This is a genomic window from Sphingomonas mali NBRC 15500, assembly GCF_001598415.1.
Lineage (GTDB): Bacteria > Pseudomonadota > Alphaproteobacteria > Sphingomonadales > Sphingomonadaceae > Sphingomonas > Sphingomonas mali.
In genome coordinates this window covers 1-56,486 of record NZ_BCYX01000027.1, presented here as the reverse complement: position 1 = coordinate 56,486, position 56,486 = coordinate 1, and the positions used below count along the sequence as shown (strand labels likewise).

Annotated in this window: 54 protein-coding genes (1 of these 54 running past the window's edge); 32 read left to right on the top strand and 22 right to left on the bottom strand. The window is 64.9% G+C overall.

What is annotated here, in order from left to right:
* Positions 1–1,317 carry the 3' end of a TonB-dependent receptor plug domain-containing protein gene (locus SMA01S_RS17340; RefSeq protein WP_245649320.1) on the top strand. It extends 1,596 nt beyond the left edge of the window, so the window shows 1,317 of its 2,913 coding nt (coding positions 1,597–2,913); the start codon falls outside the window, past its left edge; it ends in the stop codon at positions 1,315–1,317.
* A 75-nt stretch (positions 1,318–1,392) separates the two neighbouring features.
* A complete protein-coding gene (locus tag SMA01S_RS17335; protein WP_066825214.1) occupies positions 1,393–1,734 on the top strand; it encodes a hypothetical protein in 342 nt (113 codons plus the stop codon).
* 6 nt (positions 1,735–1,740) lie between these two features.
* Here SMA01S_RS17335 and SMA01S_RS17330 read toward each other — a convergent pair whose 3' ends face one another.
* From SMA01S_RS17330 to SMA01S_RS17320, 3 genes are read right to left on the bottom strand one after another with little or no spacing between them, the layout of a single operon-like run.
* Complete coding sequence (locus SMA01S_RS17330) at positions 1,741–2,187, bottom strand: hypothetical protein (protein WP_066825212.1); 447 nt, start codon at positions 2,185–2,187, stop codon at positions 1,741–1,743.
* Complete coding sequence (locus SMA01S_RS17325; RefSeq protein ID WP_066825210.1) at positions 2,184–3,002, bottom strand: amidohydrolase family protein; 819 nt, start codon at positions 3,000–3,002, stop codon at positions 2,184–2,186. The genes SMA01S_RS17330 and SMA01S_RS17325 overlap by 4 nt, the downstream gene beginning before the upstream one ends.
* A complete protein-coding gene (locus SMA01S_RS17320; protein ID WP_066825208.1) occupies positions 2,989–4,353 on the bottom strand; it encodes an MFS transporter in 1,365 nt (454 codons plus the stop codon). The genes SMA01S_RS17325 and SMA01S_RS17320 overlap by 14 nt, the downstream gene beginning before the upstream one ends.
* A 179-nt stretch (positions 4,354–4,532) precedes the next feature.
* Between SMA01S_RS17320 and SMA01S_RS17315 the strand changes: the two genes are divergently transcribed.
* The 4 genes from SMA01S_RS17315 to SMA01S_RS17300 all read left to right on the top strand — a co-directional run bounded on the left by SMA01S_RS17315 (position 4,533) and on the right by SMA01S_RS17300 (position 8,365).
* Positions 4,533–5,561 carry a peptidyl-alpha-hydroxyglycine alpha-amidating lyase family protein gene (locus SMA01S_RS17315; protein WP_066825206.1) on the top strand — a complete coding sequence of 343 codons (1,029 nt, stop codon included), beginning with the start codon at positions 4,533–4,535 and terminating at the stop codon, positions 5,559–5,561.
* A gap of 11 nt (positions 5,562–5,572) precedes the next feature.
* A complete protein-coding gene (locus SMA01S_RS17310; protein WP_066825204.1) occupies positions 5,573–6,778 on the top strand; it encodes a hypothetical protein in 1,206 nt (401 codons plus the stop codon).
* 77 nt (positions 6,779–6,855) lie between these two features.
* On the top strand, positions 6,856–7,377 hold the full coding sequence (locus SMA01S_RS17305; RefSeq protein ID WP_066825202.1) for a MarR family winged helix-turn-helix transcriptional regulator: 522 nt from the start codon (positions 6,856–6,858) through the stop codon (positions 7,375–7,377).
* Between the two features lie 43 nt (positions 7,378–7,420).
* Positions 7,421–8,365: a VOC family protein gene (locus tag SMA01S_RS17300; RefSeq protein ID WP_066825199.1), complete on the top strand. Its 945-nt coding sequence runs from the start codon at positions 7,421–7,423 to the stop codon at positions 8,363–8,365.
* A gap of 28 nt (positions 8,366–8,393) precedes the next feature.
* Here SMA01S_RS17300 and SMA01S_RS17295 read toward each other — a convergent pair whose 3' ends face one another.
* The 3 genes from SMA01S_RS17295 to SMA01S_RS17285 form a co-directional block, all read right to left on the bottom strand.
* The gene (locus tag SMA01S_RS17295) at positions 8,394–9,206 is read right to left on the bottom strand and encodes an IclR family transcriptional regulator (RefSeq protein ID WP_157094006.1); all 813 of its coding nucleotides are present in this window, start codon (positions 9,204–9,206) and stop codon (positions 8,394–8,396) included.
* Between the two features lie 111 nt (positions 9,207–9,317).
* On the bottom strand, positions 9,318–9,839 hold the full coding sequence (locus tag SMA01S_RS17290; protein ID WP_066825197.1) for a VOC family protein: 522 nt from the start codon (positions 9,837–9,839) through the stop codon (positions 9,318–9,320).
* Positions 9,840–9,911: 72 nt separating this feature from the next.
* The gene (locus SMA01S_RS17285) at positions 9,912–10,820 is read right to left on the bottom strand and encodes a LysR family transcriptional regulator (protein WP_066825195.1); all 909 of its coding nucleotides are present in this window, start codon (positions 10,818–10,820) and stop codon (positions 9,912–9,914) included.
* 108 nt (positions 10,821–10,928) lie between these two features.
* Here SMA01S_RS17285 and SMA01S_RS17280 point away from each other — a divergent pair, with 108 nt between their 5' ends.
* The 7 genes from SMA01S_RS17280 to SMA01S_RS17250 are packed head-to-tail and all read left to right on the top strand — an operon-like array spanning position 10,929 to position 17,283.
* Complete coding sequence (locus tag SMA01S_RS17280; RefSeq protein WP_066825193.1) at positions 10,929–11,744, top strand: alpha/beta fold hydrolase; 816 nt, start codon at positions 10,929–10,931, stop codon at positions 11,742–11,744.
* A 20-nt stretch (positions 11,745–11,764) separates the two neighbouring features.
* Complete coding sequence (locus tag SMA01S_RS17275; RefSeq protein WP_066825191.1) at positions 11,765–12,955, top strand: LLM class flavin-dependent oxidoreductase; 1,191 nt, start codon at positions 11,765–11,767, stop codon at positions 12,953–12,955.
* Positions 12,948–13,886: an alpha/beta hydrolase gene (locus SMA01S_RS17270; RefSeq protein WP_169804260.1), complete on the top strand. Its 939-nt coding sequence runs from the start codon at positions 12,948–12,950 to the stop codon at positions 13,884–13,886. The genes SMA01S_RS17275 and SMA01S_RS17270 overlap by 8 nt, the downstream gene beginning before the upstream one ends.
* A complete protein-coding gene (locus SMA01S_RS17265) occupies positions 13,883–14,263 on the top strand; it encodes a carboxymuconolactone decarboxylase family protein (RefSeq protein WP_218016922.1) in 381 nt (126 codons plus the stop codon). The genes SMA01S_RS17270 and SMA01S_RS17265 overlap by 4 nt, the downstream gene beginning before the upstream one ends.
* Entirely contained in the window at positions 14,253–15,389 is a 1,137-nt protein-coding gene (gene ribB / locus SMA01S_RS17260; protein ID WP_157094005.1) for a 3,4-dihydroxy-2-butanone-4-phosphate synthase, read from the top strand. Before SMA01S_RS17265 ends, ribB begins: the two co-directional genes overlap by 11 nt.
* Entirely contained in the window at positions 15,382–15,909 is a 528-nt protein-coding gene (locus SMA01S_RS17255; RefSeq protein WP_245649319.1) for a flavin reductase family protein, read from the top strand. Before ribB ends, SMA01S_RS17255 begins: the two co-directional genes overlap by 8 nt.
* A 3-nt stretch (positions 15,910–15,912) precedes the next feature.
* Positions 15,913–17,283, top strand: a complete 1,371-nt coding sequence (locus SMA01S_RS17250) for a hypothetical protein (protein ID WP_066825186.1) — start codon at positions 15,913–15,915, stop codon at positions 17,281–17,283.
* Positions 17,284–17,314: 31 nt separating this feature from the next.
* Here SMA01S_RS17250 and SMA01S_RS17245 read toward each other — a convergent pair whose 3' ends face one another.
* Positions 17,315–18,298, bottom strand: a complete 984-nt coding sequence (locus SMA01S_RS17245) for an adenosine kinase (protein ID WP_066825185.1) — start codon at positions 18,296–18,298, stop codon at positions 17,315–17,317.
* Positions 18,299–18,415: 117 nt separating this feature from the next.
* On the opposite strand from SMA01S_RS17245, the gene SMA01S_RS24880 reads away from it, so the two are divergent.
* Entirely contained in the window at positions 18,416–18,643 is a 228-nt protein-coding gene (locus SMA01S_RS24880) for a hypothetical protein (RefSeq protein WP_066825184.1), read from the top strand.
* On the top strand, positions 18,640–19,512 hold the full coding sequence (locus SMA01S_RS17235) for an amidohydrolase family protein (RefSeq protein WP_066825183.1): 873 nt from the start codon (positions 18,640–18,642) through the stop codon (positions 19,510–19,512). The genes SMA01S_RS24880 and SMA01S_RS17235 overlap by 4 nt, the downstream gene beginning before the upstream one ends.
* A gap of 28 nt (positions 19,513–19,540) precedes the next feature.
* Here SMA01S_RS17235 and SMA01S_RS17230 read toward each other — a convergent pair whose 3' ends face one another.
* Entirely contained in the window at positions 19,541–20,890 is a 1,350-nt protein-coding gene (locus tag SMA01S_RS17230) for an MFS transporter (RefSeq protein ID WP_066825181.1), read from the bottom strand.
* A 190-nt stretch (positions 20,891–21,080) separates the two neighbouring features.
* Here SMA01S_RS17230 and SMA01S_RS17225 point away from each other — a divergent pair, with 190 nt between their 5' ends.
* Positions 21,081–22,016 carry an SMP-30/gluconolactonase/LRE family protein gene (locus SMA01S_RS17225; RefSeq protein ID WP_066825178.1) on the top strand — a complete coding sequence of 312 codons (936 nt, stop codon included), beginning with the start codon at positions 21,081–21,083 and terminating at the stop codon, positions 22,014–22,016.
* Positions 22,017–22,229: 213 nt separating this feature from the next.
* On the opposite strand, the gene SMA01S_RS17220 is transcribed toward SMA01S_RS17225, so the two are convergent.
* Entirely contained in the window at positions 22,230–23,258 is a 1,029-nt protein-coding gene (locus SMA01S_RS17220; RefSeq protein WP_066825176.1) for a uroporphyrinogen decarboxylase family protein, read from the bottom strand.
* Positions 23,259–23,479: 221 nt separating this feature from the next.
* Between SMA01S_RS17220 and SMA01S_RS17215 the strand changes: the two genes are divergently transcribed.
* Both SMA01S_RS17215 and SMA01S_RS17210 read left to right on the top strand, forming a co-directional pair.
* The gene (locus tag SMA01S_RS17215; protein ID WP_084250396.1) at positions 23,480–24,790 is read left to right on the top strand and encodes an LLM class flavin-dependent oxidoreductase; all 1,311 of its coding nucleotides are present in this window, start codon (positions 23,480–23,482) and stop codon (positions 24,788–24,790) included.
* Positions 24,787–25,515, top strand: a complete 729-nt coding sequence (locus SMA01S_RS17210; protein ID WP_066825174.1) for an SDR family oxidoreductase — start codon at positions 24,787–24,789, stop codon at positions 25,513–25,515. The genes SMA01S_RS17215 and SMA01S_RS17210 overlap by 4 nt, the downstream gene beginning before the upstream one ends.
* 75 nt (positions 25,516–25,590) lie before the next feature.
* Here the strand turns inward: SMA01S_RS17210 and SMA01S_RS17205 are convergent, their stop codons facing one another.
* Both SMA01S_RS17205 and SMA01S_RS17200 read right to left on the bottom strand, forming a co-directional pair.
* On the bottom strand, positions 25,591–25,878 hold the full coding sequence (locus tag SMA01S_RS17205; RefSeq protein ID WP_245649318.1) for a carboxymuconolactone decarboxylase family protein: 288 nt from the start codon (positions 25,876–25,878) through the stop codon (positions 25,591–25,593).
* A gap of 38 nt (positions 25,879–25,916) precedes the next feature.
* Entirely contained in the window at positions 25,917–26,690 is a 774-nt protein-coding gene (locus SMA01S_RS17200) for an HpcH/HpaI aldolase family protein (protein WP_066825171.1), read from the bottom strand.
* Positions 26,691–26,836: 146 nt separating this feature from the next.
* Here SMA01S_RS17200 and SMA01S_RS24875 point away from each other — a divergent pair, with 146 nt between their 5' ends.
* Genes SMA01S_RS24875 through SMA01S_RS17185 form a run of 3 tightly spaced genes read left to right on the top strand, consistent with a single transcriptional unit; the run spans position 26,837 to position 29,372 of the window.
* On the top strand, positions 26,837–28,045 hold the full coding sequence (locus tag SMA01S_RS24875) for a cobalamin-independent methionine synthase II family protein (RefSeq protein ID WP_169804259.1): 1,209 nt from the start codon (positions 26,837–26,839) through the stop codon (positions 28,043–28,045).
* A gap of 1 nt (position 28,046) precedes the next feature.
* Positions 28,047–28,979 carry an alpha/beta hydrolase gene (locus tag SMA01S_RS17190; protein WP_066825167.1) on the top strand — a complete coding sequence of 311 codons (933 nt, stop codon included), beginning with the start codon at positions 28,047–28,049 and terminating at the stop codon, positions 28,977–28,979.
* A gap of 3 nt (positions 28,980–28,982) precedes the next feature.
* A complete protein-coding gene (locus SMA01S_RS17185; RefSeq protein WP_084250394.1) occupies positions 28,983–29,372 on the top strand; it encodes a carboxymuconolactone decarboxylase family protein in 390 nt (129 codons plus the stop codon).
* A 9-nt stretch (positions 29,373–29,381) separates the two neighbouring features.
* Here SMA01S_RS17185 and SMA01S_RS17180 read toward each other — a convergent pair whose 3' ends face one another.
* From SMA01S_RS17180 to SMA01S_RS17165, 4 genes are all read right to left on the bottom strand, one after another.
* The gene (locus SMA01S_RS17180; protein ID WP_066825164.1) at positions 29,382–29,858 is read right to left on the bottom strand and encodes a GlcG/HbpS family heme-binding protein; all 477 of its coding nucleotides are present in this window, start codon (positions 29,856–29,858) and stop codon (positions 29,382–29,384) included.
* A complete protein-coding gene (locus tag SMA01S_RS17175) occupies positions 29,855–30,271 on the bottom strand; it encodes a c-type cytochrome (RefSeq protein WP_245649317.1) in 417 nt (138 codons plus the stop codon). Before SMA01S_RS17175 ends, SMA01S_RS17180 begins: the two co-directional genes overlap by 4 nt.
* Positions 30,272–30,281: 10 nt before the next feature.
* Positions 30,282–31,619 (bottom strand): MFS transporter, encoded by a 1,338-nt coding sequence (locus SMA01S_RS17170; RefSeq protein ID WP_066825161.1) that lies wholly within the window; start codon positions 31,617–31,619, stop codon positions 30,282–30,284.
* 217 nt (positions 31,620–31,836) lie between these two features.
* Positions 31,837–34,695, bottom strand: a complete 2,859-nt coding sequence (locus tag SMA01S_RS17165; protein WP_084250393.1) for a TonB-dependent receptor domain-containing protein — start codon at positions 34,693–34,695, stop codon at positions 31,837–31,839.
* Between the two features lie 304 nt (positions 34,696–34,999).
* Between SMA01S_RS17165 and SMA01S_RS17160 the strand changes: the two genes are divergently transcribed.
* The 3 genes from SMA01S_RS17160 to SMA01S_RS17150 are packed head-to-tail and all read left to right on the top strand — an operon-like array spanning position 35,000 to position 37,975.
* Complete coding sequence (locus tag SMA01S_RS17160) at positions 35,000–36,313, top strand: MFS transporter (protein ID WP_169804258.1); 1,314 nt, start codon at positions 35,000–35,002, stop codon at positions 36,311–36,313.
* Positions 36,291–37,175: an amidohydrolase family protein gene (locus SMA01S_RS17155; protein WP_066825146.1), complete on the top strand. Its 885-nt coding sequence runs from the start codon at positions 36,291–36,293 to the stop codon at positions 37,173–37,175. Before SMA01S_RS17160 ends, SMA01S_RS17155 begins: the two co-directional genes overlap by 23 nt.
* Positions 37,172–37,975: an amidohydrolase family protein gene (locus SMA01S_RS17150; RefSeq protein ID WP_066825136.1), complete on the top strand. Its 804-nt coding sequence runs from the start codon at positions 37,172–37,174 to the stop codon at positions 37,973–37,975. The genes SMA01S_RS17155 and SMA01S_RS17150 overlap by 4 nt, the downstream gene beginning before the upstream one ends.
* Here the strand turns inward: SMA01S_RS17150 and folD are convergent.
* From folD to SMA01S_RS17130, 4 genes are read right to left on the bottom strand one after another with little or no spacing between them, the layout of a single operon-like run.
* The gene (gene folD / locus SMA01S_RS17145; protein WP_066825220.1) at positions 37,963–38,820 is read right to left on the bottom strand and encodes a bifunctional methylenetetrahydrofolate dehydrogenase/methenyltetrahydrofolate cyclohydrolase FolD; all 858 of its coding nucleotides are present in this window, start codon (positions 38,818–38,820) and stop codon (positions 37,963–37,965) included. The genes SMA01S_RS17150 and folD overlap by 13 nt on opposite strands.
* Before the next feature lie 23 nt (positions 38,821–38,843).
* A complete protein-coding gene (locus tag SMA01S_RS17140) occupies positions 38,844–40,262 on the bottom strand; it encodes an aldehyde dehydrogenase family protein (RefSeq protein ID WP_066825133.1) in 1,419 nt (472 codons plus the stop codon).
* A gap of 20 nt (positions 40,263–40,282) precedes the next feature.
* A complete protein-coding gene (locus tag SMA01S_RS17135) occupies positions 40,283–41,209 on the bottom strand; it encodes a DUF6282 family protein (RefSeq protein ID WP_066825130.1) in 927 nt (308 codons plus the stop codon).
* Positions 41,206–42,123: a cupin domain-containing protein gene (locus SMA01S_RS17130; RefSeq protein ID WP_066825127.1), complete on the bottom strand. Its 918-nt coding sequence runs from the start codon at positions 42,121–42,123 to the stop codon at positions 41,206–41,208. The genes SMA01S_RS17135 and SMA01S_RS17130 overlap by 4 nt, the downstream gene beginning before the upstream one ends.
* A gap of 242 nt (positions 42,124–42,365) precedes the next feature.
* On the opposite strand from SMA01S_RS17130, the gene SMA01S_RS17125 reads away from it, so the two are divergent.
* From SMA01S_RS17125 to SMA01S_RS17115, 3 genes are read left to right on the top strand one after another with little or no spacing between them, the layout of a single operon-like run.
* The gene (locus tag SMA01S_RS17125) at positions 42,366–44,504 is read left to right on the top strand and encodes an acetate--CoA ligase family protein (protein WP_218016921.1); all 2,139 of its coding nucleotides are present in this window, start codon (positions 42,366–42,368) and stop codon (positions 44,502–44,504) included.
* Between the two features lie 28 nt (positions 44,505–44,532).
* A complete protein-coding gene (locus SMA01S_RS17120; RefSeq protein WP_157094004.1) occupies positions 44,533–45,384 on the top strand; it encodes a p-hydroxycinnamoyl CoA hydratase/lyase in 852 nt (283 codons plus the stop codon).
* Positions 45,385–45,389: 5 nt separating this feature from the next.
* Positions 45,390–45,737 (top strand): carboxymuconolactone decarboxylase family protein, encoded by a 348-nt coding sequence (locus SMA01S_RS17115; RefSeq protein WP_066825123.1) that lies wholly within the window; start codon positions 45,390–45,392, stop codon positions 45,735–45,737.
* A gap of 28 nt (positions 45,738–45,765) precedes the next feature.
* Here SMA01S_RS17115 and SMA01S_RS17110 read toward each other — a convergent pair whose 3' ends face one another.
* Positions 45,766–47,397: a GMC family oxidoreductase gene (locus SMA01S_RS17110; RefSeq protein WP_066825120.1), complete on the bottom strand. Its 1,632-nt coding sequence runs from the start codon at positions 47,395–47,397 to the stop codon at positions 45,766–45,768.
* Between the two features lie 216 nt (positions 47,398–47,613).
* On the opposite strand from SMA01S_RS17110, the gene SMA01S_RS17105 reads away from it, so the two are divergent.
* The 5 genes from SMA01S_RS17105 to SMA01S_RS17085 all read left to right on the top strand — a co-directional run bounded on the left by SMA01S_RS17105 (position 47,614) and on the right by SMA01S_RS17085 (position 54,551).
* A complete protein-coding gene (locus tag SMA01S_RS17105) occupies positions 47,614–49,122 on the top strand; it encodes an aldehyde dehydrogenase family protein (RefSeq protein ID WP_066825118.1) in 1,509 nt (502 codons plus the stop codon).
* A gap of 69 nt (positions 49,123–49,191) precedes the next feature.
* Positions 49,192–50,412 carry an FAD-dependent monooxygenase gene (locus tag SMA01S_RS17100; protein WP_066825117.1) on the top strand — a complete coding sequence of 407 codons (1,221 nt, stop codon included), beginning with the start codon at positions 49,192–49,194 and terminating at the stop codon, positions 50,410–50,412.
* Between the two features lies 1 nt (position 50,413).
* Positions 50,414–51,598: an alpha/beta hydrolase gene (locus SMA01S_RS17095; protein WP_066825116.1), complete on the top strand. Its 1,185-nt coding sequence runs from the start codon at positions 50,414–50,416 to the stop codon at positions 51,596–51,598.
* Positions 51,595–52,395, top strand: coding sequence for a helix-turn-helix transcriptional regulator (locus SMA01S_RS17090; protein WP_066825114.1), 801 nt, complete (start codon positions 51,595–51,597; stop codon positions 52,393–52,395). The genes SMA01S_RS17095 and SMA01S_RS17090 overlap by 4 nt, the downstream gene beginning before the upstream one ends.
* 59 nt (positions 52,396–52,454) lie before the next feature.
* Entirely contained in the window at positions 52,455–54,551 is a 2,097-nt protein-coding gene (locus tag SMA01S_RS17085) for a PQQ-dependent dehydrogenase, methanol/ethanol family (RefSeq protein WP_066825112.1), read from the top strand.
* A 71-nt stretch (positions 54,552–54,622) separates the two neighbouring features.
* On the opposite strand, the gene purU is transcribed toward SMA01S_RS17085, so the two are convergent.
* Complete coding sequence (gene purU, locus SMA01S_RS17080) at positions 54,623–55,486, bottom strand: formyltetrahydrofolate deformylase (RefSeq protein ID WP_066825110.1); 864 nt, start codon at positions 55,484–55,486, stop codon at positions 54,623–54,625.
* Positions 55,483–56,421: a methylenetetrahydrofolate reductase gene (locus SMA01S_RS17075; protein WP_066825108.1), complete on the bottom strand. Its 939-nt coding sequence runs from the start codon at positions 56,419–56,421 to the stop codon at positions 55,483–55,485. Before SMA01S_RS17075 ends, purU begins: the two co-directional genes overlap by 4 nt.
* Positions 56,422–56,486 lie beyond the last annotated feature (65 nt).

The window sequence follows — 56,486 nt, the reverse complement described above, 5'->3', positions numbered from 1 at the left end:
CTCGCTAAGGTGAAGTACGATCAGTTCACCACCGCCGCCAACATCGTCGGCGAGCCCTTTTCGACCTGGGCGGGTCCGGTCTCTGTGGCGTTTGGCGGCGAATATCGCCGCGAAACCGAGAAGCTGACCGCCGACGCGGTGGGCGCCAGCAACGGCTTCCTCACCGCCGGCAACGCGGTGCCCTATGGGGGGGCGTTCAGCGTCAAGGAGGGTTATGTCGAGGCGACCGTCCCGCTCGCCAAGGATCTGCCGGCCCTCCACAATCTGAGCGTCAACGGCGCGTTCCGCTATGCCGATTACAGCACCGTCGGCGGCCAGACCGCGTGGAAGGCCGGCGCGGTGTGGGAACCGGTCGACGGGCTGATCTTCCGCATTGCCCGTTCGCGCGACATCCGGGCGCCGGCGATCAACGAACTCTATAGCCCGGGCAGCAACGTCACCAATGCGGTAACGATGGTGGTCGACGGCGTCACCAAGAGCCCGGTGATCCCGCAGAACACCAGTATGGGCAATCCCAATGTCGGGCCCGAATTCTCGAAGACCTTCACGGTCGGCGCGGCCTATCGCGGTCGCGGCGTGCTGAGCGGCCTCGGCTTCTCGGTCGACTATTACAATATCAAGATCGACGACGCGATCACCAACCTGTCGACCGCGAACATCGCATCCTTGTGCAGCGCGGGCGAAGCCTATTTCTGCAACCTGTTCACCTATGGGCCCGATCTCTCCACCCCCGACCCGAACGATCGGATCCATACCGCGCTGAACGCGGGCTCGCTCAATGTCGGCGCCTTTGCCCAAAAGGGCATCGACATGACCCTGACCTACGGCACGTCACTCGGCTTTCTGGGCTCGGGCGGCCGCGGCAGCATCGCCGCGAGCGGCACCTACGTCCTCCATGCGTTGGTCGATTCGGGCACCGGCGCCGCGCCGATCGATCGTGCCGGGGAGAATGGTTGGGCCAATCTCGGCGCGATTCCGCATTTCCGGGGCAATCTGTCGACGACCCTGGGCAACGATGCGTGGGAACTGACGCTGCAGACGATCTTCATCAGCAAGGGCGTCCAGGACGTGACGTACAACACGCTGCCGAGCAACACGATCAACGACAACAGGGTCCCGGCGGTTACCTATTTCAACCTGTTCGGAAAGATCTTCGCCGGAGAGAATAAAAGGTTCGAATTCTTCTGGGCGGTCAACAACCTGCTCGACAAGGATCCGCCCCCCGTTCCGTACATCATCCTCAACGGCCCGGTGAACGGCCAATATTACGACAAGGTCGGTCGCGCCTTTATGTTCGGAGCGCGCGCGCGCTTCTGATCCGACGCCGACGAACGAAAGGGCGCCCCGTGCAACGGGCGCCCTTTTTGCATCACGTTCAGAAAGGTATTTTCAGTGGGCGATATCGTGCGGGTGATCCTGTTTCCGCAAGGCGCAGAAGATGCCACCGACCGGCAGATCGCGGTCGACCTGGCGATCGACGCCGCTGGCGCGGCGGTCGGCCCGTTTCCCGCGTTCGGCCGTATCGGCGATTTCAAACGGCCCGGGACGCTGTTCCCGTTCACGCTGATGGGCGACGGGCGGCTCGATTATGGCGCGCATGCCGGCGATGTGCCGACGCACGACAGGCTCGCGATCCGCAATGAAGTGCTGGCCCCCGGTGCCGAAATCCTCCGAACAGCCGGCGACCGCAGCGAGGCGTTCGTGATCGCAACGGTGACGTCGCTCACCGCCTGATGCGGCTCAGCTGAAGTTGAGCTGATCGCCGCCGCGGAACAGGTTCTTGAGTTCGCGCAGCGTGCACAGCCAGCGCCCCGCGGCTTCGTCCCAGCGGAACGTCTCGGTCGCCTGGCTGATCCGGGTGGGAACGCGGCTTTCGAGCGGCGCTTCGCCATCGGCCGCCCATAGCAGCATGAACCACGTCGCCGTGGCGCCGCCCTGATCGTCGAACTCGGCCCGGAAATTGGTGAAGGCATGGATCGACACGCGCGCGCCGCGGCCTTCGCGCCAACTGTAAAAGCCCTGGATTGCCTCGCGCCCCTCAAGGTTGAGCCCGCCCGAGCGATAGACGGCCTCCGGGGCATAATAGTCGCTCGCCTGGCGGCCCCAATTATTGTCGACGTCGTGCCAGAAATCGGCGAGCCCCATTTCGAGCTCGGCAGTGGCGATGGCGCGCTCTCGGCGGTTCATGGGGTGTGGCTCCGTATGTTGAAATAAAGGTCGAGTGCGGTGGCGTCTATTGTCCGGCGCGTTGCCGCGTCGGGGACAAGGCGGAGATACAAAGCCAGCGTGTCGGCATAGGTGGTACCGGCTTCGTGGTTCACGAAGGGTGCGTCGCTGCCCCACAGCATGCGCTCTGGCCCAGCTTCGGCGAGCAAGCGCGCGGCGCAGTCGGCGGCAATGGCAGGGGGCAGGCGAAAGCCCGCCGAAATCTTGACCCATGTCCGGCCACCGGCAATCGCCTGAAGCAGTGCGTCGGTCCCGGCCCGGCGTTCGCTCTCATCGCCCGAGGGGACACCGAAATGATCGACTACCAACGGTACGCCCGCAAAGTGCGGCAGCAGCGCCGGTAATTGCGCGCTGCCGGCGAGCAATTCGACATGCAGCCCGGATTCGGCGATCCGCCCCAGAAACCCGCGCCACGGCTCGTCCGCCAGGCTGGGCAGATTGGCGAGCCGCCGCCAGGTCAGCCGCACCCCGACCACGCCCCGCTCCGCCAGTGCTCGCAACTGCTTGGCGCTGGTCTCCGGCCCGGCGAGCACCGTCGCGCGCAGCCGGGAATGCGCCGCCAGCGCCGCGAGCGTATAGGCATTGCCGTCATCGAACAGGCTCGCCGCCGCAATCACCCCGCGGCCGATGCCGTTGGCGTCGAGATCGGCAAGCCACGCCTCGACCGGATAGTCATAGTCCGGCCGCGAATGCGCGTTCGCCGCGAAAGGCATTGCCCGGGTAAAGACATGGGCATGGGCATCGACGGCCGGCACGGTCGCTTCAGCCGCGCCCATGCCCGACCGTGATCACCTGCGGTGCGCCCTTCAGGCTCATCAGCCAGAAAGTGAACAGGCCGCCGCATAGCAGCGGTACCCCCAGCATCGCGAAGATGCCGACGGCGCCGAAGCCTTCGCTCAGCACGAACGTGCCGAATAGCGGCGCCCAGATCGATACGACGCGGGCGGCGCCGTAGGTCCAGCCGACGCCGGTGGCGCGGCTGCGCGTGGGATAGAGGGCAGCGGCAAGCGCCGGGATGCTGGCCTGACCACCGTGCTGGCACATCCCCATGAAGGCGACCGCGACGTACATGCCGGCGCCCGGGGCCAGCAGGCCGACCATTATCGCCCCCAACCCCGCGAGCAGGAAAGTGCCGGTCATCACGCGCTTGAAGCCCAATCGATCGATGAAAAAACCGATCGTGAGCATGCCTATAAAGCCGGCGGCGGTGTTGATGCCGTTGATCAGCGCCACCTGCTGCAGCGACAATCCGATCACGTCCTTGAAGATCGTCGTCTTCCACACGCCCGCGGTGATGAACACGAAGCTCGAGATCGCGATTCCCCACATCAGGAATGTTCGGAGCAATTGGCCGCGGCCGAAAATGTCGGAGAGCAGGATCGCAAGAGGAGGGCGGTCGGGCTTGGGCGCCACGGTGAACACGACGTCGGTATCGCCGGACACCGACGGCCGCATCCGCCTGGTCAGCGCGGAAATGGCGGGATCATGCGGGTTGCGTGCGACCAGCGACCGCAGCGATTCGGGAAGGAAGAAATAGATCAAGGGAAGCATGATCGCGGGCAGCGCCACGGCAATCCAGAACGCGCCGCGCCACCCGAACGGTGCGAGGACGAAGCCTTGCATCAGCGAGCCCAGCATCGCGCCGATCATCGTGCCGCTGACCGTGATCGTGCCGACTGTCGCGCGCAGCCGTTTGGGCGCGGTCTCGGAGGCGAGCGTGACCAGGATCGGGATCATCGCGGTCCCGCAAAAGCCGGCGGCAAAGCGGCAGACCGTGAACGGCAGCAGCGACTTGGTGGTGAGGATCGCCAACGCGCTGAGCATCATGCCGAGATAGCAGAACAGCAGCACGCGCGGCCGTCCGATTCGGTCGGCAAGCGGGGGAATGACGAACGCGCCGGCGAGCATGCCGACCTGTTGAGCGACCAGCGCCGACGTGATTGCCGTCGTCGGCACGCCGAAGTCCTTGGCGAGCACCGGCAGCACCCAGCCGACGACATACAATTCATAGCCGTCGATCGCAGCCAGGGCCGTGCACAGGATCAGGACGATCAGGTGAAAGCGGTTGAATTTGAGCCCGTCCAGGAACGTATCCACATCGATCGGCCGAGCGCCAGTGTCCGTCATGCAAATCCCCCTCCGGGTGCGGCGATCGGTTGACTACCCATCCTGCCGACCAATTGTAGTTATCATATGTCGTTCGCTATGTACAAATGCTTGAGCGACGATATATGTCAGCTTGGCTTAGGGACGAGCGGACGTCTAGGCTGGTTTTTGATAATCCGTCGGGGAGCGAAATGCCTGGGGTGGCAACCAAGACAGCGCCTGCCTTCGACGTGGTGGCCGATTGGGAGCGCCTGCCGGCGGGCGTCTCGCATCGCGACGTCACCGGGGTGGCCGTCGATTCGCAGGATCGCGTCTATCTGTTCGTCCGCTTCCCGCACCGCGTCCTGGTCTATGAGCGCGACGGCAGCTTCGTGCGCAGCTGGGGCGAAGACATCTTCACCATGGCGCACGGCCTGACGATCGGTCCCGACGACCGGGTCTATTGCGTCGACAATGGCGATCACAGCATTCGCGTCTTCAGCCTCGAAGGCGAGCCGATCATGACACTCGGCGTGCCCGGCCAGGCATCGGACACGGGCTATGATCCCAAGCCCCCCTACGAAGTCCATGCCTGCGAATGCATCGCCTATCCCGGGGGGCCGTTCAATCGCTGCTGCAACCTCGCGGTGGCGCCAAGCGGCGAGCTCTACGTCGCTGACGGCTATGGCAATTGCCGCGTCCATCGCTTCAGTGCTGCGGGCGACCTGATCCAGTCATGGGGTGAGATCGGCACCGGTCCCGGCGAATTCCACCTCCCGCACGGCATCGGCTGCGACGCCACAGGGCGCGTATTGGTCTGCGATCGCGAGAATGACCGTATCCAGGTCTTCACCGCCGACGGCGACTATCTCGAGCAATGGACCGACGTGCAACGCCCGTGCGACATCGCCATCGACGGCAACGGCATCATCTATGTGGCCGAGCTGTGGCGGCCCAAGGGCAAGAAGAGCTTCGTCCTCGGCGAAATGCTCCAGGATCATCCCGGCCGCGTCACGGTGCTCAGCGCCGAGGGCAAGGTCCTGGATCGCTGGGGCGGCTCGTCCGAACGCCGTCACACCCCCGGCAATTTCATCGCGCCGCACGGCATTGCGGTCGACAGCCATGGCGACGTCTACGTTGCCGAAGTGCCCTACAGCTTCGCGATCCGCCCCGGCTGGATCCCTGAGGAACACGGCGACCACCAGATCCAGAAATTCGTCCGCCGAACGCAAGCCGGCGACAGCACTTAGGAGAAGAGACAATGCGGCGTTCCACGGACCATATCCTGACGACTCACGGCGGGAATCTGCCGCGCCCCGCCGATCTCGACGCCCTGCTCGTGGATGCCGACACCAAGCAGGCGGAGATCGCGGTGCGGCTGCCCAAAGCGGTGCGCGAAGTCGTCGATAAGCAGATCGAATGCGGCGTCGATATCATCAACGACGGCGAATATGTGAAGGCCGCCAACATGGGCAGCTACACCAGCTATATCCAGCAGCGCGTGACCGGCTGGGAATCGCTGCCGCGCGACCCCGCCGCGCCGTCAAAGCGCGCCGGCCCTGGCGAGCGCGACCGCCGCGATTTCCCGGGTTTCTATGAATCCGGCCTGTGGTTCGCCGGCGCCGGCGGCCCGGTCCGCCCAGGCTTCATGACGCCCGGCAATGTTCCCAAGCGCCCGACCACCGAAAAGGTCTGCACGAGCGCGCTGACCTATATCGGTCAGGCCGAGATCGCGAAGGATATCGACGCGCTCAAGAAGGGTCTCGAGGGAAAGAGCGATGTCGATGGCTTCATCGCCGCTCTCGGGCCGCTTAGCGCCGGCGCCGGCGCGCGCAACGCTTTCTATCGCGACGAGCGCGATTACATGATGGCGGTCGGCGCGGCGATGCGCGAGGAATATAAGGCGATCACCGACGCCGGGTTGATCGTCCAGATCGACGAGCCCGAATTCGCGACGAGCTGGATGTTCTATCCCGATTGGTCGGTCGACCAGTATCGCGACTATCTGGAATTCGCGGTCGAGGTGATCAACCATGCGGTCGAGGGTCTGCCCGAGGAGCAGATCCGCTTCCACATGTGCTGGGGAAGCGGCCATCGCCCGCATGTTCACGACATCGAGTTCAAGAACATCGTCGACCTGATGCTCAAGATCAACGCGCAGTGCTACACGTTCGAGGCGAGCAATGTCCGCCACGCGCACGAGTGGCGCATCTGGGAGGACGTCAAGCTTCCCGCCGGCAAAATCATCTGCCCCGGCGTTGTCGGCCATATGACCGACCTGGTCGAACATCCTGAGCTGGTCGCCGAGCGGCTGGTCAATGTCGGTAAGCTTGTCGGCATGGAGAATATCCAGGGCGGGACCGATTGCGGCATCGGCTCGCGCGTCGGTCATCCCGAAGTGGTGTGGGCCAAGCTGGCGGCGATGGCCGAAGGCGCGGCAATCGCCACCAAGAAGCTCAAGGGCTGAACACAGGCCGGCGGTGCGGCGAAGTACCGCACCGCCGGACTCTGGACAGATTCGACACGATCGGACACTAAGGGTGGATGGGGAAAGCCGTTCGCGCAACTACCGATCGAAATCCGCCCTCGATCCTGCATCTGGTCAAGCAAGTGCAGTACAAGGCGTATGTGCGGCTGGAATCGGTGCTCAATCCGCTCGGTGTGACCGCCGTGCAGTTCCGGATTCTGACGACGCTCTCGACGCGGCCGAACATGTCTTCGGCCGAATTGTCGCGTCTCTACGACGTCAAACCGCAGACGATGATCAAGCAGATCGCCTTGCTCGAATCCAAGGGGCTGATCGATCGCCGCGTTAGCAGCGCCAACAAACGCCTGCTCGAATTGAGCCTGACCGCGACCGGCAAGGACGCGCTGAAGAAGCTCCAGAGGGACACCCGCGCGCTCGAAGCCGAATTGCTGACGCCGTTGGATGGCGACGAGTTGGAAATATTGCGCGGCTACCTCACGCGGCTGCTGGCGTCGCTCAGCGCCTCGAACGGCAATCACGCTGTGGATGTCGAGGAGTTCACTCCCGAATATAGCCGGCCCGGAGTGCAGCGGCCTTAATCTCGACTGGCGTTCTTCGGTATTACCGAATAGCGTTCGTTCCATGCTGCAGGCACTCGGCTATATCGGAGTCACCACCGCGCGGGTCGATGCCTGGGCGAGTTTCGCCACCGATCTCCTCGGCATGCAGCTTACCGATCGGGCCGCACACGGCTTTGCGTTGCGCACCGACGATCGCGCGGGTCGCCTGTTCGTCGAAAGCGGCGCATGCGAGGGCGTCAGCGCGATGGGCTGGGAAGTCGCCGATGGCGCGGCCCTGGCGCGGCTGGCGACGCGGCTGTCCGACGCCGACCATCCGGTCATCCCAGGTACGTCGCTCGAGGCCGAGCGACGCCGTGTCGCCGAGCTGGTCATCGCGCATGATCCCGCAGGCAATCGCCTCGAATTCTTCCACGGCGCCGCCGCGGCGTCCTCGGCCTTCGTCCCCGGCCGCGCGCTCAGCGGCTTTCGCACCGGACCGCTTGGGCTCGGTCACGTCGTTCTGACCGTCCGATCGCTCGATGCGGTGCTGCCCTTTTACGTCGACCTGCTCGGCTTCCGCCTCAGCGACTATGCGCTGCGCCCGTTCAAGGCGTTCTTCTTTCATCTCAACAGCCGCCATCACAGCTTTGCCGCGATCGAGACCGGCGTCGACGGCTTTCACCACCTGATGGTCGAGCTCGATTCGCTCGACGATGTCGGCCAGGCCTATGACCTCGCCCAGCTGGAGGAGGGCCGTGTCGGCGTCACGCTCGGCCGCCACACCAACGATTTTATGACCAGCTTCTACGCCCGCACGCCATCGGACTTCATGGTCGAGTTGGGTTGGGGTGGGCGCTCGATCGACCCGGCGACGTGGCAGCCGTTCGAATGCGATTACGGCCCCAGCCTGTGGGGTCACGAACGGTCGTGGCTCGACGACGCCAAACGTGCCGAAGCCCGCAAGCTTCGTCTCGACGCCGCCGCGGCAGGCCGCCGCGCGCCGGATTTCGTGCGGGGGGCGACGTAGGTCGAGAGGGCCAGCGCCAGCTTGGGGATCAGCCCTTGGCAGGCTTCTCGACCGGCTTGGGAAGCGCGCCCATCCGCTCCGACACTGCCTGGGTCGATGCCAGCAGCATCTTGCTGAAGTCCTTGAGCCGCGCCTTGCTCATGAAATCGGTGGGTCCGAGTAGCGTGATGGTCGCGGCGATCTTGCCGCTATGATCGAAGATCGGCGCGGCGATCGCCGCGAAGTTGCGGTTGAGCATCCCGGCGCTCGACGAATAACCCTCGCGGCGGATTCGTTCGCCACTCTCAGCCAGTTCTTCCTTGGTCGGCGCGGGGGTATCGCCGCGGGCGGCGTCATAGGCGGCCTGCGCCGCCACCGCGCGAGCGACCTCGGCCTCCGGCAGATGGGCGAGGAACACCAGCCCGGTCGCAGACGTCGTCACCGGCAGGATATAGCCGAGCCGGATCAGGAACGCGCCTTGCAGCCTGCCGTCGGCCTTCGCGACGATGCACGGGCCGCGGTCGCCCCATAAAGACAGATAGATCGCGCAATCGGTCTTGTCGCGAAGCTCGGTCAGCGTTTCGGCAGCGAGCCCGACCACGTCGAGTTGGCGGATCGCGGCCAGGCCGAGCTGGATGGCGAAGGTGCCCAGCCCGTAATGGCCGTTATGAGGGTCCTGATAGGCCATGTTTTCGCGCACGAAGCTGACGAGATAGAGATGCACCTTGCTCGGCGGCATGTTGGCGCGTGCGGCAATTTCGCGCAGCGGCAGCGGCCCTTCGGCCATGCGCAGCACGCGCAGCACGCGGAACCCCACTTCGATTGACTGGACACGCCGGCGCGATTGTTCGGTGTCTGCCATGCGTTTGATTCCTCTCGTCACATTTCCCCGCTGCTCTCCTGCCGTCCAGCCGCCGATCTGTCCATTCGGCAATGATCGGCAGCGGGGCGAAGCGCGGTGACGAGGAGGCGATCAGCCAGCGGCGGGTGCGCCGTGCTTGCGCGCGTTCCATGCTTCGAGGACCCCATGCGCCTCGCTGGCAGCCTCTTCCAGAAAGCCTGGCGCTTCGGTTCGCGCCGCGATTTCGAGGCGCAAACCATTGGGGTCGAAGAAATAGATCGACCGCACGAACTCGTGATCGACCAACGGTGTGGTCTTGACCCCGTGCTCGGCAAGCCGCCGCCGCATCGCCTCGACGTCGTCGACCGAATCGGTCTCGATCGCGAAATGCTGGACCCATTCGGGAGTGTTGGGGGAGGGCGCCGGCTTCTCCTCGCCGCCCAGGTCGAAAAAGGCGATGTACGAACCGTCGCCGAGCTCGAAGAAGAAGTGCACATAAGGCTGCTCTTCGCCGGTGCTCGGCACCTTTTCGGCCATCATGCAATTGACCAAGGGCAGCCCGAGAATGTCCTCGTAGAAGTGGCGCGTCTCTTCCGCGTCGCGACAGGGATAGGCGAAATGATACAGGCCCTTGAGCGGCGGTGCGTCGGTCATCCTTCTCTCCTCTTGGCCGTCGCGTAGCAGGATCGAGCGCCGTCTTTTGTCACCCCGCAGGGAGGACTATGGCTACTCGGTCGCGACACCCGCCTGGTGGACCATCATGTCTATGAAGCGTTGCAACGCCGCCGAGCGGTCGCGCTTGCGCCACACCAATAGCACCTCGAACTTGAGCCCGAGATCGCTGATCGGCACCAACTGGATATGGTGGGCCGGCGACGACTGGCTCGACGCCGTTACGAAGCCGACCCCCATCCCCACGGAGACCAGGCTGAGCAGGATCGAGTTGGTCGTACATTCCTGGACGATGCGCGGGGTGCTGCCGCTCTCGACGCACGCCGCCATCAGCCGGTCGTAATAGCCGGGTGCGGTCAACCGCGCCGGGCCGAGCGCGGGCTCCTCGGCGATCTCGGCCATCGTCACCGACGTTCGCCCGGCTAGCCGGTGGCTTTCGTGCACGGCCAGCATCGTCTCGCCATAGCCGAGGCAGATGCGGTCGAGCACCTCATGGTCGCGCTCGTCGAGATGCGCATCATAGATCAGCCCGACATCGAGCGTGCCTTCCTTGAGCGCGGCAATCTGGTTCACCGACCCCATCGATTTGAGATCGAGCGCCACCGAAGGCTCGCTTTCGCGGAAATTGTACAGGCCGCGCGAGATGAAGTCGTGCGCGGCGATGATCTCGCTGAGTCCGACGCGGATCGTGCCGAGATGACCGCTGCCCAGCCGCCTGGCGCGATCGACGGCGCGGTCGACCTGCGACAATATCTCCTCGACGTCGCCGAGGAAGGCGCGTCCGGCGCTCGACAGGCGCACCCCCCGCGGCAACCGCTCGAACAGTTCGACGCCGAGCTCGGCCTCGAGGTCGCGGATTTGCCGCGTGAGCGCCGGCTGCGCGACGCGCAGTGCGATCGCGGCGCGGCCGAAATGCTGCTCGCGGCCGATCGCGCGGAAATAGCGAAAATGGCGTAGCTCCATCGAAATACCCATACCTTCCAGGCATCAAAGCCTCAAGTACAAAGAATTGGACGTATCAGTCGCCGGGCAACACTCTCCAGCTCGCAAAGAAGAGACGAGTGGAGAGCGATGCAGTCCCAAGGCCTTGAAGAACTGAGCTTCGGCACTGTGTCGGCACTCGACGTGCTGGGCACCGAACTCGAATTCTTCGTAGCCGGGGACGGTGCGCCGCTTCTGTTCCTGCACGGGCTCGACGGGCTCGAGGGAGCCGCGCCGCTGCAGCGCGAACTGGCGAAGCACTTCACCGTCTACGCTCCTTCGCATCCCGGCTTCGGGGCGTCCGCAGGCTCGCCGCGCCTCAACCGCGTCGACGATCTCGGCTATTTCTACCTCGACATGCTCGACCAGCTCGGGCTCGATCGGCCGGTCATCGTCGGCACGTCATTTGGCGGCTGGGTGGCGGCGGAGATGCTGACCAAGGAACCGGGCCGCGCCGCTCAACTGGTATTGGTCTCCCCGCTCGGCCTGCCCACTGCTGATCGACGCGAGCAATATGTCGCCGACATCTTCATGCTGTCGCGCCAGGAACTCGGCAAACGAATGCAGGTCGGCGAGCCCGCGCTCGGTAGCGACATGAAGACGCTGGCGACGCTGCCGGAAGACCGCCTGCGCCGGCTGATGCGCAATGACGAGGCGGCGAGCCATTTCGGTTGGAGCCCGTACATGTCGAACCACAAGCTCGGCGATCGCACGCACCGCATCGCCAGCCCGACTCTCGTCGTCTGGGGTGAGGGGGACGGAATCGTCAGCGCCAAATATCGCGACGACTGGCGCACGGCGCTGCCCCGGGCCGAAGTCGAGACCTTCGCGGACGCCGGCCACCGCGTCCATGCCGACCAGCCTGCCAGGCTCGCCGCCCGCATCGCCGCCTTCGCCGGCCGCTGAACGACCGCTCGGAGACAAAGATGAAGATCTGGCAATTCAGCGAACAGGCCTATCACCCCGCCTTCCAGAAGCCGGGCGCGATGCGCGTGACGCTGCCGCAACGCGAGTGCGATCCGGTCGTGGCCGGGCAGCTGCTCAACCGCTATCTCGACGAATATATGATCGCCGACGACGTCGGGCTCAACATCATGGTCAACGAGCATCACGCCGCCGCGACCTGCATGTCGACGTCGTGCATGACGACGCTGGCCGTCCTCGCGCGCCAGACCAGCAAGGCGCGCCTGCTCGCCCTGGGCATCCCGCTCGCCAACCGCTCCAATCCGCTGCGCGTCGCGGAGGAGATCGCGATGGTCGACTGCCTGTCGGGCGGACGGCTCGAAGTCGGGCTCGTCAAGGGCGCAGCGTACGAATTGTTCATGTCGAACCGCCAGCCGACCGGGTTCATGGACCGCTTCTGGGAAGCGCATGACCTGATCCTCGCGGCGCTTTCCAACACCGGCGACAACTTCTCCTGGGAGGGCGAACATTTCCATTACCGCACTGCCAGTTTGTGGCCGCGCCCGATCCAGCAGCCACATCCGCCGATCTGGATGACCGCGTCGAGCGCGACCAGCGCCCGCGAATATGGCAAGCGCGGCTATACCTGCGCGACCTTCCTGTCCGGTGCCGTCGCCCGCTCGGTGTTCAGCGGTTATCGGGCGGCCTATTTCGCCGAGCACGGCGTGCAGCCTGGCCAGGACAAGCTCGCCTATCTGGCGCTGGTCTCATGCGCGGGCGACCGCGCCACCGCCTTCGCCCGGGCGGAGAAGATGAAGAGCTATTTTACGACCGCTGCCCGGCTCGATCCGCAGTTCCGCAATCCGCTCGGCTTCAATCCGGTCGATGCGAATATCCGCATGCTCCAGGCCGGCGCCAACGCGATGCGTCCGCGCTTGCGCAATGGCGAGGCGCTGCCGGTCGATGGTACGATCGAGCAGTATATGGAGGCGGGTCTGTTCTTCGTCGGCACGCCTGACGAAGTCTACGAGCAATTGGTGACGTTCCACGACGAAACCGGCGGCTTCGGTAATCTGCTGATGATGGCGCAGGCCGGCGAGCTTGAGCATCAGGAGACGGCCGACAATCTGACGCTGATGGGCCGCGAAGTCGCGCCGCGGCTTGCCGAGCTCGCGACGCGGACGGTCGAGGTGCGGTATGAGGCCGTTGGCTGAACTCGCCCTCGCAGACGGCATGGACCGCTATGTCGTGCTGGTTCGCGCGACGCCACCTGCCGCCGATATGGAAACGATGCGGCTGGTCGGCGACCTTACCGGGCAGCGTTACGCCGAGGGCCATGCGCCCCAGGTTGCGCGCTTCGACACCTTTGTCGCCGCGCCGGGGCGCGAGATCGCGCTGCGCATTTTCGATCCGGGCGGGGAGGGGCTGCGCCCGGCGATCTGCTATTTCCATGGCGGCGGTTTTGCTTTCGGCAGCGTCGAGAGCTTCGACATCGTCGGCGCGGCACTGGCCGAAGCGACCGGCGCGGTCGTCGCCAGCGTGCAGTATCGCCGCCTGCCGGAAACCGACTATGCTGGTGCGCAAGCCGATTGCGATGCGGCTTTTGCCTGGCTCGGCCGTCAGGCCGGGGCGCTCGCTATCGATCCGGCGCGTATCGCCGTGGCCGGGGATAGCGCCGGCGCGCTGCTGGCGTTGGCGTGCGGCGCCACCGCTCGCCCGATCTGCCAGCTTCTCTTCTACGGCACGTTCGCGATGAACCCCGATGCGGCGGCCTACCAAACCGCGCTCGATCCGATCCTGACCACCGACCGCGTGCGCCAGTACATTGCCTTGTTCACTCGTTGCGGCGGCCTCGACGTCAACCCGGCGCCGGTCGATCGCCAGGACCTTGCCGAGCTTCCACCGACGCACATCGTCGCTGCCGAACATGACCCGCTATGCGCCGAAGCGGTCACGTTTGCCGCGCGGCTCGAACAAGCCGGCGTGCCGACGACGATCCATATCGCCCCGGGCATGATCCACGGTTTCCTTCGCGCGGTCGGCGTCTCGGCCGCCGCACGCGCCGAACTTCGCGCGGCAGCCGAGGCGATCCGCCCTCTGCTGTCGGCGCCAGCACCTATCGAGACCAGGAAGGCAATAGTTTGATCAAAGACGAGTCCTATGACCGCGGTCGCGCGATGCGCTTCGACATGTTCGGCGAGCCCGGCGTGCGCAGCCTCGACAATGCCGACGACTTCAACGAGCCGTTACAGGATCTGGTGACGCGGTTGTGCTTCGGCGACGTGTGGAGCCGCCCCGGGCTCGACCGCAAGATCCGCTCCATGCTGACGATCGCGATTTTGATCGGGCAGTCGCGGCCCGATCAGCTGCGCAATCACATTAACGGCGCGCTCGCCAACGGCGTCACCAAGGACGAGATCAAGGAGATTCTGCTCCACGCGACGCTCTATGTCGGCCTGCCTGCCGGATCGGACAGCTGGCGCCATGCGCGCGAAGTCTTGCAGGAAAACGATGTCTATTGATCTGATCGAACCGGCGCGCGACCGGCTCCACAATTCGATTTCCTCGATCGAGGAGATCATCGAAACCGCACGCAACGGCCTGCCCTATATTCTCGTCGATGCCGAGGATCGCGAGAATGAAGGCGACGTCATCATCCCGGCGCAGTTCGCGACACCTGCCCAGATCAACTTCATGGCCCGCCATGCGCGCGGGCTGATCTGCCTGGCGATGACCGAGGAACGGGCGCGCGAACTGCGCCTGCCGCCGATGGTGACCGAGAATAATTCCGGCCATGGCACGGCCTTCACCATCTCGATCGAAGCGCGCGATGGCGTTACCACCGGCATTTCGGCGTACGACCGGGCGCATACCGTGGCGGTGGCGATCGATCCCTCGAAGGGCTGCGACGATATCGTCTCGCCCGGCCATGTTTTTCCGTTGGTCGCGCGCGGCGGCGGGGTGCTGGTCCGCACCGGCCATACCGAGGCGGCGGTCGACGTATCGCGGCTGGCCGGCCTGATCCCGGCCGGCGTCATCTGCGAAGTGCTGAACGAAGACGGGACGATGGCGCGGCTGCCCGACCTGGTCGAGTTTTCGCGCGAGCATGATATTCCGATCGGCACGATTGCCGACCTGATCAGCTATCGCCGCCGCACCGAACGCTGCGTCGAGCGCGTCCATGAGGAAGCGTTCGAGACCGTCTATGGCGACGGCTTTCGCCTGTCGGTGTTCCGCAACACGATCGACAATGTCGAGCATGTCGCTTTGTCGCGCGGGCGCATCACCCCGGACGCGCCGACCCTGGTGCGCATGCACCGTCTGGACTTCGTCTCCGACATGCTCGGGCCGCCGACCGAACGCCGCGAATATGTCTCACGCGCGCTGGCGCGGATCGGTGCGCATGACGGTCCCGGCGTGGTCGTCTTCATCCGCGACCCGTCGGTCAGCGCGATATCCGAGCGGCGCAGCAGCCCGGGACCGACGCGCGATCAGCGCATCCGCGATTACGGCGTCGGGGCGCAGATCCTCCTCGATCTGGGCGTCAAGGATCTCATCCTGCTCTCCGACAGTGAAGCGAGGCTGTCCGGCATCGAGGGATACGGGCTGCGCATCGTGGGCAGGGAAGGGCTGGGTACCGATGAGTGACGTGCAAGTCCGCGAGATGACCATCGCCCCGCTGAGCATCGCCGAGCAATTGAAGAACGGGCTGCGCCGGCTCGGCAAGGCCGTGGTGGTTATCACCGCTTGGCATGAAGGCAGGCGCTGGGCGATGACGGCGACCGCGGTGAGCGAACTGAGCATGGACCCGCCGTCGCTGTTGGTCTGTGTCAACAAGAATGCGAGCCTCCATGCGCCGCTGACGGCCGGCGCGCATTTCTGCGTCAACATCCTCCATGCCGATCAGCTCGCCGTGTCGCAGACCTGCGCGGGCAAGCTGAAGGGCGAGGAGCGTTTCTCCGAGGGCCGTTGGGGCTCGGGCGCGTGCGGGTCGCCGCATCTGTGCGACGCGCAGGCAAGCTTCTTCTGCGAATATGAGACGCATATCGAATACGGCACCCACGCCGTGGTGATCGGCGCGGTCAAGGAGGTGTATATCTCGGGCGACGTGGATCCGCTGATCTATCTCGACGGCGGCTATGCCCGTGCAACGCGATTGTCCGCCTGAGCGATGGACGACACCCAGGCCCTTCTCGAGCAGATCGAGCATAGCTGTCGGCGCCTCAAGATGGCGCAGTCGACGTTCGGCCGGCTGGCGGTCAACGACGGCAAGCTCGTGCAACGGCTGCAGCAGGGCGGACGGGTAACGGTGCAGACCGTCGAGCGCGTCCACCGCTTCATCGAGGAGCAGGACGGCGCTTCCGTCAGTGCGCTGCGTTCGGGCATCAAGGGTCTGCGTGCCGAACTGCGCCCCGAGCATAATTTCCGCTTCTACGACAATCGTCAGAAGTATCTCGCCTTCGTCAACACCACCAACGAGAAGCAGATCATCGCCGATCGTGCGGTGCACGAATTGTCGGATACCCAGCCGGTCCCGCCGGCGATCCGGCTGTTCGACGGGGGTGCCGGCGACGGCACCGCGCTGGCGCGGATGCTGCGCGGGCTGCACCGGCGCCATCCCTGGGTGCCGTTCTACGTGGTGGTCAAGGAGATCAGCATGGAGAATATCCGGCTGACGCTCGAGAAGATGCCCGACCGGCTGCGCGAGCATCCCGGCACCGTGCTGGTGCTGACCAATCTCAAATATGGTGAAGCGCCGAACCTGCAGCCCGAGACGCCGGCCGGGGCAAGCGCGATGGTGTGGCACGAAGTCGGGCTCGAAGGCACCTCGGCGGGACAGTTCGAGGAGCAGATCCAGCAGCTCGATCCGTTCCTCGCCAAGCATTGGCAGGCGAGCATCGCGCCGAGCGGGAACCCGATGTACAAGACGCCGACGGTGCTCGTCTTGTATCGCAAAGACCATCACTTCATGCTCGATCCGATCATTCCGCGGCGCGGCTACGCGCAGGCGGACTTCGATTTCGTCCTGTTGTCGCAGCCCTATCGCGCCCACGCGCCGCTCAAGTTCAAGAGCGCGCGCGTGGTCACGCCGCTGGTCCGGGCGCTTCGTCCCAACGGCAAATTGATGGGCGTCCACAGCCACGGCAACGATCCCGGACTGGAGATCATCCGCGCGATCTGGCCGAACGAGGACCCGTTCCATACCGGTCGCGAGGACATCATGCAGGCCGTGCGCGAGGACCTGGGCGCGGCCGCGCGCGACTATCATTTCCATTCGCTGTCGGACGAAGAGGCGCTGTTTCGCTACGATATTCGCACGCTGCCGACCGAGATCGACGTACATACCCCGATCGGCAGCTCGACCTTGTTCGCGGCCTGGAACGCGGCAAGCTATGTCGCGCAGATCGAGGATGGCCGCTTCGCCAAGGCGCTGTCGAACGACCTGTATCTCGAAGCGACGCGCGAAGCGCTTCAGCGCCACCAGGGATTGTGGTTCAACGACGAGATTTATCTCATCTCGCGGCGTTCGCGGTTGAACTGATCTTACGCCCCTCTCTTGCCGAGCTGGGGAATCAGTCGGCCAGGAACGCCTTCAAATCCGCTTGCGGCCGCGCCCCGAAATGGCCGATCGCTTCGCCGGCCGCCGCGCAGCCCAGCCGTCCGCATTCGGCGAGCGGCAGTCCGCGACTTAGGCCGTACAGCACGCCCGCCGCGTACAGATCGCCGGCGCCGGTAGTATCGACCACTGCGTTCACCTGCGAAGCAGGCACGTCGACCAGACCGTTCGCGTCGATCAGCAGCGCCCCGGCGGGCCCGCGCGTCACTGTCACCAGGTCGACATGCTGCGCGGCGATCTTTGCCGCTTCGAGCGTGTCGTCGATGCCATATAACGCCCGGATCTCGTCCTCATTGGCGAACAATATGTCGACATGGCTTTCGACCAGTTCGAGGAACTCGTCCTTGTGGCGGTGGACGCAGAAGCTGTCGGACATGGTCAGCGCGACCTTACGCCCGGCGGCGTGCGCCAGTGACGCGGCCTTGCGAAAGGCGGCCTTGGCGGGCGGCTGATCGAACAGATACCCTTCGAGATAAATGATCCCCGCCGAAGCGACGAGCGTCTCGTCGATATCGCCTTCATCGAGCCCGGTGCAGGCGCCGAGAAAGGTGTTCATCGTGCGCTCGGCATCGGGCGTGACCAGCACCAGGCAGCGCGCGGTGGCGGCGCCGGCGGTGGTCGCCGGCGTATCGAAGGCGACGCCGATCGCGCGCAAATCGTGACGGTAGATGTCGCCCAGCGCGTCGTCGCGGACCTTGCCGATGAACGCGCCGCTGCCGCCGAACGCCGCGACCCCGGCAATGGTATTGCCGCCCGATCCGCCGGAGATTTCCATCCCCGGACCCATCGCGCCGTAGATGCGCTCGGCGCTGGATTCGTCGATCAGGGCCATGCCGCCCTTGGCCATCCCCTCCTCGGCGAGGAAATCGTCGCTGGCATGGGCGATGACATCGACGATAGCATTGCCGATGGCGAGGACGTCGTAACGGGCGGGCTGCATGCTGGCTTGTCTCCACGGCGAGGATGGCGAATGCGCGAAAGGCGCTGGATAAAGATCGCGCGAGTTATATAAAGACGAACGGTATTCAACAAGGTGCATGTTGGTGGAGAAGGTGTAATGAGCGACGGCGACGGTCCGACCTGCCCGTTTTGCGGGGCGGCGTGGAGCGAGGCTATGCTCGCCCAGCTCGACCGCTTCACCGTGCCTTCGGGTTGTGCCTGTTGCGGCGGGGCGCCGGCGCTGCATGCCGCCGTCGCCCCGCTGCCGACCGAAGACATTTGCTGCGCCGCGTGCGGCCGCGCCATCTACCGCGGCTTCGCGGCAAAACAGGAATCGCAATCGTGAAGAGCGCCGACTTCGACATCATCGACGCCCAGATCCACCAGCCGGCACCCGCCGTGCCGTTCGGCGACGACGTTCCCGACGACCTCAAACTCGCGATAAATGTCGAGCTGGCGCGCGAGGCGATGGATAGCGTCGGCGTCGACGCCACTTTGGTGGTCGCGGCGCTGCCCTATATCGATGCATGCGTAGCTCGCTATCCCGCCCGCTTCATCGGCGTCGAGACCTTCATGGCCAAGGACGCCGAACTTGGGGCCGCGGTGGAGCGGGCAAAGGGCGACGACCGCGTGATCGCCGGCCGGTTGCTCGTTACCGATTTCCGTACCACCGAACTGTCCGAGGCCTTCACGAGCGGCGCGATGGACGCCGGGTTTGCTGCCGCAGCCAGGGTCGGCCTGCCGCTATTCCTGTCGACCCACGGCCAGGCCGCGGCCATGCGTCCGCTGATCGAGCGCCATCCCGATCTCAGCGTGATCATCGACCATGTCGGGGTTAGCCAGCACCCGGTGTCGCCGCCGCGCGATGATCCCTGGGATCGGCTCGATGGGCTGCTCGGCCTCGCCGATCTCCCCAACGTCTCGGTCAAATTGTGCGGGCTGCCGTTGCTGTCGCGCCAGGCCTATCCGTTCGCCGATGTCTGGCCCAATCTACGCCGCGTCATCGCCGCGTTCGGGCCCGATCGGCTGATGTGGGGCAGCGACTATACGCGTCTGCGCATGGCCGAGGCTGGTGGGCCGAATCGCAACCGCGGCTGCCTGTACAGCGAGAGCCGCGACATGCTGCTCCACAGCGGCGAACTTGACCGCGATGCCAAGGCGGCGATCTTCGGCGGCACCGTCAAGCGCGTGCTCGGCTGGCAGCCGTTAGTTTAGCAAGTCGCAGCGCCAGCGGCATCACGCTCTAATGCCCGACGGTACGAGTCCCCGGGTCGAGCGGCTTGAGCGTCAGCAGCATCCAGATCACTGCCCCTGCAAAGGCCAGGGGTGCCGCGAGCAGGAAGAAATAACCGATCGCGCCCCAATGATAGTGCAGCGCGAGCATGCCGTACCAGGGCCCGACAATTGAGGCGACGCGCCCGGCCCCATAGGCCCAGCCGACCCCGGTCGCGCGGTTGCGCGTCGGGTAGAGTGTGGAGGCGATCGAGGCCAGGCCGGCATGTGCGGCATGCTGCGCCAGCGCGTTGAGGGCCAGCGCGGCGAACATTCCCCAGCCGGGCGCGAATACACCCATGCCGATCGCGGCAGCGGCGGCGACGATGAAATAGGTCGGCACTATCGCCTTGAAGCCGAACTTGTCGATCATCAGCCCGATCGTCAGCATACCCGTCGCGCCGAATGCGGTACCGATCGCCGTGGTGATGCCAACCTGGCTCCAGTTGAGCCCGATAGTGTCGTGGAACACCGTCGTCTTCCAGAGTGCGGCACTGATGAAGCCGAAGCTGGCGATGAAGCTCAGCCACAACAGAATCGTCGGCAGCGCCAGCCCGGGCGTGAACAGATCGCGCACCAGCGACACGGTGCTCGGACGTTTCTCGGGCACGTCGCGCCGCGACAAGATTACCGCTTCGCCTTCGCCCTCGGGCATCAGGGCCAGCACGATCGCCTTTAGCCGGGGATCGTCGGGATTGCGCGCCGCCAGGAATTTGGGCGATTCGGGCAGCAGGAAATAGATCACCGGTATCAGCAGCAGCGGCATCGCCGTGCCGATCCAGAAGGCGACGTGCCAGCCATAGGGCTCGAGCAGGAACGCCTGCATCGCCGATCCGAGCAAGGCGCCGGGCATCGCGCCGGCAAGCACCACCGTCACCACCGTCGAGCGCTGGCGGGCAGGGGCGAGTTCGGAAGCCAGCGCGACCATGTTGGCGATCACCGAACTGGCGAACATGCCGGTGAGCAGCCGGCAGATCGCCAGTGCCCAGATGCTGTCGGTAAAGATCGTCACGAAGCACGTCGCGGCCACGCCGCCCAGGCACAGCACAAGCAGCGTCCGCCGCCCGATCTGGTCCGCAAACGGCGCGATCAGGAAAGCGCCCAACACCATTCCGACCTGCTGCATCGACAGCACCCAGGTCAGCGAGGTCCGCGATACCCCGAACTGGTCCGAAATCTTGGGAAGCACCCAGCTCAGCACGCCAAGGTCGAACCCGTCGACGAGCATCGCCAGCGCCCCGATCAGCATCACTTTTACGTGGAACGGGCGGAACTTCACGCCATTGAGGAAGGCGTCGATATCAACGGTCGGCCCGGCCAATGCGCGATCCTCTCATGGTGATTGCGTGCCCGCTCGAACGGGTCGCCATTGCCGCCATAAGAATATAAGCCTGGCTGTCTGTCAACGGCGCAAATCGTTTTCAAATCATCAGTGACGCTGCTATAAGGCAGGCTGTTAATTACACCCGTCCCGAGGCCTGGCCTTGAGGACGGGCAGAGGAGAGCAGCCGATGCCCATCGAACGACTTGATCCGCGATTGGACGCCATTGTCGCCCCGGGCGTGGATTGGGAAGAGCTCGGCCGCGGCTTTGGCGGGCCGACCGGGCCGGCCGAAGGGCCGGTATGGATCGCGGAGGGCGGCTATCTGCTGTTCAGCGACATCCACAATAGCCTGCGCATGCGCTGGCACCCCGAGCACGGCATCACCGTCGACAAGCACGACACCAAGAACGGCAACGGTCAGACCCGCGACCAGGACGGCCGGCTGGTCGTCTGCCACCATTTCAGCCGCTGCGTCGATCGCGAGCATGCCGACGGCACCGTCACCATGATCGCCGACAATTATCGCGGCATGAAGCTCAACCGGCCTAACGATGTCGTCGTCAAATCGGACGGCGCGATCTATTTCACCGATCCGCCGCCCAAGGTGCCGTTTACTCCGCCGGAGCACCCCCCGGAGATCGATTGCGCCGGCGTGTATCGCGTGTCGCCCGATGGCGAGCGGCGCAACATGGTCGTGCGCGACCTGATCAATCCCAACGGACTGTGCTTCTCGCCTGACGAGAAGATCCTCTACGTCAACGACAGCAACCAGCATCGCAAGCTGATCATGGCCTATGACGTCGAGGCCGACGGCATGCTCGACCTGGGCAGCGCTCGCCTGTTCTGCGACATGCGCGCCGACACGCGTATGGGCGGGCCCGACGGCATGAAGGTCGATGTCGAGGGCAATGTCTACTGCACCGGCCCCGGCGGCATCTGGATCCTCAGCCCTGCCGGCGAGCATCTCGGTACGATCGCCATGGAGGGACGCACGTCCAACATGAACTGGGGCGATAGTGACTGGCGCACGCTCTATTTCACCGGCGCGCGCTCGCTCCACCGCATTCGCCTCCTGATCCCTGGCATCCCGGTTCCGCGCGGTACGCTGGCGGGCGCCAGCTAGAGTCGTTTTCAGCTTTGCTGAATCGGTGCCGCCCTCCGCAGCCAATCCAACGATGCTCCGCATCGCCGGAACCTTGGGCTGCTCCGCCCGCTCGCCCACCCGACCTCCCATAGAATACCCTGATTGGGAGGTCGGGTGGGGGGGCGGGCCGGTGCCGCAACCGTTTCAGCTTTGCTGAAACAAACTTTAGACGCCGCGCGCGGGCGCTAGCGTTCAGAGCGTCGCGCGAACCAGGGCGGCGCCTTCAACCATTGCCTGCATCTTGGCGAAGGCGATGTCGCGGGGCACATATTTGAAGCCGCAATCGGGAGCGACGATGATCTTGTCGGCGGGCACGACGGTCATCGCCCGACGGATCCGCTCGGCGACTGTCTCGGGCGTCTCGACCGCTGGGTCGTTCAGGTCGATCGTCCCGACCATGATGTGCTTGCCGCGCAACGGCTCCAACTCCGCCGGATCGAGGTTCGGCTGCGCCGTCTCGACCGACACCTGATCGACGCGCGTGCCGGCAAGCTCGCCCAGATAGTCGTAGCCGTGCGGCCGATCGCCATGGATGATCGCGGCATAGCCGAAGCAGACGTGCAGCGCGGTGACGCCTCCGACATCCTGCAGCGCGCGATCGATTGCCTTGGCGCCATATTGGCGCGCCTTTTCGGGCCGTGCCTGGAGATAGGGCTCGTCGATCTGGACGATGTCAGCGCCGGCGGCGAACAGGTCGCGTATCTCGTCGTTGACCGCTGCTGCATAATCGAGCGCCATTTCTTCTTCGCTCGCGTAAAAGTCGTTCTGCGCCTGCTGGGTCATCGTGAACGGGCCGGGCACGGTGATCTTGATCCTGCGATCGGTGTTGCGCCGCAGGAATTCGACATCGCGAACCTGGACGGAATGTCTGCGGCGGATCCGGCCGGTGACGCGCGGTACCGGATTGGGATGACCGCTGCGATCGAGCGCGACGCCCGGATTGTCGAGATCGACGCCTTCGAGCGCTGTCGCGAAGCGGTTCGAATAGCTTTCCCGGCGCATCTCGCCGTCGGTGACGATATCGATTCCGGCCCGTTCCTGCAGGTGAATGGCCATGATCGTGGCATCGTCCTGCGCTTCCTCGAGATGGTCGGAGGCCGGGCGCCAGAGTTCGAGCGCGCGCACCCGCGGCGGAAAACGGCCGGCAAGGCGGGCTCGGTCGATCAGCCATTCCGGCATTGCGTAGGATCCGACCAGCGTCGTGGGCAGCAGCGTGTTCATCGGCACATCCCCTCATTCCCGTTCCGCGACGGTGCCTGGCGACCATAGGGAGCGACTGCGGCATTGTGAACGATTTTCGACAATGACGAACGACAATCAGATATTTGAAGCGAAATCCGACCGTCGGCATCTTCCATAGTATCAGATAGGCTGTTATAAGATAGGCTGTTAAATGTGCCGCATCGGAATTCCGGGCGGGAGAGGAACCGGAGGAAAGCGGAATGCAATTCGGTCTGTTTTACGAGCATCAGTCGCCCGCGCCGTTCACGGCCGCCAAGGACATGCAGATCTTCCATAACGCGCTCGACGAGCTCGAGCTCGCCGACAAGCTGGGCTATGATTACGCCTGGCTGGTCGAGCATCATTTCCTCGAGGAATATTCGCATAGCTCCGCGCCCGACGTCTTCCTCGGCGCGCTCAGCCAGCGCACCAAAAGGATGCGGCTCGGTCATGGCATCTGCGTGATGCCGCCGCTGATCAACCACCCGGCGCGCGTCGCCGAGCGGATCGCCACGCTCGACCTGCTTTCGAAAGGCCGCATCGAATGGGGCACTGGCGAGAGCGGCACGGCGATGGAACTCGAAGGTTTCGGCATCGATCCCGATCTCAAGAAGGGCATGTGGCGCGAAGCGACCGAGCAATGTGCGAACATGCTGACGATGACGCCCTATCCCGGTTTCCAGGGCGAGTATTTCTCGATGCCGACGCGCAATATCGTCCCCAAGCCGATCCAGGCGCCGCATCCGCCGCTTTGGGTGGCGTGCTCGCGCCGCGACACGATCCTGCATGCCGCGCGCAACGGCATGGGGGCGCTCGTCTTCGGCTTCGCCGCGCCCGAGCAGGCGGGCAAATGGGTCCAGGAATATTACGACATCATCAAGTCCGACGAATGCGTGCCGATCGGCCATGCGGTGAACGCCAATTTTGCGATCGTGACCGCGCTGTCGGTCAATGAGGACGAGCAGGTCGCGATCGATCGCGGCACCGAAGGCTTCAAATATTTCGGCTATTCGCTGGGATTCTACGCCTCGTTCGGCAAGCTCAAGCCGGGCCATTCGAGCGTGTGGGAAGATTTCAAGAAGGCCGAGGCGGGGATCGAGGATAATCACGGCAATGGCGGCATCGGCACGCCCGAGCAGGTCCATGACCATTGCAAGGCTTATGCGGATGTCGGCGTCGACCAGATCATCTTCGTCCAGCAGACCGGCCCCGCCAATCACGACCATATCTGCGAATCGCTCGAGCTGTTCGCGACCACGGCGATGCCGAGGCTGAAGGTCGGCGAGGAGGAACGTCTGGCGAAGAAGCAAGCCGAGCTGGCGCCCTATTTCGAGGCAGCGCTGGCGCGCAAGTCGAAGATGGCGCCCCTTGCCGTCGAGGATATCGAGGTCGTCAAATCCTATGGCCTTCGCAAGAAGGAGGTCGGGACCTACGAGAATGTCCGCTCGGATCGTGGCGGCGGGCTGGCGGTGGTGGCGGACGATCCCCTGGCGCTGGTTTCGAACCAGGCGGAAAAGGCCTCGCAGGCGTGAGCATCCTCGATGGCCGGGTCGTCGTGATCACCGGGGCCAGCTCGGGGATAGGCGCGGCCTGCGCCGTCGCCTTTGTCGACAAGGGCGCCAGGGTCGTGCTCGCCGCACGCCGCGCCGAGCGTCTGGGTGAATTGGTCGATCTGATCGAGGCAAAAGGCGGCGAGGCGCTGGCGGTGGCGACCGACGTCACCGACGAGGACGCGGTCGCCAATCTCTTCGCGACCACGCTGGCGCGGTTCGGCACGGTCGACGTGCTGATCAACAATGCCGGTGTTGCCGATAGCACGCCGGCCGAGCTGACCGACCTGGCACTGTGGCGCCGCGTCATCGACACCAACCTCACCTCGGCCTTTCTGTGCGCGCGATCGGCGATCCCGATCATGAAGGCGCAGGGTCGGGGGCGGATCATCAATGTCGGATCGATCTCCGCCAAGGTGCCGCGTAAGGACAGCCCAGCCTATACTGCGAGCAAATGGGGGCTCGCCGGCCTGACGCGCGCGCTGGCGGTCGATTGCCGCGCGGACAATATCGCGGTTTCGGTGTTCCACCCGGGCATCGTCGCGACGGAGTTGGGGGGCGCCCCGAGCACGAAGCCGGCCGAAATGACCGCGCGGGCGGAGGATGCTGCGGGCATCATCGTCCACATGGCCGATATGCCGGACCATCTGAATTTCCACGAAGCGCTGATGGTGCAGAACAAGATCCCATTTCTGGGACGCGGGTAGGGACACGACTTTCCGTTATCCTGGCGAGCGCGGGGATATCTCTTCTCTTGGAGTGTAGGCGGAAGAGTGCGGGTGTCAGCCCTGCTCAGCCTTTGCATCGACAATATTCTTGAGCTTGCGCGCCGCGCTCACCGAGACCGGCCAGCCGGCATAGAAGGCGATGTGAGCGATCGCCTCACCGATTTCTTCGACGGTCAGGCCGTTCTCGAGTCCAAGCTCCATATGCCCCTGCGCTTGGTCGCGGTTGAGCGCGATCAGACAGGTTATGGTAATCAGGCTGCGATCGCGCTTGGAGAGTTCGGAGCGCTCCCAGACCTTGTCGTAGAGGACGCTCTGGGTGATTTCGTCCAGCAGCGGCGCCACCCCCGCCAGTTCCCTGCCGCGTCCGCCAGATGGTCGTTTCACTTCGAATCTCCCCGATAGGGTTTGAAATTGGCGGCCGCCGCGTTGAGCGCGCCGCGCAGCATGCCGAGTTCGGAAAGCCAGGCGATGTAATGGACGCCGCGCGCGACATAGGAGTCGAGCTGGGCGGCATTGGCGACGACAGTGCCGATATGCTTGCGGCCGGCAGCCACCTCGATCACGCGGTCGATCGCCGCGACCACATCGGGGTGCGCCGCATCGCCGGGATGGCCGAGCGAGGCGCTGAGATCGCCGGGGCCGATGAACAGCACGTCGAGTTCGTCGACCGCGCACAATGCCTCGATATCCTCGACCATTTCCTTGTTTTCGACATGGACGCTGACCAGCGTCTCGCGATTGGCGCGCTGCTCGTAGTCGGGGAGGGTGCCATAGGCCGCGGCGCGACATGCGCGCGCCGAGCCACGCTCGCCGAGCGGCCAGTATTTCGCTTTGCGAATCACCTCGCGCACTTCCGCCGCGCTCTTGAGCGAGGGCACCTGGATGCCGCTCGCGCCGCTATCGAGGACGTGGAGGATATTGGCCTCGCCGGCATCGGGGGTGCGGACCACGCTGCTCATCCCCATCCGTTCGCAGGTGCGGATCATATTCTCGATGCCGGCATGCGTGTAGCAACCATGCTCGGCGTCGAGGATCACGAAATCGAACCCGGCGATGCCATAGAGCTCGACGATAGCGGGGGCGTCGAGCTTGACGAAACTGCCGAAGACGATCTCTCCGGCCTCCAATTTGCGCTTCACGTCCCCGTTGAACATCGCCGCATCCCTCTCCCGATCCGCTTGGCGGAGTTGCTATTTACAAACGTCATTCAACATGGCAGCAGTGCAGCTATAAGCCAAGCTTTCATATTCGAAGGCGACGACACGATCCGCCAGCAAGGCGGCCAGCTACAGGAGATGATGTGAAGCGCAGCATAGATCGCATCCTTACCACGCATGTAGGCAGCTTGATCCGCCCGCTCAACGTGCTCGAGGGGATGATGGCCAAGGTCCTCGGCGAGCCCGTCGACGAAGCCCAATTCCAGCGCGACGTCCGCCAGGGAGTCGCCGATGTCGTCGCCAAGCAGGCTGAGATCGGCATCGACATTCCCAGCGATGGCGAAATCTCCAAGCCGAGCTTCCACAATTATGTGGTTGAGCGGCTCGGCGGGCTGGAAAAGGTCCCGCCGTCGGAGCGGGGGGCCTATTATGCGGCGCTGACCGAGGAATTTCCGGGGTTCATGACTCAGTACAACGCCATGTACAAAACCATGTGGATGCCGCCCGAGCTCGACGCCGAGAAGGTCCGCAAGGCGGCTAATACGCCGCCGGCGCGTGTCCGCGTCGCGGCACCGATCCACTATGTCGGGCAGGATGCGCTCCAGACCGATCTCGACAATTACCGGGCGGCGCTCTCCGGCAAGGAATTCGTCGAGGCGTTCATGCCATCGGCCACGCCGGCGCGTGACGATGCCGATGCCGGCACGGTCTACGCGACCGAATCCGAATATCTCTACGCGCTCGCCGATGCGATGCATGTCGAGTACAAGGCGATCGTCGACGCCGGCTATATCGTCCAGCTCGACCTCGGCCTTCCGGCACGCAACCAGGTGTTGCCCGGCAATCCCAATCCGACCCCGGAGGATCTGCGTCGCGCCTCCGAGCGCCAGGTCGAAGCCTATAACCACGCGCTGCGCGGCATTCCCGAGGATCGCGTGCGCTATCATATGTGCTGGGGCAGCATGAACACGCCGCACACCACCGACGTGCCGCTGCGTGAGGTCATCGACATCATTCTCAAGATCAAGGCGCAGGCCTATGTCATCGAAGGCGCCAACCCGCGCCATGAGCACGAGTGGATGGTGTGGAAGGACGTGAAGCTGCCCGACGGCAAGATCCTCGTCCCCGGCGTGGTCAGCCACCAGACCAATGTCGTCGAGCATCCCGAACTCGTCGCGTGGCGAATCTCGAACTACGCCAGCGTGGTGGGGCGCGAGAATGTCATCGCCGGCACCGATTGCGGCTTTTCGCAGGGCTGGAACATGGCGAGGGTCCATCCCGAGGTGCAGTGGGCCAAGCTCTCGGCCTTGGTCGAGGGCGCCGCCCTGGCCTCGCGGCAGCTGTGGCAATGAGATGAGCGACAATCCCAGGCTCGCCGCGGGATTGGCCGAGTATCTGAGCGCCGTCCGCGGTACGCCGGGTAGCCCGCTCGAAACAGCGCGCCTCCTCGCCGACCGCGATGCGCACCGCATCGCGTACCCGACGCCGGCGGGGATGACAGTCGCCAACAGCTTCGTGGTGCGCGCCGGGGACGAGGTGCCGGTGCGTATCTATCGTCCCGCGGGCGAAGGCGTGCTGCCCGCTATCGTCTATTTTCACGGCGGCGGCTTCACCACCGGCAGCATCGAGACCTACCAGCCGCTGGCGATGGCGCTGGCCGAGGCGACCGGCGCGGTGGTGATCAGCGTCCAATATGCCCGCCTTCCCGAAGCCACTCCGCGCGTGACAGTCGAGCAATGCTATGACGCGCTTGCCTGGACCGCGCGGATGGCCCGCGCTCTTGCCATCGATCCGGAGCGGATCGCGATCGCCGGCGACAGCGCCGGTGCGTTCCTCGCGGTGCAGGTTGCGATTCTCGCGCGCGATCGCGGCGGCCCGAAGCTGGTTTGCCAATTGCTCGCATACGGCATGTTCGATGTCGACGAGGGTCGCGCTGCTTATGCCGCTGTTCGCGATCCGGTGCTCACGCAGCCGTTGATCAGGGCCATTATCGCCGCTTATCGCAGCGCCGACGCCCGCGATCCCGCGCCGTTCGAGGTGCCGCTACGCAGCGATCTTGCCAGCCTGCCGCCGGCGATCCTGCTGGAGGCCGAGTACGATGCCATGGTCGACGAGGGCCGCGAATTCGTCGAGCGCCTGCGCGCTGCCGGCGTGCATTCTGAATTCCGTATTGCCCCGAATATGTGTCACGGCTTCCTCCGTGCCGTCCGTTTCTCCGCCCCCGCCCGCGCCGAAATGCGCTGGCTCGGCGACACTTTCCGAACCCTCACGCATCCAAGGAACTAGACCGTGGCGCTCAAGACCGAAGACCCCGCATTCCAGGCCGGCCGCGAACTGCGCAGGCAGATGTTCGGCGATGCCAGCATCGAACGTCTCGACAATGCCGACGATTTCAACGAGCCGCTCGAGAATTACGTCACTTCCGCCGTTTTCGGCGAAACCTGGACGCGGCCGGGGCTGACGTTGCGCGAACGCTGCCTGATCACCGTCGCCATCAGCGCCGCGCTCAACCGCCAGATCCCCCTGAAGCGTATGGTCAAATGCGCGATCACGAATGGCGCGACCAAGGAGGATATTCGCGAAACCCTGCTCCAGACGACAATGTATATCGGCGTTGCCGGCGGCGTCGAGAGCTGGGCGCTCGCCGCCGAAGCGCTCAAGGAAATCGACGCTTACTGAGCCGCGGCTCTAAGGGGCGGGGACGGGCTTCGCCGCCTTGAGCCCTGCCGCCTCGATACCGGCGGTGCCGCACGCGGCATCGTCGGCGGGCTTGCCGCCCGACGTGCCGACGCCGCCCAGGAGTACGCCGTCGGCCGAATAGATCGGCACGCCGCCCATGATCGTCGCGACACTCGGCATGTTCGCCGGCGGATTGAGCGCGGCGGTGTCGGCAGTGGCGCGGCCATATTTGGCGGCAGAGGTTGCTTTCCACAACGCGATCTCGCCGACGCCCATCGACACGCCATCCATATGCGCCAGCGTCACCGCCATGCCGTGATTCTCGAGCACAACCACCGCAACCTTGAGATTGTGCGCGCGTGCATAGTCGAGGCAAGTGTCGCGGATCTTGGCGGCGCTGGCATAGTCGAGCACCGGCCGTGCGGTTTGCGCGGAGGCCGGCACGCCGAGCAGCAGCGTCGCGGCGAGGGCGAGACCGCGGCTCATTTCAGTGTCTCGAGATAGCTGATGATGTCGCTGCGCTTGGCGGCATCCTTGATCCCGGGGATCATCATCTTCGTGCCCGGCACGACGGCCTTGGGATCGGCGAGATAGGCGTCGAGCTTGGCGTGCGCCCAGCGGATATTCGATCCCTTCATCGCTGGCGAATAGACGTAGCCGGGCTTCGTCCCTGCCGCTCTGCCGACCACGCCGAACAGATTGGGGCCGACGCCATTGGGCCCGCCTTTGGCGACGCTGTGGCAGGTATTGCACGTCGCGAAGGCGGGGGGCGGTGCAACGGCCTGGGGCTTCGGCGCCGCCGATGCTGCCGTCCGATCGGCGCCGTGCGCCGATGCGACGATCAACAGCAACGCGGCGCCGGTCGTGGCTGCGGTCAGATATGCGTTTGAGTGGGTCACCGTGATCTCCTCATGCCGGAATGGGCTTGGGTTGCTGCTGCACCGCGCGCATTCGCGCCAATACCGCCGCCGCGGCGGGGACGATCATCAGTCCGCCGAACAGCAGCATCACCCAGAAGCGCCCGACGCCAGCGCCAATCACATAGCCGCCGAGCAGCGGTCCGATGATCCCGCCGATGCGCGAGCAGCCGAGCATGATGCCGAGGCCCGCATTGCGCGTGGCCACGCCATGATAGTTGAGCGTGACCAGAATCAGTGCCGTATAGGCGCCGACGTTGAAAAAGCCGCATAAGGTCGAGGCCGCGACCAGTGGCCAGTTTGCCCCGTCCGGCACTGCGCCGAGCAACGTGAATGATGCCGCCATCGCCAGCAGGAAGATCGTCGCGATCCGCACTTCGCCGACGCGGCGCGACAATGCCCCGACAATCAGTTGCGCGATGATTCCGGCGCCATAGGTGGTCACGCCGGCAACGCCGTTCCACTGCATGTTCATCCCGGCCATCGACAGTATCTGTGGGCGCCAGCCCGCCATGAAGCCGCCGCTGATCGTGAACACGAAGCCGGCCAGGCACAGCAATGCCGTGCCGATCCACAGCGAGCGCGGGATGACCGTCAGGCTTGCCCGTTGCTTGCCGATGACGATCGGCGCTTCGGGCAGCGCCGCGAACTCGGGCTTGCGCATCCGCCGCATTAGCGCGTTGATCCGCGCGAGCGCGTCCGGCGGACGCCGGGCCATCAGGAAGGCGGGGGAGTCGGCGAGGATGAACAGTCCGAGGAGGAACGCGGTCAGGTTGAGCGCCGCGGCACCGAGGAAGATCGATCGCCAGCCATATGGCTCGATCAGCAGCCCCGCCATGGCACCGCACAACATCCCGCCGAAGGCATAGCCCGAGTGGAGGATGCCGATCAGCAGGTTCGAGCGCTTTTCATTGCTGAATTCGGTGACCGTAACGTTCAGGCAAACCACCAGCGCGCCCAGGCAAACGCCGGTCAGCAGGCGCAGGATCATCAGCGTGGTGAGTGTGCCGTTGGTCGCTGTGATCAGCAGCAGCGCGACCAGCGAGCCGAGCAGCGTCAGCGTAAGCGCCCGTCGTCCGATCCGGTCGGCCAGCGGCGCGACGAAGATCGATCCGATCGCGACTCCCACGGGCGTTGCGCTCGATGCCAGCCCGAACCCTTGGATCGAGAGGTGCAGCTCCTTGATCATCACCGGCGCTGCATAAGACAGCGTGACGACGTCTAGCCCGTCCGCGGCATAAGCCAGCATGCAGATCGCGACGATCGCATATTGGTACCAGCCCATCGCCGATTGCTTGATGACGTCGGTGGGGGTGATCGGCTGGCTCATGCCGACTGCCTTTCGCCCGGGTGGCGATACGGCGGTCTGGCGATCGGCTGTCTACGCACACGCACCCCTTTTTGATGCCAGGGAAATTCGGTAATTACAAACGCTATTGAAAATGCGCGAACAAAGCGAATGACTCCGTCGCGTTTCGGCCGCTACGAAAAACCCGGCGCGTTCGCGGCGCGCCGGGATTCCGCCCACTTGTCAGCCGAACCGCGGGTTAGAAGCGGACACGGACGCCACCGACATAGTAACGGCCGATCTTGTCGTACATCTGTGAGTTTGACACGGTCGGCGCTATGATGCTGTTCGGCGCAACCGGCGGATCCTGGTTCAGCAGATTATCGATCTTGCCATAGAGCTCGATATTCTTGGTGATCTTGTAGGACGCCGACAGATCGACATAGGCGCGCCCCTTGACCCGGTTCTGCGACGCCGGGAGGTCGACATTGTCCACGTAGATCGTCCGGAATTTGCCGCCGCCGATATAGCGGACATAGGCGCCCAGGCGCAGCGGACCGCCCGAATAGGTCAGATCGAAATTGCCCTTCCAGCGCGGCTGACCGCCCGGATCGGTGGCGATGTCGCCCAGCAGGACCGTCGTGACGTTCGATGCGGTCAGTTGCAGCTTGTCGACATAGTTGACGAGCAGGCGGCTGCCGATCGACCCGGTCGTCCCGAACCACGTAACCGGGCGGCGATAGGACAGTTCGAAGTCGATTCCGGCGGCTTCGATGGTCTGGGCGTTGATCAGCGTCGCCTGGATCGACGTGATCTGATTGCTCGCATTCTGGGTGATCAGGCTGCAGAACGAGTCGATCTTCAACGTGAAGCAATTGTTGACGATCGTCTGCGGCGCGATCGCGGTGATCGCGCCGTTGATCTTGATCGAGTAATAATCGATCGAAGCGTTCAGGCCGGGGATGAAGCTGGGCTGCAGCACCAAGCCGATCGCCTTGGTATCGGCCTTTTCGGGATTGAGATTGCGGTTGCCGCCGGTCAGCTGCAGCGTGTTGGCGGTGACGTTGGTGCGCGGATCGGAGATCGAGTTGATCACCTGGTTCTGGCCGGCATAGAGTTCGTTGATGTTGGCCGCGCGGATGTCACGCGAAATCGTGCCGCGGAAGCGGACGTCGGAAATCGGCGAATAGTTGAAGCCGATCTTCCACGTCGTCACGCCCCCGCTCGAACTGTAATCGGCGTAGCGGACGGCGCCGCTGACTTCGAGATTCTTGGCGAACGGCGTGTCCTGCGCCAGCGGGATCGCGGTCTCGGCATAGACCTCCTTGACCGTGAGCTCGCCGGAGAATGGCTGCTGGTTGATCGAGCGCCATCCCGAGATCACCGAGATCGGGTCGGAGATGCTCTTGATCGTCTCCTTGCGATATTCGGCCCCGACCGCGAGCTTGACGGGACCTGCCCAGGTCTTGAACGGCGAGCCCGACAGGTTGGCGCCGGCAGTGTTCTGGGTCATCCGGGCGTCGTACCACGAGGTGCCGCGATACCAGGCCAGCGCCTGCTGGCTGATCGATCCGGCGCCGAACACGTTGATCGGCACGCACGCCGGATTGTCGTTCGTGGTGCTGGCATCGGCGTTGATCCGGCATACCGGCTGACCCGTAATCGGGCTGATCACCGAATCCACGCCCTGGAACCAGCGCGACTGAATGCGGTTGTTCACGCTTTCCTGGCGGAAATGGTTGTCCGAACGCTGAACATGGACATCCCACGACCAATCACCGATCTTGCCCTCGGCCCCCACGGCATAGCGTAGCGCGCGGGAAACGCTGTTGTTCTGCGAATTGCCGTCTTCGAGATTCATGCGGCCAAAGGCGAACGATTTGATATTGTTGGCCGCCATCGTCGCGGCGATCGACACCGGCAGGAAAGCATTGTCGCGCTGAATGGTCAGCGTGCCATTGTCATAGTTCGGCGCGAGGTCGGACAGCACTTCGACCCGTGACCACAAGCCCTCGGCCCATAACGAAATCCCGTCGGTCAGGTCATAGGTGGCGCGGCCATATCCGGAATAGCGGGTGATATGCGGCAGGATATTGCCATCGTCCTCGATCGATACGCCGCTGCCGCCCAGCATGAAGGTGGTGTTGACCGGGTTGCCGTAGACGAACGGCTGGGGCGTGCCGTTGACGCCGAACTGGATGCCGTAAAGCGGGCTGGTGGACGGCACGACGGTGACGCCGCCGAACGTCATGCGCGAATATAGCGCGTCATATGCGATATAGTTCTTGGTCTGGCCATTGGTGGCTGTGTAATTCGGATTGTTGAACAGCACCGGCCGACCGCGGCCCCAGTCGCGCGTACCGACAGCGGTCTGGCCGGTGTTGCGATAGAAATCACCCGCCACCGTGATGTTGAGCCGGCCAAAGGTCTTGCCTGCTGCGGCGGAGATCACCGGACGGTTGAAATCGTTATAGTTCGAAATGCCGTAGGAGGCGTCGATCTTTACGCCCTCAACCTTCTTCTGCAGCGAGAAGTTGACGACGCCCGCGACGGCATCCGAGCCATAGGCGGCGGAGGCGCCGCCGGTCACGACTTCGACGCCGCTGATCAGCGACAGCGGAAAGATATTGGTGTCGACGCCGCCGAACGGGCTGGTCGCTGCGAGGCGACGGCCGTCGAGCAGCAGCAGCGTGCGCGCGCCGCCCAGTGCGCGAAGATCGGCGACGTTCTGGCCGACCGGCTCGCTCGACTTGCCGATATTCTGATTGATGCGCAGCTGCGGGATATCATAGGCCAGCTCGGCAACGCTGGCGAGCGCGCGGTCCTTGATCTGCTCGGGCGCGATGGTGGTGACCGGAGTCGGGGCGGTGAAGCCCGCACCCAGGCGCGAACCGGTGACGACGATTTCCTTGTCGCCGGTTTCCTGCGCGGTTGCTTCGGGAGCGGTGGCTGGGGCGTCTTGCGGAGGGCTGACGCTATTGGGATCGCCGGCCGCGGGCGCGGTCTGGGCGAATGCCGGCGCGGCGGTCGCCGAAAGCATCAGCGCGATGACGGCGAGGCTGGGATCCCGGAAGCGCGCCGATAGCGCGCGGCCTGGTACTGAAGGTGACTTTCGCATTGCTTCCTCCCCAAAGTCGATGCGGCCTTCGGGCCGTCATCAGAATTTCGCGCCGATGCCGATGCACCGAACGTTCGACGCTCGCGTATTCGCAGTCGCCTCGCCGTCATTCTGAAATGACGAATGCCAGTTGCTTATGACATATATTCTCTAGCCGACAAGAGAAAAATCGGATACTGTCGAACGACATTCGGTATAAGCGACATAGAATCGCGCGGTCGTCCTGGCCGATAGCGGTCGGAAACGGGAGAGCGGGATGGCAGCGGCTACGGAACCGAGCGGTGCAATGGCTGCGCCCCCCAGCATGACTCGGTATCAGTATCTCGTCGTCGCTTTGTGCTGCGCCGCTAACATTGCCGATGGCTTTGACGTGGTGTCGCTTTCGGTCGCGGCGCCGGTTCTCTCCAAACAATGGCATATCGATCCAGCAGTGCTCGGCACCTTGTTCAGTGCGGTCGCGGTCGGGCTGGTGATCGGCGCGTTCCTAGTCGCGCCCTTCGCCGACAAGGTCGGGCGCCGTCCGGTCATGCTCGGTGCGCTCGGCTCGCTTGCGGCGTCGCTGCTGCTGACCAGCGCCGCCACCGATATCTGGCATTTGCTGGCATTGCGCTTCGTCACCGGGATCGGCTTGGGGACGCTGGTGGTGTGCCTCAATACAACCGCCGCCGAATATTCGAGCGTCAAGTTCCGCAACATGGCGATGGCCACGGTGCATATCGGTTTCACGCTGGGAATGATGCTGGGAAGCGGCGTTGCTGCCGCGGTTTTGGGCACCGGAGGCTGGCGCAACATCTTCCTTGCCGCCGGGTTGCTCAACGCCGTCACCTTCACACTGGCGGTATTCATCCTCGGCGAATCGCGCGATTTCCTGCTGCGCCGTCAGGGACCCAAGGACGTTGTCGCGCTCAATCGCCTCCATCGCCGCATGAAGCTGCCCGAGTTGACGGCGATGCCGCCGCGGCCGGCCGCTGCTGAGACCAGCGCCAACGCGATGCGCCTGATGCTCGCCGGCCCGATGCGCAACCCGACGATCCTGATCTGGATCGCCTCACTCACTTATGCCCTGGTCGGCTATTTCCTGCTCAACTGGAAACCGACGGTCCTCGCCAATGCGGGGCTCAGCCCCAGTCTGGCGGCGGCAAGCGGCATCATCACCGGCGCCTGCGGTGCGGCCGGCCATCTCGCCATGGGCCTGCTCGGTCGGCGTGCCGGGGAGGGGCGCCTGACCGCGTTCTTCTTCAGCTTGGCGGCGGTCACGCTGGTGATCTTCGGAATCATGCCGGCCGCCCCGATTCCGCTGCTCGCGATGGCCGGGCTGACCACGTTCTTCGTTGTCGGTGCCTATACCGGCCTGTTCCTGGTTACCGCCGTAATGTATCCGACGGCGATCCAGAACACCGCGCTTGGCTTCGTCGTCGGCTTCGGGCGGATCGGCGCGATCATCGGCCCGATGATCGGCGGCTTCCTGTTCAGCGCCGGGCTGACGCGCATGGACACCTATATCGTGTTCTCGATCATCGCGGTGATCCCCGCCCTGACCATGTACCTCGCCAATCGCCTCGCCGCGCGCGCGGCCAGCAAACTCGGAGATTTCGGTGCCCAACCCGCGGCTGTTTGACACCCATGCGCATTTCTTCACCGACGATACCGAGCGCTTCCCGATCGACGTGACCGGCGCGCGCGAGGGCGAGGCGGAAGTCCGCGCGCGCATCGCTCGCGACCCAGCGACGGCAGAGCGGCTGCTGGCTTTATGGGACCAATGCGGGGTCACCGGGGGCGCGGCGGTGCAATACAATACGATCTACAAGACCGACAACAGCTACACATTGTGGGTCGCCGACGTGAACCACCACCGCGTTTCCGCGGTGCTGATCCTGCGCGCCGATTTCCCCGGGACGCCGAAACAATTGCGCGCGCTGGCAACCCGGCACAATGTCTGCGGGCTGCGGCTGTTCGGCTATCCCGACGCCGACGGCAGTTATCCCTGGCTCGACTCGCCGGCGGCGCTGGAGACGTGGGACGTCGCCGCGTCGCTGGGGCTGACGATGGTGATCATGTACGCGCCGGGCAAGCCGACCAGAGCGGCGCTGCACCGGATCATCGCGCTCGCCAGGCGTTTCCCCAAGACGGTGATCGCGCTCGATCACTGCGGCTGGCCTGGCGTCGAGAACGGTGTCGCCGGCACGATCGGGCCCGAACATCTCGAACTCGTCGATGTCCCCAACATCGTCTTCAAATTCACGCAGATCAACCTCAACCGCTTCCGCGAAACGGGGATCGACGCGGCGCAATTCGTGCGGCTGATCGTCGATACCTATGGCGCCAGCCGGGTGATGTGGGGGTCGGATTATGGCAACACCAAGGATGCCTATCCCGACATGGTGGCGCAGGCGATCGCCGCGACGAGCCTCCTGAGCGCAGCCGAGCGCGCGCAGGTGCTGCACGACAACGGCGCCAAATTGTTCGCGGATCGCCTGTGAACGCAGCGCCCGAACCACCGGTCATCGACGCCCACGCCCACGTCTTCACCAAGCGAATGCCGTTCACCGACACTGCCTGGACGCGGCCCGACTATGAATATCCGGTCGAAACCTATCTCGCCGAACTAGATGCGCACGGCATCGCCTTCGGGGTGATCACCGCGGCCAGTCTGTTCGGAGAATATAACGACTATTCGCTGGCGGCGCTGGCGCAGCATAAACGGCTGCGCGCGACGGTGATGCTCGATCCCGACGCCGCGCCGCGCGAGCTTGCCGATCTCAAGGCGCAGGGTGTGTGCGGGGTGCGTTTCCAGATTCCACTCAAGGCGGAATTGCCCGACCTAGCCGGCTATCGTTTCCGCCGTTTCATTACTCGTCTGGCCGATGCCGGGATGCATCTCGAGCTCAATCTCGGCGGCGAGCAGCTCGGCAACATGCTGCCCGCGTTGGCCGATCACGGTGTCCAGGTGGTGGTCGACCATTTCGGGCTGCTGCGCAGCGAGAACGAGATGGAGGGTCCCGGCTTCAGGGCGATGATCGACGCGATTGACCGCGGCCGGACGTTCGTGAAAATCTCCGCCGGCTTCCGCCTGCCGCCCGAAAGCCTCAGCGGCTATGCGGCGCGGTTGCTGCAGGTCGCCGGACCCGATCGACTGTTTTGGGGCAGCGACGCGCCGTTCGTCGGGGCCGAGGACCGGATGACCTATGGCGAGGCGCTCGCCACCCTCTATCGCATCGTCCCCGATGCCCGCGACCGCCGCCTCATGTCCGACGCGGCGCTACGCTTCTACTTCTTCTGATTGGCGGCCTTCACCGTATTCGCCAGCAAACACGCGATCGTCATCGGGCCCACCCCACCCGGCACCGGCGTCACCGCCCGCGCATGCTGGACTTCGTCGAACGCGACGTCGCCGACCAGCCGTGTGCGCCCGTCGTCCTCAAGCACACGCGTAATGCCCACGTCGATGACCACGGCGCCTTCCTTGATCCAGAAGCCGCGCACCAATCGCGGTGCCCCGGCAGCGGAGATGACGATGTCGGCCTTGCGGACGATATCGGCGAGCCCGCGCGTCTCGATATGCGTAACCGTCACCGTTGCCTCGCGTTCGAGCAGCAGCATCGCGATCGGCTTGCCGACGATGTTCGACTTGCCGATCACTACCGCATCGAGCCCGGTCAGATCGGGCAGCACGCTGTCGAGCAGCATCATCACCCCGAGCGGGGTGCACGGCACCAGCCCGCCAGTACCGGTCGACAGCCGTCCGACGTTGACCGGGTGGAAGCCATCGACATCCTTGCCCGGGTCGATCGCGCCGAGCACGATCCCGGCATCGATATGCGCGGGCAGGGGTACCTGGACCAGGATGCCATGGACGCGCGGATCGGCGTTGAGCCGCGCGATCAACGCCAGCAGTTCATTCTGCGGCGTATCGGCGGGCAGGCGGTGCTCGGACGAGGCGATGCCGACGCGCGCGCAGGCCTCGATCTTGCGGCCGACATAGACCTGGCTCGCCGGATCCTCCCCCACCAGCACCACTGTCAGCCCGGGCGCGATCCCGTCGCGCGCGACGATCGCGGCGACGTTGGCCGCGGTCTCGGCATCGAGCCGCGCAGCGCTTGCGCGTCCGTCGATCCGCTCGGCCACGATGGGCCGCAATGCCGCCAGCGTCACGCCGCGTCGAGCGCCACGGCGTTGATCACGTGCGGCTGGGTATATTCCTCCAGCCCCTCGAGGCCCATTTCGGTGCCCATCCCCGATTGCTTGAGCCCGCGAAACGGAATGCGCGGATCGATCGCCATCAGCTGGTTGATCCACACCGTGCCCGACGTCACGCGCGCCGCCACCTGGTTGGCGCGGACCAGATCCTTGCCCCAGACGGTGCCGCCCAGCCCATAATCGGTGCCGTTGACGCGATCGATCAACTCGTCGACGTCGGAATAGCTGAGCACGGGCAGCACCGGCCCGAACTGCTCCTCGCGCACCAGCGGCGCATCGTCGTCTATGTCGCGGACGATCGTCGGCGCTATGAAATAGCCCGGCCGGTCGAGCGGCTCGCCGCCGGCGATCACGGTGCCGCGCGATTTGCTGTCTTCGACCAGCGCCGAGACCTTGTCGAACTGGAGCTTGTTCTGGACCGGCCCGATCTGCGCGCCTTGGTTGGCGCCGTCGTCGACGACCACTTCCCTGGCCAGCCGCGCCATCTCGTCGCAGAATTCGTCGTACATCGTGTCGGGCACATAAGCGCGCTTGACCGCTACGCAGATCTGCCCGGCATTGCGCATCGCGCCTTCGAAAACCTTGCCCGCGGCATATTTGGCGTCGACATCGTCGAGCACGATCGCGGCGTCGTTGCCGCCCAGCTCGAGCGTCACGCGCTTGAGGCTGTCCGCCGACGAGGCGAGCACTTTCTTGCCGGTCGCGGTCGATCCGGTGAACGAGATCTTGGCAATATCGGGATGCGTCGTCAGCACCGGGCCAAGCTCGTTCTGATCGCACAGCATGTTGATCACGCCCGCGGGCAGGATCGCCTGGCACAGCTCGCCGAACAGCAACGTCGTGAGCGGCGTCGTCGGCGCCGGCTTGCAGACCATGGTGTTGCCCGCCATCAGCGCCGGTCCGACCTTATTGGCGAGCAGGATCAACGGGTAGTTCCAGGGGGTGATCGCCGCGATCACGCCCAACGGGGTGCGATGCTCGGTGACGCGATTGCCGCCTTCGTCGCGCAGAACTTTCGGCTCGAGCCGCATCGCCGCGAAGGCGCGCAGCACGAACACGCAGCCGCGGATTTCCTTGGTCGCCTGGTCGAGCGGCTTCCCTTGCTCGGCGGTCATCAGCGCGGCGAATTCGGGCACGCGCGCGTCGAGCGCCGCCGCCAGTGCCTCCACCTTGGCACCGCGTTCGGCCATCGGCGTCGCCGCCCAGGCCGGGAAGGCGCGCTTGGCCGCGGCGATCGCGGTTTCGAGCATCGCCGCATCGGCCTTGGGGCATTGCGCGAACGGCGCGTCGAGCGCCGGGTTGATCACGTCGAAGCTGCTCGCTCCGGCGACCAAGGCGCCATCGATGAGCAGACGAAATTGGTGGTCCATGGGGCTTCCTTGTGGAGAGGTCAGGCGGACAGCGCCTGCACCAGCACGTCTTCTGCGGCCGGCTCGGCGTCGTCGAGGCCGACCAGCCGGGCGGGATTGTCGCCGATCATCGCGCGGATCTCGGCATCGGTGTAGCCGATGTCGATCAGCATCTGGATGACGTAGCGCAATCCCTCGACCGGCGAAGGATTGCCGACCTGGCCGAGGTCCGATCCGATGATCGTGTTGGCGACGCCGCCGGCATCGACACACATCTTGAGGCTGTCATGGCTATAGCCCTTGCCCTGGACACCCGCCCACATGCAGCAGCTATGCTCGAGATAGGCGCCCATCCTGGCAAGCTCGGCCATGTCGGAGACGCTGCACCCGATCAGGAAGGTCGGGTGGTTGACCAGCAAGCGGGTGACGCCGCGCTCCTTGGCCTCGGCGAACAACGGCCAGATTTCGCTGATGTGGAGATGCCCGGCGGATAGCACCGCGTCATAGGCGGCGATCTGGTCGAGGATCTGCTTGACCTCGTCCTTGAGCTTGCCGCGTTCGTCGACCACCGTGAGCATCGTCGGGGCGAGCATCGTGTCCTTGGTCGGCAGGAACTGCCGGCGATGCGAATGGCGGATATGGTTGGCCGCCGAGAAGGTCGGCATCCACACCAGGCGCGCGCCGAGCTTGAAACCATGCTCGACGGCATAGGGATTGAGGCCGCCCGTGGTGTTGTTGAGCGGCACCCCGGTCAGCAACTTCACTGAGCCCGGCATGATCTCGTCGAGCAATGCCGCGACCGGTGTGACCGAATAATAATGGTCCTTGAACAGGATCGCGCGCAGGCCGGCCGCCTCGCCTTCCTTGATCGCCTCGACATGATTGAGGCTGCGCGGCATCACCGAGGGCCCGCTGTGACAATGCAGGTCGATCGCCCCTTTCAGGAGGTCGCTGATCCGGTCGCTCATGCTGCGATCTCCTTAGGTTCGGGCATCGGATAATCGGCTGCGTTCAGCACCCAGCCGGGCTTGTCCGAAAAGTCGCGGCGAGGCGGGCAGAAGACGTCGAGCAGGCGGTTGAGCCCTTCGTCGATTCCCTGCGAGGTGTGGGTTGCCGGGGGCGGGATCACCGCGACCGAGGGTGCGGCGCAGCGCTCGTGCTCGTCCTCGATCCATTGCGTCGAATCGCTGATCCACGGCCAGCGCAGATGGTGGATATAGTCGCCATCGAGCGCGACCGAATATTGCTCGAAATCGTCATGATGGTGTGGCGAGAGGTTGTCGGGGGCTCGCGGGCCGACGCGGCCGTCGCCGAAATTGACCATGATGGTCGAGCCGCGATAGATTCGCCCAAAGCGGCCCTGTTCGGGGGCGACGTTGCCGGAATAGACGCGCACCTTGCGGCCGCCGACCGGATCGGGCCACGCGACGAACGGCGGCACATTGGGGTCCGGCTCGGCATAATCGGCGGCGTTCGAGCAGAGCGCTGCCAGGTCGGCGGATTCCACGGTGAACAGGCGGAGGATGCGCCCCCCTTTCAGCACGGTGATCTTGCTCGCGCCCGCCGGGACGAAGCTGACCGTCTTGCCGCTGGCGATCGCGCTGCCCTCGGCGATGCTGATCTCGATCTCGACGCCATCGTCCGGGATCACCACGGCATATTCGTCGGGCTGGCCATTCCGCTCGAACACCGCTCCCGCTTCGACGTCGCTATAGGCCACGATCATGGTTGCGCCGCGGGCATACCAGGTGTTGGCCAGGTGGGTGCTTTGCCGCGGCGGCTGGGCGTAGAAGCGCGCATAGCTGGCGCGCTTGAAGCTCTTGGGCGAGGGCCCCTTCGGCGCGGTGATCAGCGTCGTCCGCAAATCGTTCTGCCCGTACATCGGCGCTCCTCATCCAGGGTTGCTGTTATCGCAGCTTGGCTGTCATATAGCGCCGGACTAGTCAGTTCGTCTAATTCCTAATCGCGGGCGGCCCGATACCGCTTAGGTATCAGAGTGACGAAGTTGAGAACTCATATCGTGATCTTATCGTAACCGGCCAAAATTGGCATTGGACCTGCGAAGGGGGCGCGACAACATGCCGGCAAAGCACTGCCCGCGAGGGGCTTGGGGAGGAATTCGACTTGGCGGACCTAGCGCAAGCTCTGTTACGAAGCGCGCCGGCGGCTGCCGATCCCGCCTCCTCCCTCGCACGCCTTCTCAAGCCGCGCTCGATCGCCATCGCCGGCGCCTCGCCCGATCCGGCGACGATGGGCGGCGTCGTCCTTGCCAATTGCGAACGCTTCGGCTTCGACGGGCCGATCCACCTGATTAGCCCGACCCGCGACGAGATTAACGGCCGCCCCTGCGTGAAGTCGGTCGACGCGTTGCCCGAAGGCGTCGATGCGCTGGTGCTCAATGTGCCGCGCGCGGCGATCTTGCCGGCGGTCGAGGCGGCTGCGGCGCGCGGCGTCGGGGGCGTCATCGTCTTCGCCTCGGGCTTTGCCGAGGGGAGCGACGAGGGCCGCCGCGAGCAGGACGATATCGCCGCGATCTGCAACAAGGCCGGCATGGCGCTGCTCGGCCCCAATTGCATGGGCTATGTCAATTATGCCGGCGGCGCGGCGCTGACCTTCGAACCCGCGCACCCTCAGCCGATCGGCGATCGCCGCAACGTCGCGGTGGTCGCGCAGAGCGGCGCGACCGCGTCGGGCATCCGCTCCGGCATGCTCGGTCGTGGCATTGCGGTGTCGCTGTCGGTCGCCACCGGGAACGAAGCCGTGGTCCATGCCAGCGACCTGATCGACCTGGTCGTTGCCGAGGGCACCGCCAACGCGATCGCCCTTTATGTCGAGCAGATCCGGAACCCGCGGGCGTTCCTGCGTGCGGTCCGCAAGGCGCGCGACGCCGGCGTGCCGGTGGTCATGATGCACCCTGGCCGCAGCAAGCGCGGCCAGGAAGCGGCGCAATCGCACACCGGCTCGATGGTCGGGGATTATGCGCTGATGCGCACTGCGGTCGAGAACGAAGCGGTCGTCGTCGTCGATACGATGGACGAATTGTTCGACACCGTGGCGATCCTCCATCGCTTCCCGTCGCCTCCTGTCGGTGCGCTAGGCGTCGTGACGAACTCCGGCGCGATCCGCGGCATGGCGTTCGACTTCGCCGAGGATATCGCGCTGCCGATCGCCGATCTTTCGGCCGAGACGCTGGCGCGACTTTCGACGCTGCTTCCAGCCGGTATGGAGATCGACAATCCGCTCGACGTCGGCACCACCGGCTTCACCAATGGCGGGATCTTCGGCCAGGCGACCCAGGCCATGCTTGCCGATCCTGCCGTCGGCGCGGTGCTCCTGCCCATGGCCGGTGGCGGCCCGTCGCAGCAGCGCTCGAAGGGCGACTCGATCGTCCCGGTGGCACTGACCGCGACCAAGCCCGTGGCCGTCGTCATCACCGGTGACGAATCGGCGCTTGATGCCGAGTTCGTCGCGGCGATGCGCGCGAGCGAAACCCCGCTGTTCCGCTCGCCCGAGCGCGCGATGCGCGCCTTTGCCGCGGTTGCCCGCTATGCGGCCGCGCTGGACAGCGTCAGCGATCGCACGCCGGTCGCGACCGGCCTGACCGGCTGGGGCGCGCCCGGCGTGAAACCCGAATATGTCGGCAAGGATTTTCTGCGCCGCATCGGCGTCCAGGTCCCTGCCGGCGACCTCGCCACCACGCTCGATGACGCCCTCGCCATCGCCGCCCGGATCGGCTTTCCGGTCGTGCTCAAGGCGCAGGCCGTGGTGCTGTCGCACAAGAGCGACGCCGGCGGCGTGATCCTCAACCTGCGCGACGAAGCCGCGCTGCGCGACGGCTGGGCGACGCTGATGGCCAATGTCGGCGCGGTGGCACTCGACGGCGTTCTGGTCGAACAGATGTCTGCGCCCGGGCTCGAGCTTGTCGTCGGCGCGCGGAATCATCCCGAATGGGGGCCGTCGGTGCTCGTCGGGCTGGGCGGCGTGCTGATCGAGGCGCTCGATGCCGCGGAGCTGCTCCCCGCCGACATCTCGCATGCCCGCGCCGTCGAGCGCATCCTGGGGCTGCGCGGTGCCAAGATGCTCGGCGAATTCCGCGGCAAGCCCGCGCGCGACGTCCACGCCGTCGCCGATGTGGTGGTCAAGGTCGGCGCAGCGATGCGCGCCGGACTCGCCATCGAAGAGATCGATATCAACCCGCTGATGGTGCTGGCCCAGGGCGAGGGCGCAGTCGCGCTCGACGCGCTGATCGTCACCGGCGCATAATTACAGGATCAGACAGATGGAAACGACCATGGCAACCACCGAAGAAAAGCCCATCCCCGGCGGCAACACCGTCCTCGTCCAGTTCGAGGACGGCATCGCCTGGGTCCATCTCAACCGACCCGAAAAGCGCAACGCCATGAGCATGGAACTGGCGCGCGAGATGAACCAGGTGCTCGACGCGCTCGAGATCGACGATCGCTGCGGCGTCATCGTCCTCACCGGCAGCGGCGAAGCCTTTTCGGCGGGCATGGATCTTCAAGGGTTCTTCCGCGCCTCGGACGCGGTCAGCGATGTCGAGCGCCACCGCGCCTATCGCGAGACCCGCGCCTGGCAGTGGCGCACTTTGATGTATTACGCCAAGCCGACCATCGCGATGGTCAATGGCTGGTGCTTCGGCGGCGCCTTCACGCCGCTGATCTGTTGCGACCTGGCGATCGCTGACGAGAAGGCAGTGTTCGGCCTCTCCGAAATCAACTGGGGCATCATCCCCGGCGGCGTGGTCTCCAAGGCGATCTCGACGCTGATGGGCGACCGCGAGGCGCTCTACTACGTGATGACGGGCGAAAACTTCGACGGCAAGCGCGCCAAGGAACTCGGCCTTGTCAACGAAGCGGTCCCCGCCGACAAGCTCAAGGAGCGCACCCGCGAGCTCGCCAGGGTCCTGCTCGACAAGAACCCGACGACGCTCCGCCAGGCGCGCATGGCATATAAGTACGCCCGGGAGATGGATTGGGAGCTCGCCGCCGAATATCTTACCGCCAAGGTCGATCAAACCACGTTCGTCGATCGCGAAAAGGGCCGCGAAAAGGGCATGGTCCAGTTCCTCGATGAGAAGAGCTACAAGCCGGGTCTCGGCAATTACAACCGCGAAGGGAAGTAGGCGGGATGATCCGGCCCAGCGCCAAGAAGGGCGACGAACTGGGAGCAGTGGCTCCCGGTCTCGTCGAGATGACCGACCGGATTCTCTACAACGAGGTATGGGAGCGCAAGGAGCTGTCGAAGCGCGACCGCTCGCTGCTCACCGTTGCCGCGCTGATGACCGCCAACCGCCACCAGCAGCTCGAGGCGCATCTCGGATTGGCGCTCGACAACGGCGTTACCGAGGAGGAGTTGGGCGAGGCGATGCTGCATCTCGCTTTCTACGCCTCTTGGCCCGCATCGATCACTGCCTCGCGGCTGCTCCTGAACGTCATCCAGAAGCGTGAGGGCGACGGCTGCCGAGACGAGAAGTGATCTAGGCGCTATCGGCTAGCTCAATACCTCACCCGATTCCGCTGCCACTTTCCGGCGCGAGCGGTCTCAAGCCGCGGATCAAATCCGAGGCGCGTTCGGCGACCATGATCACCGCGGCATTGATGTTGGCGCCCGGCACCGTCGGCATCACCGATGCGTCGACGATCCGCAGCCCGGATATGCCCTTCACCCGCAAGTCGCTGTCGACGACCGCGCCGGGATCTTCGCCCATCCGGCAAGTGCCGGTCGGATGTTGGGTGATCTTGAGGTTGTTACGAATAAAGTCGTCGAGATCGGCGTCGCTGCCCGGCGCGATCTCCTTCTCGACCATTTCGCGCAGCGGCGATGCCGCGAAGATCTCGCGCACCGCTGCGATGCCGCCGCGGATATCGGCAAAGTCGGTGGGGGTGGAGAGCAGGTTGAGATCGATACGCGGCTTGGCGAGCGGATCGGATGAACGCAGTTCGACCGTGCCGCGGCTCTCGGGATGCAATTGCATGACCATGACCGACAGGACGTGGCTTTGCCGCTTGCCGAACGGATACCACAGCTTGGCGTCGAGCCGCACCGGCAGGAATACCAACTGGATATTGGGACGCTCGAGCTCGGGCCTCGTGCGCAGCATCTGCACGCCGCTGGTGATCTGGCTGGCGAAGGGGCCTTTCCCCGTCGCGATCCAGCGCAGCACCGACCAAGCCGCACGATCGAAGCGGAGCTCGTTGAGAAAGCTGGCGTCGCGCGCCGCGAAGGTCATGTAGACCAAGGGATGCTCGGACAGGTCGCGGCCGACTCCTGGCGCGTCGACCTGCACCGGGATGCCCAGGGCGGCGAGCTGCGCTGCCGGTCCGATCCCCGAAAGCATCAGCAATTGCGGCGAATTATAGGCCCCGCCGCTCAGCACCACTTCCTTGCGCGCGTGCACCAGCGAAAGCCTGCCGTGCTGGCTGACCTCGACGCCGACGGCGCGTCTGTCCTCGATCAGCACCCGGGTCGCCTGCGCGCCCGAAAGCACCGTCAGATTGGGCCGCTTCAGCGCAGGCTTGAGATAGGCGCGGGCAGTGCTGGCGCGCCGACCCTTGCGATCGACCGTCACTTCGCATCCCGAAAAGCCTTCCTGCTCGGCCCCGCTCAGATCGTCGCTTTCCGCATAACCCGCAGCGACAACCGATTGCCGGATCGGTTCCTGGAACAGGCGGCTGCCATCGACCGGCGTCACGCTGAGCGGCCCGCTGCCGCCATGATATTTCCCGGCGCCGCGCCAGCTCGTCTCCATCTTGCGGAAATAGGGCAGGACGTCGGCATAACTCCAGCCGCGAGCCCCCATCTGGGCCCAGCCGTCATAGTCGCCCGAATGACCACGCATGTAGATCATGCCGTTCACCGAGGAGGAGCCGCCATGAACGCGCCCGCGGGGCAGCGGCATTGATCGCCCCGCCAGCTTGGCGTCCGGCTCGCTGGAATAGCCCCAGTCATACATCGGATTGGCGGCGGCCATCATGAAGCCCAAGGGCATCCTGAACAGCCAATTGTCGTCCGTGCCGCCGGCCTCGATCAGCAGCACCGATTCCGTGCCGCTTTCGCTCAGCCGATTGGCGAGCACGCAGCCGGCCGAACCTGCGCCGACGATGATGTAATCAAATTCGCGCTCTCTCTCAGGCATGCCGTCTTTCCGTCTTTCGGAAGCGCAAACGCCCCTGACGCATGATGATTTTAGGGCGCGAAAGCCTGCCGCGGCCCGGTCGATTGCGTTGTGGCATGGCAAATAGCATTCGACAAGATATAATGTCGTTGGTTATGGTGCATCCTGGAGGCGAAGCTCGGAGGACGAGTATGGACCGCCTTCCGAGCGTGAATTGTGCTGAAGAGGGGCCCTGAAATGACGAGCGCGGCAACGCTGGAACGACCGCAAGTGCCCTCGCTGGACAAGGCGCAGGCCTTTGCCGCCAAGACGCACAAATTGTTCATCGGCGGCCAGTGGGTCGATCCGCTCGAAGGCAAAACCTTCGCAAGCTCCAATCCGGCGACCGCCGCCAAGCATGCCGATATCGCCGAAGCGAGCGCAGCCGACGTCGATCGCGCGGTGGTCGCCGCGCGGGCGGCGATGGACGATCCCGAATGGAGCGAGATGAAGCCGTCGCGGCGCGCGCGCCTCATCAATCGCCTCGCCGATGCGATCGAGGCCAATATCGACGAATTCGCCGCATTGGAGACGCTCGACAACGGCATGCCGGTGCGCGACGCCAAATTCTTCCACATCCCGCACGCGATCGAATCGCTGCGCTACAATGCCGGTTGGGCAACCAAGCTCAACGGCGAGACCGTCGCATTGTCGGGCATGGGCACGTGGCACGCCTACACGCTGCGCGAACCGGTCGGCGTCGTCGCCCAGATCGTCCCCTGGAACGCGCCGCTCGCGATGGCCTGCGCCAAGATCGGCCCGGCGCTTGCTGCCGGTTGCGCCGTGATCCTCAAGCCTGCGGAGGAAACCTCGCTGACCGCGTTGCGCCTCGCGCATCTGATCGAGGAAATCGGCTTCCCTGCCGGCGTGTTCAATCTGTTGACCGGTTTCGGCGAGCCTGTCGGCGCGGCGCTGACCGCGCATCCCGGCGTCGACAAGGTCTCCTTCACCGGCTCGACCGAAGTCGGCCGGCTGATCCTTCGCGCCGCCGCCGGCAATTTCAAGCGCGTCACGCTCGAACTCGGCGGCAAGACCCCGGTGATCGTGCTGCCCGATGCCGATCCGCTCAAGGCCATCGAAGGCGCCGCGCGCGCGATCTTCACCAACGCCGGCCAGGTCTGCAACGCTGGTTCGCGGCTGTTCGTCCATGAGCGTCTTTTCGACCAGGTCGTCGAGGGCGTCGGCAAGCTGGCCGACGCGATGAAGCTGGGTTCGGGCCTCGACGCCGATACGACCATGGGCCCGCTGATCTCGCAAACCCAGCGCGACCGTGTCCGCGGCTATGTCGAGAGCGGCGTCTCCGACGGCGCCACCTTGCATGCCGGTGGCCGCGAGATCGACAGCGAAGGCTATTTCGTCGCGCCGGCGGTCCTCACCGGCACCCGGGCCGAGATGGCAGTGCGCCGAGAGGAGATTTTCGGTCCGGTGTTGTGCGCGATGTCGTTCGCCGACCAGGATCTCGACCGCATCGCCGCCGATGCCAATGCCAGTGATTATGGCTTGGGCGCGGTGGTGTGGACCAATGATCTGTCCGCCGCGCACAAACTGGCGCGCAAGCTCAAGGCCGGCACCGTCCGGGTCAATGGCGGCGGGCTCGACCCGGCATTGCCGTTCGGCGGCTTCAAGCAATCAGGCTGGGGCCGTGAGAACGGCCGCGAGGGCATCGACGCCTATACGGAGGTCAAGTCTGTGGCGATCGCGCTCTAAACGTTTGCCTAATGCGTTCGTGACGAATGCCGTTCGTTATAATTAAGCCACTGAGGTGGAGGGGTAATTTTGAAGAATAATCCGGGAATCGGAATCATCGGCGGGGGCATTGGCGGGCTGACCGCCGGGCTGGCGCTGTTGCGCAAGGGGTTCGACGTTACCGTGTTCGAACAGGCCAGCGTGCTGGCTGAAGTCGGGGCAGGGCTGCAGATCAGTCCCAATGGGGTTCGCGTGCTGTCCCTGCTGGGGCTCGAGAAGGAGTTGCTCGATATATCCTTCGAGCCCGAGGGCAAGGAAATCCGTCTGTGGAACACCGGCGATACCTGGAAGCTGTTCGACCTCGGCGTTGAATCTTCGGTGCGTTACGGCTTTCCCTACGTCACCGTTCACCGCAACGATCTCCACCAAATTCTCGTCAAGGCTGTCGAGAAGGCATCGCCGAGTTCGATCCGACTCGACCATCGCGTCTGCGGGGTCGAGCAGAACGCCAACAAGGTGACGTTGTCGTTCGAGAACAAGCCTTCGGCGACGTTCGACATGGTCATCGGCGCCGACGGCGTCCATTCGAAGACTCGCGAGCTGCTGTTCGGCGCGGGGCCGGCAAAGTTCACCGGCATCGTCGCCTGGCGCGGCGTGATTCCCGTCGAATTGCTGCCCGAGCGGCTGACCCGGCCGGTCGGTACCAACTGGGTCGGGCCGGGTGGGCACGTCATCCATTATCCGATCCGCCGCGGCGAATTGATGAACTTCACCAGCGTCATCGAGCGCCAGGACTGGACCACCGAAAGCTGGTCGAGTGCGGGCACCAACCAGGAATATCATGACGATTATCCCGGCTGGCACGCGGACGTGCACGCTTATATCTCGGCGATCCCGCAGCCGTTCAAATGGGCGTTGATCGCGCGTCCGCCGATGCAGGAATGGGTCAATGGCCGCGTCGCCCTGCTCGGCGATGCCTGCCACCCGTCGCTGCCGTTCCTGGCGCAAGGCGCGGTGATGGCGCTCGAGGACGCTTGCATCCTCGCTCGCGCCCTGGAGGAATTCGACACGATCGACGAAGCGCTGGACCGGTACCAGCAGGCCCGCATCCCGCGCACCACCCGCGCGGTGATGGGCGCCTATGCCAATACCGAGCGCTTCCACAATCCGGCGCTCGCCGATCCGCGCAACGGCCAAGCCTATATCGACGAGCAATGGGCAGCCGATAAGGTCGTCGAGCGCTACGAATGGCTGTTCCGCTACGACGCCACCAAGGTGTCGCTGACCGAACCCGAAGCGGGGACGGCCTGACATGACGAGCGAGAAGACCGAATGGACGCGTCAGCCGCTGATCCTGTCGTTTCCGGACAATCCCAAGTTCAACGAGACCTATGGCTTTGCCGGCAATTCGGGTCATGTGAACCTTGAAGGCCAGTTGATGCGCAGCCCGACCTCGACGGCGCACACGGTCTATATCTTCATGCACCCGACCTCGGTGCTGCATCTGTTGCCGATGCCGGTGGCGCTCGCCGACGCCGGTCTCGACGTGCTGTGCGCCGCCAGCCGCTATCCGCGCAACGACGCGGCGCTGATCCAGGAAAAGGTCGCCATCGATCTCGGCAAGTGGATCGCCTATGCCCGCAGCGACCTTGGATATGAGAAGGTCGTCCTGCTCGGCTGGTCCGGCGGCGGTTCGCTGTCGCTCTTCTATCAGGCGCAGGCCGAGACTCCGACGATCACCCACACCCCGGCCGGCGACCCCGTCGATCTGGTCAATGCGGGGCTCCAACCAGCGGACGGGGTAATCTTCATCGCCGCCCATCTGTCGCGCGCGGAGACACTGACCGAATGGCTCGATCCCTCGGTGATCGACGAGCTCGATCCCGACAACCGCGATCCTGAGCTCGATATCTATTCGCCGGATTGCCCCAATCAGCCGCCCTATAGCGCCGAGTTCGTCGCGCGCTTCCGCGAGGCGCAACGGGCGCGCAACCGCAAGATCACCGCCTGGGCGCAGGACGTGCTCAAGACGCTCAAGGCCAAGGGCACCGCCGAGCAGGAGCGCGCCTTCGTCGTTCACCGCACGATGTGCGACGTCCGCTGGTTCGATCCTACCGTCGATCCCTCCGATCGCCGTGTCGGTTGGAGCTATATGGGCGATCCGATCGCGGTGAATGTCGGGCCGGTCGGCCTAGCGCGCTACACCACGCTGCGCTCATGGCTCAGTCAGTGGAGTTACGACGAATCCAACGCCAAGGGCCCGGCCAACGCCGCTAAAATCCACAAATCGCCAGTGCTCTTGATCGAGAATACCGCCGACGAAGCCGTTCCCGCGACGCATAATCCGGCGATCTTCGCGGCGCTGGCGACGCCGGACAAGGAATATCTCCAGCTCAAGGGCGCGACGCATTATTATCTCGGCCAGCCCGAACTGCTCGCCCAGTGCATTCATGCGGTGATCGACTGGAGCCAGCGCAAGGGCCTGCTCGCGCGATGACCGCGACGGCGGCCAGCGAGCAGGCGATCGCCGGCGCGCTGGCCGAGCTGGTCGGCGCGATCGGCAGCACCACTTTTCCCAGCAGGTTCCTGGGTGCCATGCGCGCGCTCGCGGGCGTGGAGCTGTGCTCGGTCTTCCGCTGCGATCGCGGTCAGCCCGTCGAGTTGCTGTTCGCCGAGGGCACGCCGCCGACGACTGATTTCCCGATGCGGGCGTCGCTCGATTATGCCCGCAACTACTGGCGTTCGGACCACCAGATCACCCAGCTCGCCCGCTCCACGCGGGCCGGGCCGGTGGTCGTACGCAAGCGCGCCAGCGACATCGCCGATCCCGCCTGGCGCGCAGCCTGCTATGATCGTGCCGGGGTCGCCGAGCGGCTGTCGATCGTCTTGCCCGGTGCGTCGATCCTCGTCGCCAACGGCTATCTAACCGCCGCCCGCGCGCCCTTCGCCACCGACGACATTCTCCGGCTCGAAACCTATGCCGCCCTGCTGATGGCCGCGGTCGATCGCCACCAGCACGCCGCTGCGTCGATGTTCGACGAGACGGCATTGGTCCAGTCGTTGATGGGATTGCATTGTGGTCTCAGCATCCGCGAGGCCGAGATTTCGGCCGCGATGATTCTCGGCGAAACCCAGGACGAGATCGCGGTGCGCACCCACCTTTCGCATGGCACCGTCGTTACCTATCGCCGTCGCGCCTATGGCAAGCTCGGGGTCGCCAATCGCCGCGATCTGCTGCGCCTGCATCGCCGATTGGTCAGCGGCGAAATCCCTTCTTCCGTCGTCGCGACTTAGGTATCATACAGGCTTATAAACAGGGCCGCATCGAGCGCCCGGATAATCAGGAGCAGGGCATGGCGAGTAAAGGGTTGCGGATCGCGCTCGTGGCCGGCTTGGCACTTGGCGCAACGCAGATCAGCCAGGCCCAGAATGCTGCCAATGTCGATCAAAAGCGCATGGTCGAAGCCGACAGGGCGCCCGGCGAGTGGATGGGCCCCGGCCGCACTTATGACGAGCAGCGCTTCAGCCCGCTCAAGCAGATCACCGATGCCAATGTCGGCACGCTCGGGCTAGCGTGGTACGCGGATCTCCAGGTCGATCGCGGGGTCGAGGCATCGCCGCTGATGATTGGCGGCGTCCTCTACAATATCGAGCCCTGGAACGTCACTGTCGCTTATGACGCGGCCACCGGGAGAGAGCTGTGGCGCTACGATCCCAAGGTCGATCGCGACAAGGGTCGGCTGGCCTGTTGCGACATCGTTTCTCGCGGTCTTGCGGCCTGGCAAGGCAAGATCCTCATCGCCACGCTCGACGGCCGGCTGATCGCGCTGGATTCCAAGACCGGCAAGCCCAAGTGGAGCGTCAACACCTTCGATCCGGTCTGGCCTTACACGATCACCGGGGCGCCGCGCGTGTTCAACGGCAAGGTGCTGATCGGCAATGCCGGGGCCGAGGGCGCCGCGCGCGGCTATGTCTCCGCATATGACGTCAACACCGGCAAGCTGCTCTGGCGCTTCTACACCGTCCCCGGCGATCCCTCGAAACCGCAGGCGAACTCGGCGCTCGAAATGGCCGCCAAGACCTGGAAGGGCGAATGGTGGAAGCGCGGCGGCGGCGGCACCGTCTGGGATTCGATCGTCTACGATCCCAATCTGGACCTGGTCTATATCGGTGTCGGCAATGGCGGCCCCTGGGCGCAGGCCTATCGCAGCCCGGGCGGCGGCGATAATCTGTTTCTGTCATCGATCGTCGCGCTCAACGCCAAGACCGGCGACTATGTCTGGCACTACCAGACCACGCCGGGCGACGAATGGGACTTCACCGCCACCCAGTCGATGATCCTCGCCGACCTCACTATCGACGGCAAGCTCCGCAAGGTGTTGATGCAGGCGCCCAAGAACGGCTTTTTCTACGTGCTCGATCGCGCCACCGGCAAGCTGATCTCCGGCCGGCCCTATGTGGCGATGAGCTGGGCCAACGGTATCGACATGGCCACCGGCCGCCCAAACGTGAATCCCGAAGCGCGTTACGGCGTGACGCCGGTGATCATCACCCCCGGCGCGGGCGGCGGGCATAACTGGAATCCGATGGCATTCAGCCCGCGCACCGGGCTGGCCTATTTTCCGGTTACCGAGATGTACATGGCATATGCGCTCAACCCGAATTTCAAGCCGACGCCGGGTAATATGAGCCAGCTTGGCATCGCCACCACCGGCTATGAGCTCAACCGCAAGGCAGCCAACGACTACGCTGCCGCCAACAACAAGACGTGGCTGACTGCCTGGGATCCGGTCGCGCAGAAGGAGCGCTGGCGCGTGCCCTATCCGGTGCGCGGTAGCGGCGGCCTGTTAGCCACCGCCGGCAACCTCGTCTTCCAGGGCACCGTCGGCGGGACGTTCGCGGCCTATCGCGCCGACACCGGCGCGAAGGTCTGGGAAATGCCGGTTCAACAGGTTCCGATCGCGGCACCGATCAGCTACATGGTGGGCGGCGTCCAATATATCGCGGTCAATGCCGGCTGGGGCGGGGGACTTGCCCATTCGACCAGTGCCAAATCGCTCGGCTTCCCCCTGTCGCCCTCGCCGCGGCTGCTGGTGTTCAAGCTTGGCGGCACCGCGCAACTGCCCGCGATCAAAGGCGGCGGCCCCGAGCTCGTTCGACCCGCCGAGACCAATGCCAGCGCCGAGACGATCGCCCGCGGCGAGTTGGTCTATGCTCAGCAATGCTCGGCTTGCCACGGCGAGCAGGCGCGCGGTGGGGTCAAGGATCTTCGCCGGATGAGCCCGACGACGCATGACGATTTCCTCGACATCGTGCTTGGTGGCAAGCGCCGGGAAAAGGGAATGGCGAGCTTCGCCGACTTGATTTCCAAGTCCGACGCCGAAGCGATCCACGCCTATCTGATCCACCGTGCCAATGAGGATTGGGCCAAGATCCAGGCTGGGGAATAGCGGCGCCGCCGACCTCGGACGGCGGGCAAGGGGGAGCGAACGGCGCAGTCGCCCGCTCACGTCATCGCGCTTTAATTCCGAAACACTACCGTCTTGGCGCCATTGAGCAGCACGCGGTCCTCCAGGTGGAGCTTGACTGCCTGCGCCAGCACGCGTCGCTCGATGTCGCGGCCCTTTGCCACCAGCGCGTCGGGGCGGTCGGCATGGGTAATCGGCTCGACATCCTGAGCGATGATCGGGCCTTCATCGAGGTCCGAGGTGACGTAATGCGCGGTTGCGCCGATCATCTTGACGCCGCGAGCATAGGCCTGGTGATAGGGTTTGGCGCCCTTGAAACCGGGCAGGAAGCTGTGATGTATATTGATACACCGGCCTGACAGATAGGCGGCCATGTCGTTCGACAATATCTGCATGTAGCGGGCGAGCACGATCAGCTCGGCGCCGGTCTCCTCGATCAGAGCCTTGATCTGCGCTTCCTGCGCCGCCTTGGTCGCCGCGTCGACCGGCAGATAGTGGAATTGCAGATCCTCGATCAGTGGTGTCGCCAATACCTCGCGCGGATGGTTCGAGACGATTCCGACGATATCCATCTCGATATCGCCCGTACGTCGGCGATAGAGCAGGTCGACCAGACAATGGTCGAATTTCGAGACCAGGATCAGCGTCCGGCGGTGTTCGGCGCGCGGCCGCATTTGCCACTCTATCTCGAACTTGCGCGCGAGCGGGCCGAACTCGCGGTGGACGTGCTCGTAACCGGTCGAGCCGCTAAGCGCGAATTCGACGCGCATGAAGAAGCGCCCCGTCTCGGCATCGTCGAACTGCTGCGCCTCGAGGATATTCCCGCCGCATTGGGCGAGGTAGCTCGAGATCGCCGCGACAATGCCGGGGCGATCGAGGCACGAGAGGGTGAGAAGGTAGGAACTATTCTCGGTCATTCGGTCACCTGGAAACCCGATGCCGAGCCACGCAGCTGGAATTCGCCGGCGGCGACTGATCCCATCCACTGCGCGGTTCGGTCGAGACCGCCGAAGGGAAACAGATGAAAGCCCATCGGCTGAAGCTCGCGATAAGCCGCTGTCTCGGCGAGGTCGCGGATGATCGGATCGGGCGCGGTTTCGCTGAGCAACCTCGCGATCGACGATCCGCGCGTGATCAGTGCCTTGGCCGATGCCCCCACGCCGCAGATCGCGGCGAAGCGCAGCAATGTGCGGATGCCGGCGGGGCCGGCGAGACCGATGCGCACTGGCACGTCGGCATTGCGTCGGCGGAAAGCGATCATCCAGCGCAGGATCGGGTCCGCGTCGAAACAGAATTGGGTGATCACGCCCGGGGTCATCCCGAGGCTTCGGATCGTTTCGACCTTGGCATCGAGCGTGGCATCGAGCTTCGCGTCGTCGACCTTGGGATGCCCCTCGGGATAGCCGCCGAGCCAGATGCTCCGCAGCGCCGCTTGCCTGAACGAAGGACTGGCGATCAGCGCGGCGCTGTCGTCGAACGGGCCGCTCGCCTGATTCACGTCGCCACTGATGACCAGCAATTGCGTGACGCCGGCGTCGTCGCACAGCCGGCCGAGCAGCCGCTGGAGATGGTCTTCGCCGGTCACCATCCGCGCGGCGATGTGCGGCACCGGTTCGAGCCCGGCGTTGCGCAGCTTTCGCGAGGCAGTGACGCGATTGTCGTCGTCATCGGCCGGCAGCCAGGTCACCGATACGCGCGTGCCGGGCGCCAGCCGGGCTATCGCTGCGTCGATTCCCTTGTCGTCGCGCGCGGAGACTTCGTACGAAGCCTCGCGCGCGAGATCGACGACGCGCTCGCGCACGGTCTCGGCCGGATCGGCGGCGCCGGGCGGCGCCGTAAGCGAGCTTTGCATCGACGCTGCCTTAGTAGCGATAATGATCGGGCTTGAACGGCCCTTCGACGGGCACGCCGATATAA

Bases quoted from the DNA above. Each gene is read 5' to 3' on its own strand.
- SMA01S_RS17330 (WP_066825212.1), bottom strand. From the start codon at position 2,187: ATGAACCGCCGAGAGCGCGCCATCGCCACTGCCGAGCTCGAAATGGGG.
- SMA01S_RS17325 (WP_066825210.1), bottom strand. From the start codon at position 3,002: ATGGGCGCGGCTGAAGCGACCGTGCCGGCCGTCGATGCCCATGCCCAT.
- SMA01S_RS17320 (WP_066825208.1), bottom strand. From the start codon at position 4,353: ATGACGGACACTGGCGCTCGGCCGATCGATGTGGATACGTTCCTGGAC.
- SMA01S_RS17310 (WP_066825204.1), top strand. From the start codon at position 5,573: ATGCGGCGTTCCACGGACCATATCCTGACGACTCACGGCGGGAATCTG.
- SMA01S_RS17305 (WP_066825202.1), top strand. From the start codon at position 6,856: ATGGGGAAAGCCGTTCGCGCAACTACCGATCGAAATCCGCCCTCGATC.
- SMA01S_RS17300 (WP_066825199.1), top strand. From the start codon at position 7,421: ATGCTGCAGGCACTCGGCTATATCGGAGTCACCACCGCGCGGGTCGAT.
- SMA01S_RS17295 (WP_157094006.1), bottom strand. From the start codon at position 9,206: ATGGCAGACACCGAACAATCGCGCCGGCGTGTCCAGTCAATCGAAGTG.
- SMA01S_RS17290 (WP_066825197.1), bottom strand. From the start codon at position 9,839: ATGACCGACGCACCGCCGCTCAAGGGCCTGTATCATTTCGCCTATCCC.
- SMA01S_RS17285 (WP_066825195.1), bottom strand. From the start codon at position 10,820: ATGGAGCTACGCCATTTTCGCTATTTCCGCGCGATCGGCCGCGAGCAG.
- SMA01S_RS17280 (WP_066825193.1), top strand. From the start codon at position 10,929: ATGCAGTCCCAAGGCCTTGAAGAACTGAGCTTCGGCACTGTGTCGGCA.
- SMA01S_RS17275 (WP_066825191.1), top strand. From the start codon at position 11,765: ATGAAGATCTGGCAATTCAGCGAACAGGCCTATCACCCCGCCTTCCAG.
- ribB (WP_157094005.1), top strand. From the start codon at position 14,253: ATGTCTATTGATCTGATCGAACCGGCGCGCGACCGGCTCCACAATTCG.
- SMA01S_RS17255 (WP_245649319.1), top strand. From the start codon at position 15,382: ATGAGTGACGTGCAAGTCCGCGAGATGACCATCGCCCCGCTGAGCATC.
- SMA01S_RS17250 (WP_066825186.1), top strand. From the start codon at position 15,913: ATGGACGACACCCAGGCCCTTCTCGAGCAGATCGAGCATAGCTGTCGG.
- SMA01S_RS17245 (WP_066825185.1), bottom strand. From the start codon at position 18,298: ATGCAGCCCGCCCGTTACGACGTCCTCGCCATCGGCAATGCTATCGTC.
- SMA01S_RS24880 (WP_066825184.1), top strand. From the start codon at position 18,416: ATGAGCGACGGCGACGGTCCGACCTGCCCGTTTTGCGGGGCGGCGTGG.
- SMA01S_RS17225 (WP_066825178.1), top strand. From the start codon at position 21,081: ATGCCCATCGAACGACTTGATCCGCGATTGGACGCCATTGTCGCCCCG.
- SMA01S_RS17220 (WP_066825176.1), bottom strand. From the start codon at position 23,258: ATGAACACGCTGCTGCCCACGACGCTGGTCGGATCCTACGCAATGCCG.
- SMA01S_RS17215 (WP_084250396.1), top strand. From the start codon at position 23,480: ATGCAATTCGGTCTGTTTTACGAGCATCAGTCGCCCGCGCCGTTCACG.
- SMA01S_RS17200 (WP_066825171.1), bottom strand. From the start codon at position 26,690: ATGTTCAACGGGGACGTGAAGCGCAAATTGGAGGCCGGAGAGATCGTC.
- SMA01S_RS17190 (WP_066825167.1), top strand. From the start codon at position 28,047: ATGAGCGACAATCCCAGGCTCGCCGCGGGATTGGCCGAGTATCTGAGC.
- SMA01S_RS17180 (WP_066825164.1), bottom strand. From the start codon at position 29,858: ATGAGCCGCGGTCTCGCCCTCGCCGCGACGCTGCTGCTCGGCGTGCCG.
- SMA01S_RS17170 (WP_066825161.1), bottom strand. From the start codon at position 31,619: ATGAGCCAGCCGATCACCCCCACCGACGTCATCAAGCAATCGGCGATG.
- SMA01S_RS17165 (WP_084250393.1), bottom strand. From the start codon at position 34,695: ATGCGAAAGTCACCTTCAGTACCAGGCCGCGCGCTATCGGCGCGCTTC.
- SMA01S_RS17160 (WP_169804258.1), top strand. From the start codon at position 35,000: ATGACTCGGTATCAGTATCTCGTCGTCGCTTTGTGCTGCGCCGCTAAC.
- SMA01S_RS17140 (WP_066825133.1), bottom strand. From the start codon at position 40,262: ATGGACCACCAATTTCGTCTGCTCATCGATGGCGCCTTGGTCGCCGGA.
- SMA01S_RS17135 (WP_066825130.1), bottom strand. From the start codon at position 41,209: ATGAGCGACCGGATCAGCGACCTCCTGAAAGGGGCGATCGACCTGCAT.
- SMA01S_RS17130 (WP_066825127.1), bottom strand. From the start codon at position 42,123: ATGTACGGGCAGAACGATTTGCGGACGACGCTGATCACCGCGCCGAAG.
- SMA01S_RS17120 (WP_157094004.1), top strand. From the start codon at position 44,533: ATGGCAACCACCGAAGAAAAGCCCATCCCCGGCGGCAACACCGTCCTC.
- SMA01S_RS17115 (WP_066825123.1), top strand. From the start codon at position 45,390: ATGATCCGGCCCAGCGCCAAGAAGGGCGACGAACTGGGAGCAGTGGCT.
- SMA01S_RS17110 (WP_066825120.1), bottom strand. From the start codon at position 47,397: ATGCCTGAGAGAGAGCGCGAATTTGATTACATCATCGTCGGCGCAGGT.
- SMA01S_RS17105 (WP_066825118.1), top strand. From the start codon at position 47,614: ATGACGAGCGCGGCAACGCTGGAACGACCGCAAGTGCCCTCGCTGGAC.
- SMA01S_RS17095 (WP_066825116.1), top strand. From the start codon at position 50,414: ATGACGAGCGAGAAGACCGAATGGACGCGTCAGCCGCTGATCCTGTCG.
- SMA01S_RS17090 (WP_066825114.1), top strand. From the start codon at position 51,595: ATGACCGCGACGGCGGCCAGCGAGCAGGCGATCGCCGGCGCGCTGGCC.
- SMA01S_RS17085 (WP_066825112.1), top strand. From the start codon at position 52,455: ATGGCGAGTAAAGGGTTGCGGATCGCGCTCGTGGCCGGCTTGGCACTT.
- purU (WP_066825110.1), bottom strand. From the start codon at position 55,486: ATGACCGAGAATAGTTCCTACCTTCTCACCCTCTCGTGCCTCGATCGC.
- SMA01S_RS17075 (WP_066825108.1), bottom strand. From the start codon at position 56,421: ATGCAAAGCTCGCTTACGGCGCCGCCCGGCGCCGCCGATCCGGCCGAG.